At 65.2% G+C, this 56,573-nt stretch carries 51 protein-coding genes and 3 tRNA genes (2 of these 54 running past the window's edge); 30 read left to right on the top strand and 24 right to left on the bottom strand.

Going from position 1 to position 56,573, the window contains the following annotated elements; all coding sequences use genetic code 11:
- From D4Q52_RS19500 to D4Q52_RS19490, 3 genes are all read right to left on the bottom strand, one after another.
- On the bottom strand, positions 1-3,451 hold the 5' portion of the coding sequence (locus D4Q52_RS19500; RefSeq protein ID WP_119858252.1) for a class I SAM-dependent DNA methyltransferase. 119 nt of this gene lie to the left of the window's left edge; only the first 3,451 of its 3,570 coding nucleotides appear in the window; its start codon is at positions 3,449-3,451; its stop codon lies off the left edge, out of view.
- Between the two features lie 363 nt (positions 3,452-3,814).
- A complete protein-coding gene (locus D4Q52_RS19495; protein WP_119858234.1) occupies positions 3,815-4,594 on the bottom strand; it encodes an NAD kinase in 780 nt (259 codons plus the stop codon).
- 214 nt (positions 4,595-4,808) lie between these two features.
- On the bottom strand, positions 4,809-5,336 hold the full coding sequence (locus D4Q52_RS19490; RefSeq protein WP_119858233.1) for a tetratricopeptide repeat protein: 528 nt from the start codon (positions 5,334-5,336) through the stop codon (positions 4,809-4,811).
- 360 nt (positions 5,337-5,696) lie between these two features.
- Between D4Q52_RS19490 and D4Q52_RS19485 the strand changes: the two genes are divergently transcribed.
- The 6 genes from D4Q52_RS19485 to D4Q52_RS19460 all read left to right on the top strand — a co-directional run bounded on the left by D4Q52_RS19485 (position 5,697) and on the right by D4Q52_RS19460 (position 9,210).
- A complete protein-coding gene (locus D4Q52_RS19485; RefSeq protein ID WP_119858232.1) occupies positions 5,697-6,089 on the top strand; it encodes a hypothetical protein in 393 nt (130 codons plus the stop codon).
- Between the two features lie 168 nt (positions 6,090-6,257).
- A complete protein-coding gene (locus D4Q52_RS19480) occupies positions 6,258-6,971 on the top strand; it encodes an outer membrane protein (protein WP_119858231.1) in 714 nt (237 codons plus the stop codon).
- A gap of 412 nt (positions 6,972-7,383) precedes the next feature.
- Complete coding sequence (locus D4Q52_RS19475; protein ID WP_119858230.1) at positions 7,384-7,497, top strand: sodium:solute symporter; 114 nt, start codon at positions 7,384-7,386, stop codon at positions 7,495-7,497.
- Between the two features lie 416 nt (positions 7,498-7,913).
- Positions 7,914-7,988 (top strand) — tRNA-Thr (locus D4Q52_RS19470).
- A gap of 159 nt (positions 7,989-8,147) precedes the next feature.
- Positions 8,148-8,642: a hypothetical protein gene (locus D4Q52_RS19465; protein WP_425328500.1), complete on the top strand. Its 495-nt coding sequence runs from the start codon at positions 8,148-8,150 to the stop codon at positions 8,640-8,642.
- Between the two features lie 46 nt (positions 8,643-8,688).
- Positions 8,689-9,210, top strand: a complete 522-nt coding sequence (locus D4Q52_RS19460) for a hypothetical protein (protein ID WP_119858228.1) — start codon at positions 8,689-8,691, stop codon at positions 9,208-9,210.
- A gap of 66 nt (positions 9,211-9,276) precedes the next feature.
- Here the strand turns inward: D4Q52_RS19460 and rlmB are convergent, their stop codons facing one another.
- A complete protein-coding gene (gene rlmB, locus D4Q52_RS19455; protein WP_119858227.1) occupies positions 9,277-10,095 on the bottom strand; it encodes a 23S rRNA (guanosine(2251)-2'-O)-methyltransferase RlmB in 819 nt (272 codons plus the stop codon).
- A gap of 199 nt (positions 10,096-10,294) precedes the next feature.
- On the opposite strand from rlmB, the gene D4Q52_RS19450 reads away from it, so the two are divergent.
- The 5 genes from D4Q52_RS19450 to D4Q52_RS19430 all read left to right on the top strand — a co-directional run bounded on the left by D4Q52_RS19450 (position 10,295) and on the right by D4Q52_RS19430 (position 14,782).
- A tRNA-Tyr gene (locus D4Q52_RS19450) sits at positions 10,295-10,380 on the top strand.
- 100 nt (positions 10,381-10,480) lie between these two features.
- A complete protein-coding gene (locus tag D4Q52_RS19445) occupies positions 10,481-10,915 on the top strand; it encodes a MarR family winged helix-turn-helix transcriptional regulator (protein WP_119858226.1) in 435 nt (144 codons plus the stop codon).
- Positions 10,916-10,983: 68 nt separating this feature from the next.
- Positions 10,984-11,490, top strand: a complete 507-nt coding sequence (locus tag D4Q52_RS19440; RefSeq protein ID WP_119858251.1) for a (2Fe-2S)-binding protein — start codon at positions 10,984-10,986, stop codon at positions 11,488-11,490.
- The gene (locus D4Q52_RS19435) at positions 11,487-12,473 is read left to right on the top strand and encodes an FAD binding domain-containing protein (protein ID WP_119858225.1); all 987 of its coding nucleotides are present in this window, start codon (positions 11,487-11,489) and stop codon (positions 12,471-12,473) included. Before D4Q52_RS19440 ends, D4Q52_RS19435 begins: the two co-directional genes overlap by 4 nt.
- Before the next feature lie 41 nt (positions 12,474-12,514).
- Positions 12,515-14,782: a xanthine dehydrogenase family protein molybdopterin-binding subunit gene (locus D4Q52_RS19430; RefSeq protein WP_210210155.1), complete on the top strand. Its 2,268-nt coding sequence runs from the start codon at positions 12,515-12,517 to the stop codon at positions 14,780-14,782.
- Positions 14,783-14,801: 19 nt separating this feature from the next.
- Here the strand turns inward: D4Q52_RS19430 and D4Q52_RS19425 are convergent, their stop codons facing one another.
- Entirely contained in the window at positions 14,802-15,476 is a 675-nt protein-coding gene (locus D4Q52_RS19425) for a site-2 protease family protein (RefSeq protein ID WP_119858223.1), read from the bottom strand.
- Between the two features lie 241 nt (positions 15,477-15,717).
- Here D4Q52_RS19425 and D4Q52_RS19420 point away from each other — a divergent pair, with 241 nt between their 5' ends.
- From D4Q52_RS19420 to D4Q52_RS19410, 3 genes are all read left to right on the top strand, one after another.
- On the top strand, positions 15,718-16,887 hold the full coding sequence (locus tag D4Q52_RS19420; RefSeq protein WP_119858222.1) for a S1C family serine protease: 1,170 nt from the start codon (positions 15,718-15,720) through the stop codon (positions 16,885-16,887).
- Positions 16,888-16,995: 108 nt separating this feature from the next.
- Positions 16,996-19,005 carry a methyl-accepting chemotaxis protein gene (locus D4Q52_RS19415; RefSeq protein ID WP_182915368.1) on the top strand — a complete coding sequence of 670 codons (2,010 nt, stop codon included), beginning with the start codon at positions 16,996-16,998 and terminating at the stop codon, positions 19,003-19,005.
- A 109-nt stretch (positions 19,006-19,114) separates the two neighbouring features.
- A complete protein-coding gene (locus tag D4Q52_RS19410; RefSeq protein WP_119858221.1) occupies positions 19,115-19,327 on the top strand; it encodes a hypothetical protein in 213 nt (70 codons plus the stop codon).
- 356 nt (positions 19,328-19,683) lie between these two features.
- Here the strand turns inward: D4Q52_RS19410 and D4Q52_RS19405 are convergent, their stop codons facing one another.
- The 5 genes from D4Q52_RS19405 to D4Q52_RS19385 form a co-directional block, all read right to left on the bottom strand.
- Positions 19,684-20,535 (bottom strand): transglutaminase-like domain-containing protein, encoded by an 852-nt coding sequence (locus D4Q52_RS19405; RefSeq protein WP_119858220.1) that lies wholly within the window; start codon positions 20,533-20,535, stop codon positions 19,684-19,686.
- Positions 20,536-20,647: 112 nt separating this feature from the next.
- Complete coding sequence (glgX, locus tag D4Q52_RS19400; RefSeq protein ID WP_119858219.1) at positions 20,648-22,852, bottom strand: glycogen debranching protein GlgX; 2,205 nt, start codon at positions 22,850-22,852, stop codon at positions 20,648-20,650.
- 243 nt (positions 22,853-23,095) lie between these two features.
- Complete coding sequence (locus tag D4Q52_RS19395) at positions 23,096-23,668, bottom strand: DUF4142 domain-containing protein (RefSeq protein ID WP_119858218.1); 573 nt, start codon at positions 23,666-23,668, stop codon at positions 23,096-23,098.
- 12 nt (positions 23,669-23,680) lie between these two features.
- Entirely contained in the window at positions 23,681-24,190 is a 510-nt protein-coding gene (locus tag D4Q52_RS19390; protein ID WP_119858217.1) for a ferritin-like domain-containing protein, read from the bottom strand.
- 191 nt (positions 24,191-24,381) lie between these two features.
- A tRNA-Gly gene (locus D4Q52_RS19385) sits at positions 24,382-24,455 on the bottom strand.
- A 488-nt stretch (positions 24,456-24,943) separates the two neighbouring features.
- Here D4Q52_RS19385 and D4Q52_RS19380 point away from each other — a divergent pair.
- On the top strand, positions 24,944-27,304 hold the full coding sequence (locus tag D4Q52_RS19380) for a PAS domain-containing sensor histidine kinase (protein WP_119858216.1): 2,361 nt from the start codon (positions 24,944-24,946) through the stop codon (positions 27,302-27,304).
- A 305-nt stretch (positions 27,305-27,609) separates the two neighbouring features.
- Here D4Q52_RS19380 and D4Q52_RS19375 read toward each other — a convergent pair whose 3' ends face one another.
- Together D4Q52_RS19375 and D4Q52_RS19370 are read right to left on the bottom strand one after the other, a co-directional pair.
- The gene (locus tag D4Q52_RS19375; RefSeq protein WP_119858249.1) at positions 27,610-28,494 is read right to left on the bottom strand and encodes an NmrA family NAD(P)-binding protein; all 885 of its coding nucleotides are present in this window, start codon (positions 28,492-28,494) and stop codon (positions 27,610-27,612) included.
- A gap of 265 nt (positions 28,495-28,759) precedes the next feature.
- Entirely contained in the window at positions 28,760-29,131 is a 372-nt protein-coding gene (locus D4Q52_RS19370) for a response regulator transcription factor (RefSeq protein ID WP_182915367.1), read from the bottom strand.
- A gap of 308 nt (positions 29,132-29,439) precedes the next feature.
- Between D4Q52_RS19370 and D4Q52_RS19365 the strand changes: the two genes are divergently transcribed.
- A complete protein-coding gene (locus tag D4Q52_RS19365) occupies positions 29,440-30,084 on the top strand; it encodes a response regulator transcription factor (protein ID WP_234831256.1) in 645 nt (214 codons plus the stop codon).
- A 7-nt stretch (positions 30,085-30,091) separates the two neighbouring features.
- On the opposite strand, the gene D4Q52_RS19360 is transcribed toward D4Q52_RS19365, so the two are convergent.
- Complete coding sequence (locus tag D4Q52_RS19360) at positions 30,092-32,146, bottom strand: PAS domain-containing sensor histidine kinase (protein ID WP_119858213.1); 2,055 nt, start codon at positions 32,144-32,146, stop codon at positions 30,092-30,094.
- A 454-nt stretch (positions 32,147-32,600) separates the two neighbouring features.
- Positions 32,601-34,052 (bottom strand): MATE family efflux transporter, encoded by a 1,452-nt coding sequence (locus D4Q52_RS19355; RefSeq protein WP_182915366.1) that lies wholly within the window; start codon positions 34,050-34,052, stop codon positions 32,601-32,603.
- Between the two features lie 114 nt (positions 34,053-34,166).
- Between D4Q52_RS19355 and D4Q52_RS19350 the strand changes: the two genes are divergently transcribed.
- Positions 34,167-35,036: a LysR substrate-binding domain-containing protein gene (locus tag D4Q52_RS19350; RefSeq protein WP_182915365.1), complete on the top strand. Its 870-nt coding sequence runs from the start codon at positions 34,167-34,169 to the stop codon at positions 35,034-35,036.
- A gap of 84 nt (positions 35,037-35,120) precedes the next feature.
- On the opposite strand, the gene D4Q52_RS19345 is transcribed toward D4Q52_RS19350, so the two are convergent.
- Genes D4Q52_RS19345 through D4Q52_RS19330 form a run of 4 tightly spaced genes read right to left on the bottom strand, consistent with a single transcriptional unit; the run spans position 35,121 to position 38,213 of the window.
- Complete coding sequence (locus D4Q52_RS19345) at positions 35,121-35,909, bottom strand: transcriptional initiation protein Tat (protein ID WP_119858210.1); 789 nt, start codon at positions 35,907-35,909, stop codon at positions 35,121-35,123.
- The gene (locus tag D4Q52_RS19340; RefSeq protein ID WP_119858209.1) at positions 35,906-36,466 is read right to left on the bottom strand and encodes a c-type cytochrome; all 561 of its coding nucleotides are present in this window, start codon (positions 36,464-36,466) and stop codon (positions 35,906-35,908) included. Before D4Q52_RS19340 ends, D4Q52_RS19345 begins: the two co-directional genes overlap by 4 nt.
- Positions 36,453-37,706, bottom strand: coding sequence for a sulfite dehydrogenase (soxC, locus tag D4Q52_RS19335; protein ID WP_119858208.1), 1,254 nt, complete (start codon positions 37,704-37,706; stop codon positions 36,453-36,455). The genes D4Q52_RS19340 and soxC overlap by 14 nt, the downstream gene beginning before the upstream one ends.
- A 24-nt stretch (positions 37,707-37,730) precedes the next feature.
- Positions 37,731-38,213 carry a DUF302 domain-containing protein gene (locus D4Q52_RS19330; RefSeq protein ID WP_234831255.1) on the bottom strand — a complete coding sequence of 161 codons (483 nt, stop codon included), beginning with the start codon at positions 38,211-38,213 and terminating at the stop codon, positions 37,731-37,733.
- A 450-nt stretch (positions 38,214-38,663) separates the two neighbouring features.
- Between D4Q52_RS19330 and D4Q52_RS19325 the strand changes: the two genes are divergently transcribed.
- Entirely contained in the window at positions 38,664-39,383 is a 720-nt protein-coding gene (locus D4Q52_RS19325; protein ID WP_119858206.1) for a hypothetical protein, read from the top strand.
- Between the two features lie 190 nt (positions 39,384-39,573).
- Here the strand turns inward: D4Q52_RS19325 and D4Q52_RS19320 are convergent, their stop codons facing one another.
- From D4Q52_RS19320 to D4Q52_RS19310, 3 genes are all read right to left on the bottom strand, one after another.
- The gene (locus tag D4Q52_RS19320; protein WP_119858205.1) at positions 39,574-41,283 is read right to left on the bottom strand and encodes an FAD-dependent oxidoreductase; all 1,710 of its coding nucleotides are present in this window, start codon (positions 41,281-41,283) and stop codon (positions 39,574-39,576) included.
- Between the two features lie 83 nt (positions 41,284-41,366).
- Positions 41,367-42,092, bottom strand: coding sequence for an isochorismatase family cysteine hydrolase (locus D4Q52_RS19315; protein ID WP_119858248.1), 726 nt, complete (start codon positions 42,090-42,092; stop codon positions 41,367-41,369).
- The gene (locus D4Q52_RS19310) at positions 42,092-42,289 is read right to left on the bottom strand and encodes a hypothetical protein (RefSeq protein ID WP_119858204.1); all 198 of its coding nucleotides are present in this window, start codon (positions 42,287-42,289) and stop codon (positions 42,092-42,094) included. Before D4Q52_RS19310 ends, D4Q52_RS19315 begins: the two co-directional genes overlap by 1 nt.
- A 254-nt stretch (positions 42,290-42,543) precedes the next feature.
- Here D4Q52_RS19310 and D4Q52_RS19305 point away from each other — a divergent pair, with 254 nt between their 5' ends.
- Positions 42,544-42,903 carry a hypothetical protein gene (locus D4Q52_RS19305; protein WP_234831254.1) on the top strand — a complete coding sequence of 120 codons (360 nt, stop codon included), beginning with the start codon at positions 42,544-42,546 and terminating at the stop codon, positions 42,901-42,903.
- A gap of 186 nt (positions 42,904-43,089) precedes the next feature.
- Here the strand turns inward: D4Q52_RS19305 and D4Q52_RS19300 are convergent, their stop codons facing one another.
- From D4Q52_RS19300 to D4Q52_RS19285, 3 genes are all read right to left on the bottom strand, one after another.
- A complete protein-coding gene (locus D4Q52_RS19300; RefSeq protein WP_119858203.1) occupies positions 43,090-43,821 on the bottom strand; it encodes a sensor histidine kinase in 732 nt (243 codons plus the stop codon).
- A gap of 618 nt (positions 43,822-44,439) precedes the next feature.
- Positions 44,440-45,516: a 3,4-dihydroxy-2-butanone-4-phosphate synthase gene (gene ribB, locus D4Q52_RS19290; protein WP_119858202.1), complete on the bottom strand. Its 1,077-nt coding sequence runs from the start codon at positions 45,514-45,516 to the stop codon at positions 44,440-44,442.
- Positions 45,517-45,663: 147 nt separating this feature from the next.
- Positions 45,664-46,287 carry an Lrp/AsnC family transcriptional regulator gene (locus D4Q52_RS19285; RefSeq protein WP_119858201.1) on the bottom strand — a complete coding sequence of 208 codons (624 nt, stop codon included), beginning with the start codon at positions 46,285-46,287 and terminating at the stop codon, positions 45,664-45,666.
- Between the two features lie 380 nt (positions 46,288-46,667).
- On the opposite strand from D4Q52_RS19285, the gene D4Q52_RS19280 reads away from it, so the two are divergent.
- The 11 genes from D4Q52_RS19280 to D4Q52_RS19230 form a co-directional block, all read left to right on the top strand.
- The gene (locus D4Q52_RS19280; protein WP_234831253.1) at positions 46,668-47,012 is read left to right on the top strand and encodes a VOC family protein; all 345 of its coding nucleotides are present in this window, start codon (positions 46,668-46,670) and stop codon (positions 47,010-47,012) included.
- Between the two features lie 89 nt (positions 47,013-47,101).
- Entirely contained in the window at positions 47,102-47,626 is a 525-nt protein-coding gene (locus D4Q52_RS19275) for a flavin reductase family protein (protein WP_119858199.1), read from the top strand.
- Between the two features lie 114 nt (positions 47,627-47,740).
- Positions 47,741-48,610, top strand: a complete 870-nt coding sequence (locus D4Q52_RS19270; RefSeq protein ID WP_119858198.1) for a branched-chain amino acid ABC transporter permease — start codon at positions 47,741-47,743, stop codon at positions 48,608-48,610.
- A 4-nt stretch (positions 48,611-48,614) separates the two neighbouring features.
- On the top strand, positions 48,615-49,625 hold the full coding sequence (locus D4Q52_RS19265) for a branched-chain amino acid ABC transporter permease (protein ID WP_234831252.1): 1,011 nt from the start codon (positions 48,615-48,617) through the stop codon (positions 49,623-49,625).
- Positions 49,622-50,347 carry an ABC transporter ATP-binding protein gene (locus D4Q52_RS19260; protein WP_119858196.1) on the top strand — a complete coding sequence of 242 codons (726 nt, stop codon included), beginning with the start codon at positions 49,622-49,624 and terminating at the stop codon, positions 50,345-50,347. Before D4Q52_RS19265 ends, D4Q52_RS19260 begins: the two co-directional genes overlap by 4 nt.
- The gene (locus D4Q52_RS19255; protein ID WP_119858195.1) at positions 50,340-51,059 is read left to right on the top strand and encodes an ABC transporter ATP-binding protein; all 720 of its coding nucleotides are present in this window, start codon (positions 50,340-50,342) and stop codon (positions 51,057-51,059) included. The genes D4Q52_RS19260 and D4Q52_RS19255 overlap by 8 nt, the downstream gene beginning before the upstream one ends.
- Before the next feature lie 108 nt (positions 51,060-51,167).
- A complete protein-coding gene (locus D4Q52_RS19250; RefSeq protein WP_119858246.1) occupies positions 51,168-51,932 on the top strand; it encodes an enoyl-CoA hydratase/isomerase family protein in 765 nt (254 codons plus the stop codon).
- A 4-nt stretch (positions 51,933-51,936) separates the two neighbouring features.
- Entirely contained in the window at positions 51,937-52,728 is a 792-nt protein-coding gene (locus D4Q52_RS19245) for a creatininase family protein (protein WP_119858194.1), read from the top strand.
- A gap of 157 nt (positions 52,729-52,885) precedes the next feature.
- The gene (locus D4Q52_RS19240) at positions 52,886-54,019 is read left to right on the top strand and encodes an LLM class flavin-dependent oxidoreductase (RefSeq protein ID WP_119858193.1); all 1,134 of its coding nucleotides are present in this window, start codon (positions 52,886-52,888) and stop codon (positions 54,017-54,019) included.
- A 15-nt stretch (positions 54,020-54,034) separates the two neighbouring features.
- Positions 54,035-54,814, top strand: coding sequence for an enoyl-CoA hydratase/isomerase family protein (locus tag D4Q52_RS19235; protein WP_119858192.1), 780 nt, complete (start codon positions 54,035-54,037; stop codon positions 54,812-54,814).
- A gap of 1 nt (position 54,815) precedes the next feature.
- On the top strand, positions 54,816-56,573 hold the 5' portion of the coding sequence (locus tag D4Q52_RS19230) for an AMP-dependent synthetase/ligase (RefSeq protein WP_119858191.1). The gene runs 108 nt beyond the window's last position; only the first 1,758 of its 1,866 coding nucleotides appear in the window; the start codon lies at positions 54,816-54,818; its stop codon lies beyond the right edge, outside the window.

The following is a 56,573-nucleotide window of genomic DNA, read 5'->3' as shown; positions in this document are numbered from 1 at the left end:
GCGCCGCCAGTGCCTTGGCATCGAGCGGGCCGGCGGCCGCAGCGAGCGCCGCAAACACCGCGGCGGTCTGCTCCACCGCGCCGGCCGGGAACGACTGCTTCTGCTTGGTCTCGCCGAGATCGAGCGAAGCTGCGATCTGCGCGCCTTCTTCCTTGGCGGCCTGCTGATCGACGCCCTTGGCGAACCGCGGAATCTGATAGTCCGGTCGCAACCAGCGCACCAGCCCGCGCTTCTCCTCGGCGGCGCGCTCCTTGTTCAAGGCGACAAGCCGCGCCAGAATCTCGTCGTCGGACAAATCCGCCGGCCAGCCATAAGCCTCCGCCACCGCGACATCGAGCCGGTCATGCAGTTCTTTGAGGATCAGCACCAGCCCGTCGTCGAAGATGCGCTGCTCGTCCGGCGTCAGCACATTGCCTTCAACACCTGGGCTACGCACACCAATCTCTCCGTCATGGCCGGGCTCGTCCCGGCCATCCACGCCTTTCTTGCGGGCGCGCCCCGAAGGCGTGGATCCCCGGGACAAGCCCGGGGATGACGGCTGTGCGTGCGGCACGGCTCCCGCTTTGATCCGCTCCAGCACGTTGTACAGCCCGGTCAGCGTCAGATGCGGATGCTCCGCCAGCACGCGCTTGCGATGCGCGTCGAGCTCCTCGGCGATCACCCGAATGGTCTGCTTCTGAATCGGATTGGCGTCGGGGAAGGGGAAGGGATCGAAGCAGCGGGACTTCGAGTAGCGCGGATCGTTGCCGACACCGAGCCAGCCGCCGGCACGAAGCGCCCAGACGACGTGGATGCGAGAAGACAGGATGCCAAGAACTGCTGCGTCGTCGGAGCCGATCGCAACGAGCATGTTGTCAGGCAAGATCGAGGCGTCAAGAAACTGAAAAACACGATGCTTTGCAGTCTCAACGGTTGCTATATAGCGCTGCAATTCAGATGTGAATCCGCGCATTAGCGTGTTCCGTCGTCCGAAGAGCCACCAGTTTACGCGGCGATACTCTTCGTTGTTGCGGTCTCGCTCCGGTTTAACTCGCGTTAGCAGATGTTGATAAACTTCCGGGAATTGTTTGCGGACTTCGTCGATATCATATCCATCGAGATCAATGGCCATCAATTCGCGCGCGCGCGCCATCAGGTCGCGGCCGTTCCTGTACCTCTTGATCACTGCATCAAGTCCCGAACGCTTTCTCAGCCCGAGATGATCCGCCTCGACTGGAGTTACTAAGAATCCCGCGCCGTGCAGCTTGACACCGGGCGAACAAATTCCTTCGTTCGCCTCAAGGGACGCGGTCAAGGTGACATCGGAGCCTATGGTAATATCCGAGTTGATCATGCCCACAAACGGCTTCAGTGAAATCTCAGGCGAGTCTGTATCGAGTTTCGATTCTTGAGTTACTTCGTGCAGGACACCTTCATGAGTTCCCGCGACACCAACAGTCATCGCAATCCGCACTGCCGCAGCATCCGGCGTCGCCTTGGTCCACGGATGATCCGGGATCGCCATGATCAGCGAGATCGGTTTCTTCGCCTTGAGGTGCTTCTCCATCACCCGGCGTTGAAACACCTGTGAGATCGAATTGGTCGTCACGAAACCGAACCGGCGCAACACAGCGCCCTTGCGGGTCAGCAGTTCAGCCGCCCGGTCCCACCAATACATCACGAAGTCGGCGGACTCGTTCATATGCGCATGCGCCGCCCACAGTGCCTCGGCGTAGGGCACGCGCGCGCGGATATCCTTGCCGCCGATGAACGGCGGATTCCCCACGATGAACTCCGCCGCCGGCCAGTCCGGCCGGCGCGGGTTCGGGTAGGTCTCTTTGCCGTCCACAATCTTCGGCAGCGGTGCGCCGCCCCAGTCGAGCACGGCGTTCTTCACCTTGATGTTCTTGAAGGCGCGCAGGATCGGCTCGTCGGGCGGGGCGCCCTTGGTGCGGAAGTGCCATTGCAAGTAACCGATCCACAGCACCAGCTCGGCGATCGCGGCGGCGCGCGGATTGATTTCGAGGCCGAGGAACTGATGCGGATCGACGCTGTGCGAACCTAAGCCGCGCAGCGCTTCCTGGCCGCCGAGGTCGAGCAAGGCTTCGAGCACTTCGCCTTCCAGCCGCTTCATCAGTTCGAGCGAGACGTAAAGAAAGTTGCCGGTGCCGCAGGCCGGGTCGAGCACCCGGGTCTCGCACAGTTTGTCGTGAAACGCCTGCACGGCGGCGGCGGCCGCAGCGAGATCGCCGGCGCCGCGCAGCGTTTCGGCGGTCGCCTGCACGTTGCGCCAGTCTTCGCGCAGCGGCTCGATGATGGTGGCGATCACCAATCGCTCGACATAAGCGCGGGGCGTGTAGTGCGCGCCCAGCTTCTTGCGTTCGGTCGGATCGAGCGCCTGCTCCAGCAGCGTGCCGAAGATCGAGGGATCGACGTCGTTCCAGTTGTATTCGGCGGCTTCACGCAGCTTGCCGATTTCGGCGCCGCCGAGCGGCAGCGCGGCGCGGCTCTTGAAGAACTCGCCGTTGAATTTCTTCACCTTGGTCTTGAGCGCGTGCGCCCATTGCCCGGTGTCCATCGCTTCCCAGAGCTGGCCGACGTCGTGGACGAAGGCCTCGGGATTGCGCTCGCAGTCTTCGAGCAGATGCTTGAACGATTTGTCCGGCAAGAGGCCGACGTCCTCGGCGAACATCGTGAACAGGCAGCGCATCAGGAACATCGCGACGTCGTCGGCCGCGTAGTTCTGCTTCTCCAATGCGACCGACACCTGTGCGAGCCGCTTGGCGATGTCGCGCGTGACCCGGGCGGATTGCTGCGCCGGGTCGAGCGCCTGCGGCTCCAGCCAGATCTTGCGCAGCCGCTCACGGACGACGTCGTCACGCAGGTCTTCAAGATAGATGCGGAAGCTTTGGCGATCGGGAAACTGCGTGTAGTTCTTGCCCTGGCCGGTGAAGTCGGCATAGACCTCGATGCAGTGGCCCACGTCGCAGACCAGGATGAAGGGCGGCCAGCCGTGCGAGGCGGGCAGGGCGCGGGCATACTCTTCGGCCTGCCGCTTGGCGTTGAGCATCAGCACGTCCCAGGCGCGATCGGCGCCGCGACGGCCGCGGGTCGCACCGGCGGTGTCGGTGCCGACCGCTGCGCTCGGGTTGCTGACTTCTTTCTTCTGACCCTGCCAGCGACTCTGCTTGGCTTCGAGCACGAAGCTGTTCTTCTTGTAGAGATCGATGCGGCCGTAGGACGTCGTGTCCTCGGCGGCCTTCTTCACCGCGCGTTCGAACACGTAGTCGTTGTGCTCGTGCGTCGCGTCGGCCGGGTCCGGCCTCGGCAAACCGAGCAGTGCGATCAATTCCGTGAGAAACGAGACGTAGTTCGCGCGTTCCTGCCCGCCTTCACGGCCTTGCCAACGCGCGATGAACTGCTCGATCGACGAAACGCTTGAGTTCCCATCGCTGCAACCTAGCGACGCAATGCGCGCTCGTCCATCGCCTGCGTCGTGGACTTGTGTCGAAGTCGGCCATGCCCGAGGCCGGCCATCGCGCTGCGGCTGCACTGGCCGATTGACCGATGCGGCGAATTAAGGCACCCGCGCCATGCGCAAGGGTCAATTGAAAATCTAATCTAAAGCTGCGTAACAGTCGCGCGACATATGTCAGGATTGTCCGATTGGCTGTGGCGCGTGCGACACGCGCCCAATGATCGGCGGTGTCGGCGTGTGCGCCGACGCCATCGTGAGGGCGTACAAAAAAGGATCGTAGCCACTGTACCGCCGCAACGCACCACGTCGCCGGCTGTCGTGGCTGCCTCCGGTTTGCCTCACCGTTTCCGCACGCATTCACGTCCCAAACTGTTCGCTCAAAATCCGCTCCTCGAGGCTGTGCCCGGGGTCGAACAGCATGCGCATCGCGATGGTCTTGTCGGAGATTACTTCGACGCGGCGGACGTCGCGGGCTTCGTCGTGGTCGGCGACGGCGGCGACCGGGCGCTTGTCGACTTCGAGCACTTCGATCACCACGAAGGCGTTGTCGGGGAGGAGCGCGCCGCGCCAGCGCCGCGGCCGGAACGCCGAGATCGGGGTCAGCGCAAGTAACTGCGCGTTGATCGGCAGGATCGGGCCCTGCGCCGACAGATTGTAGGCGGTCGAGCCGGCGGGAGTGGCGACCAGGATGCCGTCGGCGACCAGTTCGTGCATGCGCTCGCGCTCGTCGATGATGATGCGCAGCCGCGCCGCCTGATGGCTCTGGCGAAACAGCGAGACTTCGTTGATGGCGTGGTGGATGTGGACTTCGCCGTAGATGTCGGTGGCGCGCATCAACAGCGGATGGATCACGGTCTCGCGCGCCGCGGCGAGGCGGCGATGCAGATCGTGGGTCGAGTATTCGTTCATGAGGAAGCCGACCGTGCCGCGGTGCATGCCGTAGATCGGCCTGCCGCTGCGCATCTGCTGATGCAGCGTCTGCAGCATCAGGCCGTCGCCGCCGAGCGCGACGACGACGTCGGCCTCGTGCGGATCGATATTGCCGTACAGCGACGTCAGCTGCGCCAGCGCGGTCTGAGCTTCAACGCTCGTGCTCGCGACGAAGGCGATGCGGTCGTGCCGCGGGGCAGGGGTCATGGTGCAACTCGGGGCGGGCTCGGCGCAGGCTCTGGCTCGAAACGCCGCGAGCGCGCGGGTTTCATCGCCGTCGTCTATACGAGGTTTGCGCGATTTGTCGAGCCGCCGGGGCAAGCGATGGAACTGCGAGCGGCGACGCGGCGGCCGATGGTGAGGCCGCCGCGCGTGTGGCGATAAATAGCCGCGTGCCGCGCGGGCGCTGTCAGGGACGCTGTCAGTACGACGCGCCGGCGCCGCCGATCGCCGCGGCGAGCGAGGTGTATTCCTCGCAGCTGGTGTTGCCGCAGAGCTGGGCGATGCGCGCCAGATGAACCTGCGCGCGCTCGCGATTGCCCTGCTCGACCTGCCACAGGCCGTAATACTGCCAGGTCTTGGTGTGGTTCGGATCGGCCGTCAGCGCGCGCTCGTACCAGGCCTGCGCCAGCTTGTAGTCGCCGAGCTTGCGATACGAATAGCCGATCAGCGTCGCCACCGAGGCGTTGTCGTCGTGGCCGAGCGCCTTGAGCTGATCGATCGCGCGGGCGTAGTCGGCGCGGTCGTAGATGCTGGCATAGGCGGCGCGGTAGCCGTCCTGGAAGCGCTGCTCCGAGCGCCTGTCCTTCTTCTTCGAGCCGCTCGAATTGCCGTCCGACGACGGCGGCGGCGATGGATTGGAATCCGGCGCCGCGAGCGCGGGCGTCACGGCCGGCGGCGCGATCAGCGCAGCCGAGAGCAGGGCAGCAGCAAGCAGTCGTCCGGTCATCCTTGTCCTCCACTGATCGAGCCGATCGCCGCGCGATGGCTCACCACCACAACCCCGCATGCCGGCGTTCATTCCCGGCACCGGCTGGATCTCGGTCCGTTGCAGCCCACGCCGGCATGGCGCCCGGCGCGAACTGGCTTGCCGTCGATACGTCCGCGCCCGCGCCGTGGTTTCAGGCCGGCATGGGTCAAACGGCCGCGCCCAGCTTCGCCAGCCCGCCGACGCTTTGCAACCGGCTTCGGCAGCGCGGGCAGTCCGTCCGGATCAAGTCCGCGTCAGCCGCCATCCGCGGGCCGGGTTTGATAAAGCGGACGAAGCAGCTATTGCTGCTGCGTCATTGTCCGATCCGACGAGCCGCCCGTGCCTGTCCTTGCCCGCTTCGCCTTCGCGTTGATCGCCGCCGCGGCGCTCTGCGGCTGCGTCACCAGCGACGACGCGGGACCGCCGGACGGCGGCGACGCGGTGCAGCCGTTTCCGGCGAATTATCGCAGCGAGATCCCGGCGTTTCTCCGTAGCTACCTCAACAATCCGGTCGGGCTGCGCGACGCCGCCATGGCCGAGCCGGTGCAGCGCCAGGTCGCCGGTCGGGTGCGATTCGTCTCCTGCGTGCGCTTCATCCAGGGCGGCCGGCCGCAGGAACTGGCGATCGTGCACGTCAACGGCCGGCTCGACCGCGTCGCCGGCACCGCGGCCGAGCTCTGCGCCGGCGCGGTTTACGCGCCGTTTCCCGAGCTGGAAAAATTGTCGCGGTAACGCGGACCAAATCCTCATTGGCCGCGACTAATAGGAATCAACGGCGGTTCCAATCTGTTGCGCCGCTGTCACAGTCCGGCTTGAAGCTTGCTGCAGCGCCGCCGCCGGGCAACCAAACTGACGCCATCATGTTTTGAGCACATCGGACGACATCGAACGAGGGACACGATGAAGAAGATTTTGCTCAGCGCCGCCGCGATCTGCGCGCTCACCGCACCCGCTGTCGCTGCCGATCTCGGTCCGCGCACCTACACCAAGGCGCCGCCGGCCTATACGGCGCCGGAAGTGGTCTACAACTGGACCGGCTTCTATATCGGCGGCAATGTCGGCGGCGCGTTCGCCGGAAGTAACAACATTCAGAGCGACGCCGGTCGGTTCATGGGCGGCGTGCAGGGCGGCTTCGACTATCAGTTCGCACCGAACTGGGTGATGGGCGTCGAGGCGCAGTACAGCTGGATGGCGTCGAACAACACCGGCGTGATCTTCCCGGGCGGCAGCACCGCGACCGAGAACACCCGCGGGCTCGGCTCGGTCACCGGCCGGCTCGGCTACACCTGGGGTCCGGCGCTGGTTTACGCCAAGGGCGGTTACGCGTTCCGCGACTCGACGCTCGGCGTGAATACGGCGGGCGGCATCCAGTCGCCGTACACCATTTCGGGCAACCGCAACGACGGCTACACGATCGGCGCCGGCCTCGAATACATGTTCGCGCCGAGCTGGTCCGCCAAGGTCGAGTATCAGTACTACAAGTTCGGCGACACCAACTTCACCGGCGGCCCGGCCGACGTGGCCGGCACCTCGTTCCGCAACGACGACCACACCGTCAAGGCCGGCATCAACTATCGGTTCGGCTGGGGCGGCCCGGCGGTCGCGAAGTACTGAAACCGCGACATTCACCGCCACGGAAGGCCGGCCATCGCGCCGGCCTTTTTGTTTGACCGGGGCGCGGCGCGCTGCGGGAATCGAAGGTTAACAAGCCTTAAACGTCCGGAAAAATATCGGTCGGGACTCCGGAACCAGAATCGCCCGATGGTTCCGGCATGACGACGATCTCGAAAACCCTGCTGCAAGGGGTCCCGGTCGGCCTGACGCTGGCGCTGCTGCTGGCCTGCACGGTCAATGTCGCGGTGCTGGCGCGCTGGCTGTAGCCCGCGATTGACCGGCATCAAAGCAGCCCGCCGCCATTAGGGCGAGGATCGGCAGGTTTCGCGTCCGCCGTTCGTGCGCCCGAACTCATACGGTGCCCCGTCAGGTGCATATACAATGGCGGCGCCATCGCGCAGAGGAGCGTCCGATGGCCAACGTCGATCTACTCGTCATCGCCGCCGCCGCGCTGTCGACGGTGGTGATCTGGCTCGGCGTCGTGGTCCAGGGCCGCATCGCGGCCGCCCTGGCATCGCGGCACTAGACCGGGCCGCGACTGCAGGACTGCGGGAGCCTGAGCTGAAAGCCCGGCGACCGCCGGCGCCATCCTCCCCGCGGCCAGTCGCCACGCGCCTGCGAGCGGATGGCCCGCGTGCTGTCGCTCAGGATCGGCTCAGCCCAGCAGCATCCACGCCGCCACGCCCAGCAGCGGGATCACCGCGACGGCGATCATCAACAGCGGAGCGGGCTCGTTGCCCTTGCGGCTCGGGTCGTCGAATTTGTCGTTGCTCATGATGGAAAAAGCCGATCATAGCCGACCGGTTCCTAAAAAGCGTGGGCTTTCGCCGATGCTGATGGCGACCGCGCTGCGAGGCGAACGACGGGTCCGGCGTGAACTTGCCGCTCCTGGTCTTGTCGCCAGCGGCACACGCTGCTAGCTGTTTCCGCGCAATAGGCCTTGCCGGCGTAGCACAGCGGTAGTGCAGCGGTTTTGTAAACCGAAGGTCGGGAGTTCGATCCTCTCCGCCGGCACCACGCCTTCTCCAGGGACTACGGCCCATCCGCGTTAACGATTCGCTGGTCACGCCGAGCGATCGGACCCGGATTCCGGGCTGTGCGTTAGGCTTACCGGCGCTTCGCTGCTGCGCCTTAACCCATCCGGCAAGCTTTTCACCTACGCTCGAGGCCATGGCGATGAACCTTCTGATCCCGCGCGCCGCGCAGGCGATGCTGCTTTTGACGCTGACCGCGGCGCCTGTGCCGGCGCTGGCCGACAGCGGCGGCTTCGCCGTGGTGATTCCGGGCCGCCCGGGCGTACCGATCATCATCAACGGCCGCGACGTGTCCTACACGGTGGTCGAGGGCGATTGGGGTCTGGAGCGCGGCGTGCATCGGCAGCCGACGTTTTACGGCAGCCGGCCGGTCCGCCTGCCGCAGGTCGGCCCGTATTATCCGAGTTCGAACCGGCTGCCCGGTTACGGTCGGCTGGAGATCGAACCGCCGGCGAACCGGGCGCTGCCGAAGCCGGCCGAGCGTGTCCATCAGTCCTGGGAGGTCGAGTCGCGGCCGCCGCAGCCTGCGCCGGCCCAGGTGCCGATGGATCCGCCACAGGTGATTGTCGCGCCGCCGATTGACGAAGGTGGCGGACGGCTACGGCCAGAGCCCAATTTCCGCGGCCCGCGCGGCTGACTTCGGGTCGATCTCAACCAAGAAACGTGCACTCAGGAGAGTAAACATGCGTCAGATGATTTCGGGATTGATGGCCGCGATGGCCGTCGTAGCCGTCAGCGCCGCGCCGGCGTCCGCCTGCGGCGGGCTGCTGACGGGCGGCTGTACGCCGTGCGGCGCGGTCGGCGCCTGCGGTTCGGCCGCTTACCTGCCGTATGATTACGGTTACGGCGCCGGCTACGGCGTCACGGCGTTCGAGCGGCTGCCCGATCCGACGCGCTACTACTACGTCAACCAGGGACCGACCTATTCGGGCCCAGGCAATTTCGCGCCTGTGGCGACCTATGACGATCGCCCGGTGTCGGTGTGGCGCACCGGCTCGGCCTACACCGGCGGTGTCTATGCCGACGCGATGACGCACCACTATGCGGGCGCCCCGATGAGCGGGCCGGTGGTCTACAGCTATGGCCGTCACCACGTCCGCCATCACCATCGCGCCGGGATGTATCGCGCGGCGTCGTATCGCGGCCACTACGGCGCGCCGCGCCATCACGGTCCGCGCGGGCCGGTGCTGCGCCGAAACTACTGATCGCCTGATTACAGCGACGAGCGCCCGTCCGCAGCGATGCGGGCGGGCGTTTGCTGTCGGGCTCGCTCAGCGCATCAGGCCGAGCCGGCTGGCGCCAATATACAGCGCCAGCGCCGCGGCGTTGGAGACGTTGAGGCTCTTGATCTCGCCCGGCATATCGAGCCGCGCCACCACGCTGCAGGTCTCGCGCGTCAGCTGGCGCAGACCCTTGCCCTCGGCGCCGAGCACCAGCGCCAGCGGCGCGTGCAGCTCCACGGCGGCGAGATCGGCGCTGCCTTCGCTGTCGAGGCCGACAGTGAGGAAGCCGCGCTTGTTGAGCTCGGTCAGCGCGCGGGCGAGGTTCTGCACCAGCACCAGCGGCACCAGCTCCAGCGCGCCCGAAGCCGACTTCGCCAGCACCCCGGTGGCCTCCGGGCTGTGCCGCGCGGTGGTGACGATCGCCTTGACGGCGAACGCCGCCGCCGAGCGCAGGATCGCGCCGACATTGTGCGGATCGGTGATCTGGTCCAGCACCAGCACGATGCCGTCGGAGGGCAGGGCGTCGATCGACGGCCCATCCAGCGGATCGGCCTCCGCCAACATGCCCTGATGCACCGCGTCCGGACCAAGCCGATGGTCGATGTCACCAGGCCGGACGATCTCGGTCGGTGCCTTGGTGACGATGCCCTCGTCGGCGAGTTTTCGCGCGGCGTTTTCGGTCAAGAGCAGCTTGCGGATCCGGCGTTTCGGGTTCGCCAGCGCCGCCGTGACGGTGTGCCAGCCATACAGGATCGCAATGCCGTCGGGCTCGCGCTCGCGCGGGCCGCGGCGATCGAATCGGGGCGGGCCGCCGCGCGGGCGGTCGTCGCGGCGCTGAAAGCGGGGATTTCGGTCTTTCGAACTCATCGGCCGCTTGTAAGATGGCCCCGCCGCCAAGGCAATTTCCCCATCAGGCTTGTTGCGTAGAGAAATTGTCATGGGATTGGTTGACTTGGCCCCCCTGCATCGCCCATAACCGCGCCGCGTTGCAGGCCCGCCCGCGGGCTCGCTGCGGCTGTCCGGTTCCGGTTTTGCCTGCCACAGGCGTTCGGCCGGCGGCACGGGCGGGGGAGTGTCCCGAGTGGCAAAGGGAGCTGACTGTAAATCAGCCGCCTCATGGCTTCGCAGGTTCGAGTCCTGCCTCCCCCACCATCCTGATCCTGCTATCTATCGCTAGCCCGACCGCACCCTGGATCGTTCAAGCTTCGCGCCGGTTGCTTGCGGCAGCGTGCCGAAATGGATTGCTCCGCGCATGACCGAGCCCACCGCCGAACAGGTCGAGCAGCTGACCCGCGCCTTTGAGCGGTTCACCCGTCGTTTCAAGGTCGCCGAAGCCGCCGCGGCTGCCGACAATGCGCTGAACGTGCTTGACGCCGAGACCCTGGTGTTCATCGGCGATCATCCCGGCTGCGGCGTCAGCGATGTCGCACGCTTTCTCAACGTCGCGCTGACGACCATGTCGTCGGCGGTCGATCGGCTGGTCAAGAAGACGCTGGTGGAGCGGCAGCGCCTCGAGGCCAATCGCCGCGCGGTGGCGCTGACGGCGACGCCTGCGGGGCTGCAGGTGATCGAGACCCACGCGGCAGGCTATCGCAACGCCTGCCGGATGATGCTGCGCTCGCTCGACCCGCAGGAGCGCAACGAGCTGATCCGGCTAAGCGAAAAAATCGCAGATAACGAAACTTGAACAGTACGATCTTCGTATTATTTTGATGTCCCCGAGGCTTCGTGGCGAAGCCGCAATACGGAGGCGTCATGTCGATCGTGATCAACGGAATGGGATTCCCTGCACCGGACGACCCACGGATCTCGCTGCTCGATCTGCTGCGAGAGCGGATCGGCCTGACCGGCACCAAGCTCGGCTGCAACCAGGGAGCCTGCGGCGCCTGCACGGTGATGATCGACGGCCGGCGGGTGCTGTCCTGCCTCACATTGGCGGTCCAGGCTGACGGCTGCGAGATCCGGACGATCGAAGGATTGGCGCCCGCGGACGGGCTGCATCCGTTGCAGCAGGCCTTCATCGACCATGACGGCTTTCAGTGCGGCTATTGCACGCCGGGGCAGCTCTGCTCGGCGATCGCCATGGCCGACGAGCTTGCGCGCGGCGAGCCGAGCTACGTCACCGCCGATCTGTCGGCCGGCCCGGACGGCGATCTCCGCCACGAGATCCGCGAGCGGATGAGCGGCAATCTGTGCCGCTGCGGCGCGCATAACGGCATCGTCGACGCGATCGAGCAATTCGTGCGCGGAGAAGCCGCATGAGGTCGTTCGAGTATCAGCGCGCCGTCAGCGTCCGGGACGCGGTCGCGATGGCCGGCGCCAGCCAGGGCCGTTATCTCGGCGGCGGCACCAATCTGGTCGATCTGATGCGGCAGAGCGTCGAGGCGCCGCACGCGCTGGTCGACGTGTCGGGGCTTTCCGCCACGATCGATGAAACGGATGACGGCGGCCTGCTGATCGGTGCGGCCGCCCGCAACAGCGACGTCGCGGCGCATCCAGTGGTGCGTGCGCGCTATCCGATGCTGGCGCGTGCTTTGCTGGCCGGCGCTTCGGCACAGATCCGCAACATGGCCACCGTCGGCGGCAACATTCTGCAGCGGACGCGCTGCGCGTACTTCTACGATGCGTCCGGTTCGCGATGTAACAAGCGCGAACCGGGAGCTGGCTGCGACGCGATCGACGGCCTCAATCGCAGCCATGCTGTTCTCGGCGCCTCGGATCACTGCGTCGCGACGCATCCCTCGGACATGTGCGTGGCGCTCGCTGCGCTCGATGCCACCGTGCATCTCACCGGGCCTGGCGGCGCGCGCAGCGTTGCGCTGGTCGACTTCCATCGCTTGCCCGGCACCGACCCGCAGCTCGAGACCATGCTGCGGCCCGGCGAACTGATCACCGCCGTCGAACTCGCATCCGGCGCGGCGGCGCAGAACTCCGCCTACCGCAAAGTTCGGGACCGCTCGAGCTACGCGTTTGCGTTGGTGTCGGTGGCGGCGGGGCTCGAATTGGTGGATGGCCGCATCGCCGACGTGCGTATCGCACTCGGCGGTGTCGCCGCCAAGCCGTGGCGAGCAATCGGCGCCGAGGCGGTGCTGCGCGGACAAGCTCCAGGCCAGGAGCTGTTTCTGATGGCCGCAGAGGTCGAGATGGCCGGTGCGGCGGCGCTGTCCGGCAACGCCTTCAAGATCGACCTCGCCAAACGAACCATCGCCGCCGTGCTCGGCGAACTGAGCGGAGATCGTGCATGAGCAAGCTGCAGAACGTTATCGTCGGCGGGGTTCGCGCCGCCATGGGCTACGTTCCCGCCAATTGGCTGCCCGGCGCCACGCCGGATCCGCTGATCGATCGGCGGGTGACGCTGGGGACTCAGCAGTCGCGCCTCGATGGTCCCGAAAAGGTGCGGGGCGCGGCGCGGTTTGCGGCCGAGGTGCCGATGCCGGGGCTGCTTTATGCCGCCTGCGTGCATTCGACGATCGCCCGCGGCCGCATCGCCGAACTCGATATCGCGGCCGCCGAAACCGCGCCCGGCGTCGCGCTGGTGATGACTCACCGCAACGCGCCGAAGCTCGCGGTCGTGCCGCCGGTCGGCCTGACCAACCTCAAGGCCGCCGGCAACAACATTCTGCCGGTCATGCAAGATCCCGAGATCCGCTGGAACGGCCAGGTCGTCGCCGTGGTGCTGGCCGAGACGCAGGAGGAGGCCGACCACGCGGCGACACTGGTCGTCGTTCGCTATGACGCGGCTGCAGCGCGGACGCGGTTCGAGCAGGCGAAGGCCGACGCGCAGACGCCGGATTCGTTGATGATCGAACGCAATCGGCTGAAGCGGGGCGACGCGCTCGCCGCGCTGCAGACCGCGGACTATCAGGTCGACGCGGTCTATCGCACGCCGTGGCACAATCACAATCCGATCGAACCCAACGCCGCAACGATCCGCTGGGACGGCGACCGGCTGATCGTGCACGACGCGACCCAGATGCTGTACGGCACCGCCGGCTCGCTCGCCAAGGTGTTTGGCATCAAGGACTCCCAGGTCCATGTCAGTTCGCCGTTCGTCGGCGGCGGTTTTGGCGGCAAGGCGCTGTGGGATCACCAGATCCTTGGTGCCGCCGCGGCCCGGCTGGCGGGCCGTCCCGTCCGCATCGCGTTGTCGCGCGCCGCGATGCATCGGCTGATCGGCGGCCGCTCGCCGACCGAACAGCGCGTCGCGCTCGCCGCCGACGCCGGCGGCAAGCTCACGGCGCTGTTGCACCACGGCTACTCGGTGAAGCAGCCGCACAGCGCCTGCGACGAAGCCTTCACGCTGTCGGGCCGCTCGCTCTATGCCGCCGAAAGCCTCGACATCGTCCAGCACACGGTCGATCTCGACGTGCTGGCGAACACCTATATGCGGGCGCCCGGCGAGGCGGTCGGGACTTTCGCGATCGAAAGCGCGATTGACGAACTGGCCTATCAAATGGGGATGGATCCCATCGAACTGCGCCGCCGCAACGTCGCCGATCGCGATCCGGTGAGCGGCGCGCCGCATTCGCAGAGCGACCTGATGCTGGCCTATCAACTCGGCGCCGAGCGGTTCGGCTGGCAGCGCCGCGTCGCCACGCCGCGATCCGTCAAGCGCGGCGAATGGCTGGTCGGGATGGGCTGCGCCACCGGGTCGTTCCCCTATGTCAGGATGCCGGGCATGTCGGCCCGCATCACCATCGATCGCGACGGCCGCGCCAACGTGGCGAGCGCCGCCCAGGAGATGGGGATGGGCACCACGACGGTGCAGCGCCAGCACGCAGCGGACCGTCTTGGGCTGCCGCTGGACAGCGTGATCGTGACGATCGGTGATACCAGCCTGCCGTTCGCCAGCATGGCGGGCGGGTCGTCGCAGACCGCCTCGCTCGGCGCTGCGATCAACGCCGCCAGCGTCAAGCTCGCGGGCGAATTGCTGCGGCTTGCCGGCAACGATACGCCGCTGGCCGGACTACGCGCCGGCGAGGTCGAGTACGCCGATGCCGGCCTGCGCAAGATCGACGAACCATCACGGCACGAGAGCTTCGCCTCGATCCTGCAGCGCGCCGGACGCAGCGATATCAGCGCGATCGGCGAAAGCGGCGCGCCGCTGGAAATGCTGAAGTTCTCGATGCACAGCCGGTCGGCGGTGTTTTGCGAGCTGCGCGTCAGCGAGGTCACGGGTGAAGTTCGGGTCGATCGCCTCGTCGGCAGTTTCGACTGCGGCCGCATCCTCAATCCCAAGACCGCGGCCAGCCAGTTTCGCGGCGGCATGATCATGGGGCTTGGCATGGCGCTGACCGAAGAGACGCTGCTTGACGAACGCAATGGGCGGATCATGAGCGCCTCGATGGCGTCCTATCATGTCCCGGTGCATCTCGACGTGCCGGACATCGACGTGCTGTGGACCGATATCCCGGATCCGCGAACCCCGATGGGCGCGCGCGGCATCGGCGAGATCGGCATCACCGGCGTTGCGGCTGCTGTCGCCAATGCAGTGTTCAACGCCACCGGCAAGCGGCTGCGCGATCTGCCGCTGACACCGGATAAGCTGCTGTAACTCCCGCAGCCTCGCGCGCTCACGCGTTCCCGGTGAGCCGCAAAATGGCTTCGACGACGTAGCGGCTCGACTGCGCGATCCATTGGGTCGCGCCGCCGAGGCCGGCGAGCGGCATCAGGAATACCAAGCCGATCAGCACCAGCATGCCGTAGGGTTCGAGCCGCGCCAGCGGCCGGCCCAGCACGCGCGGCAGCAAGCCGACGGCGATGCGGCCACCATCGAGCGGCGGGATCGGGATCATGTTGAAGATCGCCAGCACGACGTTGACCAGCAGCGCGTTGGCGAGGTTGCGAACCAGCCATTCGCCGGTCGCGCCGGAGACTTCGCCGAACAGCCTCAGCACCAAGGCGGCGGCGAGCGCCAGCACGATGTTGATTGCAGGACCCGCAGCCGCCACCAGCACCATGTCGCGGCGCGGATTGCGCAGCCCGCGGAAATTCACCGGCACCGGCTTGGCGTAGCCGAACAGAAACGGCGATTGCATCGCCAGCAGCAACAGCGGCAGCAACACGGTGCCGAACGGATCGATATGCTTGAGCGGGTTCAGCGTGACGCGGCCCAGCATCCAGGCGGTGTCGTCGCCGCACATCCGCGCCGCATAAGCATGCGCGGCTTCGTGGAAGGTGATGGCGATGAGCAGCGGCAACGCCCACACCGAAATCACCAGCATCATGGTCGAGAAGGGATCTGACATCGATAGCCTGTTTGGCAGACGGATTGCTGCGCTGGTGCCGGATATAGAACCAGCGGCGTGCGGGTGCCACTCGGCGACGGTCGTGCGGGCGCTTTATGGCTGCGAATTCATGTTGTGGTCCTGCGTGAGGTGGGGGCGGGAGCAGCAATGTTGCGCAGGATTAACGCGGCAGCCGTTGTGAAAAGCGGCCGGCTTCGCCATTTTTTGGGCGTGACGCCAAGTTGCAAGGATCGCCTGACCGATGTCGCCCTCCGTTCCGCCCAGCCAGCCTTCACCCGATCCGCAAGCGCGCCGCGCTCGCCGCACCGATCTGTTGCTGCGGATCGCGGTGATCTGGCTGCTGCTGCTGGCGACGGCCTGGGTGGCGCAGCCTTATCTGGCGTCGCTGTGGTTCTCGGTATCCGAGCCGCGGACGGTCACGGCTCGCGGCGAACTGGCGCCGGCGGAAACCTCGACGATCGAGCTGTTCAAGCGGGTGTCGCCGTCGGTGGTCCACGTCTATGCCCAGTCGCGGCGGCGGCCGTCGCCGTCGTTCGAGCAGCAGGATCCGCAGGGCGGCGTGCAGTCCGGCTCCGGCGTGATCTGGGACGCGGCCGGCCACGTCATCACCAATAATCACGTCATCCAGGGCGCCAGCGCACTCGGAGCGCGGCTGTCGTCGGGCGAGTTCGTTACCGCGCGCGTGGTCGGTACCGCACCGAACTACGATCTTGCCGTGCTGCAGCTCGAGCGGCCACGCACCGCGCTGCGTCCGATCGCGATCGGCTCGTCGTCGGACCTGCAGGTCGGGCAGGCCGCGTTTGCGATCGGCAACCCCTATGGGCTGGAGCAGACGCTGACCACCGGCATCGTCAGCGCGCTGCAGCGGCGGCTGCCGACCGCGGCGGCGCATGAGGTCAGCGGCGTGATCCAGACCGACGCGGCGATCAACCCGGGCAATTCCGGCGGACCGCTGCTCGACAGCGCCGGCCGGCTGATTGGCCTGAACACCGCGATCATCTCCGGCTCCGGCGCCTCGGCCGGCATCGGCTTCGCCATTCCGGTCGACTCCGTCAACCGCGTCGTGACTGCATTGATCCGCACCGGAACGGTGCCGGTGCCAGGGATCGGCGTCATCGCGGCCGACGAGACCGAGGCAGCCCGGCTCGGTATCGATGGCGTCGTGGTGGTCCGGACCCTGCCGGACTCGCCGGCGGCCCGCGCCGGTCTGGTCGGCGCCAGCGAGACCGGGGCGGTCGAGGACGTCATCATCGGCGCCAATGGTCAGGAGGTGCACAGCATGTCGGACCTCGCGGCGACGCTGGAGAACGTCGGCATCGGCAATGAGGTCAAGCTCCAGGTGATGCGCGATGGCCGGGCCCGGACCGTGACGGTTCAGGTCACGGATATCTCCCGTCTGCAGCGCAGATAACCGTGCGACAGCCCGAGCCTTTGGTCGCCCGGTATTACTACGTAGCCTGGTATTAACCGGCTCTGAGGATCCTCACGGCTACACACGAGGCAGAACAGGAGCCTCGCTGTGTCGAAACTGAACCGCATTGGGAATAAGCTCGGGCTAGCCGGCCTGATCGGCATCTTGCTGGCCGCCGGCATGGTCACCAATCAATTCATGACCGAAACTCGGGTCAACGAGGCGACGGGCGTGGCGGATCGCGAGGCGGTGGTTTCCGAGAGCGCGCTGATCGCCGAATCCGAGATGCGTAACATGCAGCTCGCGGTGCGTGGCGTGCGGCTGGCGCGGTCGCTCAAGGAGTTCGAGCAACGCCGCAGCGAGTTCAACGTCGCCCGCCTGGCACAGGCCAGGCTGCTGGACACGGCGATTGCGACCGCGACCGGGGCCGACAGAGACAAGTTCATCGAGATCAAGAAGATGACGACCGACTACGCGGTCGGCGCCGAGCAGCAGGCCGAGCAGCAGCTCAGGGTTCTCGACCTCAACGCCAAGCGCATCGGCATCGCGGCCGATTGGGACGCCAAGGTCGCTGCGCTGGAGGGCGTACTCGGCGGTCAGGCGGCGCTGGCTCCGCTGCGGGAGGCGGACGGCGATTTCGACGGCGTCCGCGCCATCGGCTGGCAGTATTTCGTCGTCGAGGACAAGGACCAGAAAGCCAAGGTCGAGCGCAAGGTTGCCGCTGTCACCGACGGCTTGCGCCGGGCCGGCGAGCAGGCGCCGGACGGGAGAAGCCGGACTGCCGTTCGTGACCTCGAAGGCGTGCTGAAGAGCTATCTGACGACGACCTCGGACGCGTTCGCCGCCGATGCGCTGAAGAACAGCATCAGCCGCGATCAGACGATCCCGATCGCCAACAAAGCCGCGACGCTGTTGCGCGGCGCTGTCGAGAAGGCGCAGCAGTCCGCCCAGCAAGCCAAGGCCAAGGCTGCTGCGGAAATCGCCTGGTCCGGCAGGATGGCGCTGGCGTTTGGCGCGACTATCATCCTGGTGCTGATCGGCTCCGCGCTGTTCTCGTTCCTCGGCGTGGCGCGTCCGCTGACCCGGCTGAACGGCGCGCTCGGGCAGATCGCCGATGGCAAGCTCGACGTCGAGATCGTCGGTGCCGAGCGCGGCGACGAAATCGGCGACATCGGCAAGACCGTCGGCATCATCCAGCGCAACGCCGAGCGCAAGGCGCGCGAGGAGGCCGAGGCGAACATCGTGCGCGATCGCGAGCTCGCAGCGCGGCGCAAGCAGGACATGCTGCGCATCGCCGCCGATTTCGAGAGTGCGATCGGCGAGATCGTCGACACCGTGTCGTCGGCGTCGGAAGAACTCGAGGCCTCCGCCACTTCGCTGACCTCGACGGCCGAACGCTCCCAGTCGCTCGCCACCGTCGTGGCGTCGGCGTCCGAAGAAGCCTCCACTAATGTTCAGTCGGTGGCATCCGCGACCGAGGAGATGAGTTCGTCGGTCAACGAGATCAGCAGGCAGGTGCAGGAGTCCGCGCGCATCGCCCATGAGGCCGTCGAGCAGGCCCGCCGCACCAATGATCGCGTCGAAGACCTCGCCCAGGCCGCGGCGCGGATCGGCGACGTCGTCGAACTGATCAACACCATCGCCGGCCAGACCAACCTGCTGGCGCTCAACGCCACGATCGAGGCGGCCCGCGCCGGCGAGGCCGGCCGCGGCTTCGCGGTGGTCGCCGCGGAGGTCAAGGGCCTGGCGGAGCAGACCGCCAAGGCGACCGGCGAGATCAGCCAGCAGATCGGCGGCATTCAGAGCGCGACCGATCAGTCGGTGGTGGCGATCAGGCAGATCGGCGAGACCATCGGCCGGATGTCGGAGATCTCCTCGACCATCGCAGCCGCGGTGGAAGAGCAGGGCGCCGCCACGCAGGAGATTTCCCGCAACGTGCAGCATGCCGCGCAAGGCACCCAGCAGGTATCGGCGAACATCACCGACGTGCAGCGCGGCGCCACCGAGACCGGTGCGGCGTCGTCGCAGGTGTTGCACGCGGCGAAGTCGCTGTCCGGCGACAGCGGCCGCCTGAAGCTGGAGGTCGAGAAATTCCTCGGCACCGTACGGGCGGCGTAGCGCTGGGGCCGGAATGGATGGACGGTGCAGCCGCCGGCAAGTCCCGCGGCCGAGCGCCGACAGGAACCATCGCCCGCGGCCTTCATTAACGGTGAAAACGGAGGCGCAGATGGGCAAGGCCTATTACGATATCGTGGGCACCGACGACAGCTGGGGCGTGCGCCACGACAACGACCCGGTCGGCGACTACGCCAGTAAGGAAGCGGCCTTCGAAGCCGCCGTGCTGGCCGCCACCAACGCCATCAAGTTCGGCCACGAAGTCCGGATTACCGTGCCGGGCAGCGACAGCTCGGAGACGGCGCTGGGCGTGGTGACGAATTAAAGCTGCCGTCACCCACCGCAAACTCGGCTTCTCCGTCCGTGACAGACGCCGAGCCTCTCCGTCATTGCGAGGAGCGAAGCGACGAAGCAATCCAGAAGCCCCGTGCACTGGGTCTAGATTGCTTCGCTGCGCTCGCGATGCGGGTGCAATAGGCGCGGCGTTTGTTTCGATAGAGACCCATCAGTTCGTCATGGCCGGGCTTGTCCCGGCCATCCACGCCTTTGCTGCATTTCGGTCCGAAAGGCGTGGATGCCCGGCACGAGGCCGGGCATGACGGGGAGAGGCAGCGTTACTTCAGCTCATAATCAAGGAGGGCCGCGACCACCCAAGCCCTAGCGGTCAGTAGCATCAGAGTTTCAAGCCACCTTCTGCAAAGGGGGCTGCAACTGTTCCTCCGACTGCTCGGTGACCTCGTAGGTCGTCACTTCGAACTTCACCAGCTGCGCGGTGCCGAACGAGGTCGAGATGGCCACGTCGGCGGCGTCGCGGCCGCGAGCCATGACGATGCGACCGATCCGCGGATGGTTGTGGCGTGCGTCGAACGTGTACCAGCGGCCGTCGAGATAGACCTCGAACCACGCCGAGAAATCCATCGGCGCCGGATCGATCGGTACGCCGATGTCGCCAAGGTAGCCGGTGCAGTAGCGCGCCGGAATGTTCATGCAGCGACACAGCGTCACCGCCAGATGCGCGAAGTCACGACACACGCCGATCCGCTCCGCATGACCTTCGGCCGCGGTGCGATCGTTGCGGGCGTAGTGATAGCCGAATTCGATTTGATTGTGGGTGTAGTCGACGATCGCCTGCACGCGCTCCCAGCCCGACGTGATGCCGCCGAACATCGACCAGGCGAGGTTGGACAGTTTGTCGGTGTCGCAATAGCGGCTGCCGAGAAGATAGACGAGCACGTCGTCCGGCAGCTCCGCCACGGGCAACTGCCGGGCACCAGGAGCCGCTTCGTCGGGCAGGCCGGAGTCCGCGATCAGGAAATTGTTGCTGATCTCGATCTGCCCGGCCGGCGCGACGATCCGCGTGCAGGTATTGCCGAACATGTCGATGAAGTCACGCGCCGGAACGTCCGGTGAGAACTTGATCCGATGCTCGCCGATGACATCCTGCATCCGCTCCGGACGAACGCTGAGCAGCAGGTTCATCGGAGTGTCCTGGAAGCATTGGAAGATGATGTTGTAGCCCGCTCGAATTTTCACCCGCAATCTCCAATTTGACCGTCATTGAATTTGTCGAGCTTCAATGACGCGGCGTTCAGTCGGTTCCGCAATAACCGGCTGAACGCCTGCGCAAATTTGCGGCAGTGCAGAACTAATCGAGGAGTTCGAACAACAGCACGGAACGCGCCGTCACCTGGTAGACGCTGCCGCAGTCGAAGATTTCTCCCGGCTTTCCGTCGGCAGTGTTGGTGTCGATCAGCAGCGACCATTTCGAGCCGTGAGGAACTTCCGGCAGCGTGAACTCGACCAAGCCGTCGAAGCTGTTGGTGATCAGAAGCACCGTCTGATCCTCGCCCTTGCGCCGGATGCCGGTTTTCTGGGCGCGGCCGTCCAGTAGCATGCCGAAGCATTTGACGTTGCCGTCGTCCCAATGCTCCTGCTGCATCGGGCCGCCATTGGCGTTGATCCACGTGACGTCGCGGACGTCCAGTTTCTCGTCATGCTGACCGGTCAGGAACCGGCTCCGCCGCAGCATCGGATAGTCGCGGCGCAGCTCCATAAGCCGCCGGCTGAAGGCGAGCAGATCCTTCGCGGCGTCGTCGTGGTCCCAATGCACCCAGGAGATCTCGTTGTCCTGGCAATACGCGTTGTTGTTGCCCTGCTGCGTACGGCCGAATTCGTCGCCCGCCAACAGCATGGGCGTGCCTTGTGCCAGCAGCAGGGTGGCCAGCATGTTGCGCTTTTGGCGCTCGCGCAGTGTGCGGATCTCCTCGTCGTCGGTCGGACCCTCGGCGCCGCAGTTCCAGGAGCGGTTGTCGGAGTGACCGTCCTTGCCGTCTTCGCCGTTGGCGAGGTTGTGCTTCTCGTTGTAGCTCGCCCAGTCGTTGAGGGTGAAGCCGTCATGCGCGGTGATGAAGTTGACGCTGGTCCACGCGCGGCGACCCTGGCGATTGAACACGTCGCCGGAGCCGGCGAGCCGTGGCGCCAATGCGGCAGCCGAGGCCTCGCTGCGCCAATAGTCGCGCACGGTGTCACGGAACTTGTCGTTCCATTCCGCCCAGCCGGGCGGGAAGCCGCCGACCTGATAGCCGCCCGGGCCGCAATCCCACGGCTCGGCGATCAGCTTCACCTGACTGAGTAGCGGGTCCTGCATGACCGCCTTAAGGAACCCGCTCTGCTCGTCGAAGCCATGGGTCTCACGTGCCAGAATAGTGCCGAGATCGAAGCGGAAGCCGTCGATATGCATCTCGCCGGCCCAGTAGCGCAGGCTGTCCGTGACCATCTGGATCACGCGCGGATGCGACAGGTTGACGGTGTTGCCGGTGCCGGTGTCGTTAATGTAGTAGCGCTTCTGATCCGGCAGCAGGCGATAGTAGCTGGCGTTGTCGATGCCCTTGAACGACAGCGTCGGGCCGAGCTCGTTACCCTCGGCGGTGTGGTTGTAGACCACGTCGAGGATCACAGCGAGGCCGGAATCGTGCAGCTTCGACACCATCTCCTTGAATTCGCGCAGCGAGTTGGGCACGTCGGCCGCGTAGCGCGGATCCGGCGCGAAGAAGCCGATGGTGTTGTAGCCCCAGTAATTGACCAGGTCCTTCTCGAGCAGGTAGCTGTCGTTGACGAAGGTATGGATCGGCAGCAGTTCGACCGCCGTGATGCCGAGCGACGCAATGTAGTCGACCACGGCCTGTGAGCCGAAACCCGCATAGGTCCCGCGCAGATTCTCCGGCACGCCCGGGTGCAGCTTGGTGAAGCCCTTGACGTGAGTCTCGTAAACAACGGTCTGATCCCACGGCACAAATTTGCGGCCGGGCTCACCGCGCCAGTCGAAGTCCGGATCGACTACGACGCATTTCGGCACGAAGCGGGCGCTGTCGCGCTCGTCGAAGGTGGTGTCGTCGCCGCTTTCCATCTGGTACCCAAACACCGCTGGGTCCCATTTCAGCTCGCCCGCATGGGCGCGCGCGTAGGGATCGAGCAACAGCTTGTTCGGGTTGAAGCGGTGGCCGTTCTCGGGCTCGTAGGGGCCGTGCACGCGATAGCCGTAGAAGGTGCCGGGGCCAACATCCGGGATGTAGCCGTGGAAGACTTCGTCGGTATATTCGGGCAGCTCGATGCGGCGTTCGGTGTCACCGTCGAACAGGCACACCTCGACCTTGGTGGCGTTGGCGGAGAACAGCGCGAAGTTGGTGCCTTCGCCGTCCCAGCAGGCACCGAGCGGGAAGGGCAGGCCCTCGCGCACCGTGCTGTTGTCCGTCACGACGTGATAGCCGGGCTCCGGCTTCGGCTTGGGTTCGGCCTGAGGCGGCGCTGCGGTGGTCGACGGCGGCGGGTCGAGCGTATCGGTATCGGTCATCACGGGTCCTTCCGGGTTGGCGCGCAGGCGCAATTGCGAAGCTCGGCCAGAGGCCCAACCCCGATTGAACTCGATCGGTTTGGTATCATTGACGAAATCCCCCACCTGCTGACGCGATAATGCCGCATTTTGCATTCGGTTCCTGCCCGTTTCGGTGCAGCGAGCGCGGTGCCCAAAAGAAAGGCCCGGACGCGGGTGCGTCCGGGCCGAGGCTGGCGGGAGGAGGCTGGGCGGGACGAGGCTTTACTTGCTCGACTTGTTGGACTGCGAAGTCGTGTTCGAGCGCTGCTTGTCGAGGTTCTGCGCCATCTCGAGATGGTGCTTCAACGCAGGCAGGGTCTGGCCGGCCCAGTTCTTCAGCTCGGCATTTTCGCCGCCGCGGGAATAGCGATCGAACAGCGACACCGCGTCCTTATGGGCGGAAACCTGCTGCTCCACATAGGTTTCGCTGAAGTCGGCGCCGCTCGCATTGGTCAGCTTGTCGAGCTTGCTGCGATGCGCGTCGTCGAGCTGGGTCGGCACTTCGGCCTTCACCTTGCCCGACGAGATCAGCGACTTCAGCTCAGTGCTCGTCTTGGTGTGGTCCGCCACCATCTGCTTGGCGAAGGTCTTGGTGGCGGCGTCGCCCTTCTGCTCGGCGAGCTTGCTCGACTGGATCTCGAACATGTCGCTGATCGCCGCCTGCTTGATGAAGTCCGCGGTGGTCGGCGCGACGCCGAGTACGGAATTAACGCCGGTCTTTTCGCCGACCGACTGGGCCAGAACGGGCGATGCCATCAGCAGGCAGCAGCCCAGCGCGATCATGGTACGTTTCATGGCAGTTATCCTTTAGCTTGCGGCCTTGCGATTGACGCCCTTCCGGAGCGCCACGGTGTTGAGCTTCGTGTTGGCCGCCTTCTCTTCGTTCAGGTTTGTGGTGAGGAAGCGGACGATGTCGTCGTGGCCCAGTTCCTCGGCCCACGCGATCAGCGTGCCGTAGCGGGCGATCTCGTAGTGCTCGACCGCCTGCGCGTTGGCGACGATCGCGGCGTCGAGCACCGTCTTGTCGGCGATCTCGCTGGCGGTTTCGTTGGCTTCCTTGATCAGCCCGTCGATTGCCGGGCAGTCGATGCCGGACGGCTTCTCGCCGAGCTTTTTGAACACCTGATCGAGCCGCTCGATCTGCTTTTCGGTCTCTTCGAGATGCGCCTTGAGCCCGGCCGCCAAGTCCCGATTGGTGGCCTGCTTGATCATGGTCGGCAGCGCCTTGGTGATCTGCTGTTCGGCATAATAGATGTCGCGGAGCCCATGCAGCAGCATGTCCTCCATGGTCTGAATATCCTTGCTGAAAAAGCCCATCGTCGCCTCCGCTGGTAGGGTAGTTCCCCCACAACCGAAGCGCGCGCGAACAGTTCCAAAAACGGGGACGGCGGGATTATCTGTGCGAGGGCGGTCGGCGGCGACGTGAGGGCGTTCCCGGCCGATCCAACGGATCAACGAACCGTGCACCTAAAGCGGAAAAATTTAAAAAGAATCAATCAGATGCGGGCTGGAGCGGGTGAAGGGAATCGAACCCTCGTATTCAGCTTGGAAGGCTGCTGCTCTACCATTGAGCTACACCCGCGTCGGGCGTTGCCTAACACGGCGACGAGCGCGCCTCAACACCCTCCGGTGCCGCCCGTGGGGATAGCGGCGGGCGGGTGACCCGCCCCTGCATCCACAAGACCGGGATGTGCCCGCCCGCCCGCCGGGGGTTACGCGGCGTCGAGCTTCGATCCCATTGTGAGCATGATGGGCGGCCCGGCAGAGAGGCTCGAAATCTTGGGAAGCTGCTTCGAGGAGAGCCGACGAGGCACTCGATGTCTGCATTGCCGGCAACCCATACCTCGGTATGAGGTCGTTACCAGCGCGTGCAAAGTAAGGCAGTGCTACGTTGCACGGAGGCCCGCGCGATCATCACATTGTCTCGTCGTGCATCGTGCTGCCCGCCTCGCAACAGCGACCAACTTCTGAAGCTAGCTTTAGAAAGCGAAGCTGCGGTGCATCAGTCATTTTATTGAAGCGTCACCACGAAAGCGCCCATGCGGTTCAACCCGGAAAGAGCTTGAGGGCATGGCTGAGCGTTTCCACAAATCAGTGCCTTTGGTCCTGGCGGCATTGCTCGCGGCCTTCGTGTTTTGGATCGACAGCCAACCGAAGTTCGATCTCTCAATCTCGATCCTTTATCTGCTCGTCCTGGTGCTGGTTTCCGCCGCGGGCAGCACGACTCTGGTTGTGCGTGGCGCCCAGGTCTGCGTGGCCTTGACGGTCGTCGCGTTGGCGTTTGTTCATATCGATGATCTGTCGCCTGCGAGCCTATTACGATGCCTGTTCGCCTGTGTGGCGATCGGCGTCACTGCAGCACTGCTGGTCAGCCGCAAGCGGCTCGAGGCGACCAAGCGGGATCTCGAACGCAGCCGGTCCGAGGTGGAGCTGTTTGCGAATTCCGTGCCCTACGTGTTGTGGCACTCCAACCCTCGCGGTGAGATCGTATATCTGAACGAAAGCTGGACGGCGGTCACCGGCCTCGACCGATGGTCCGTCCTTGAAGGGCAGCGATACAACGATGTCGTGCACCCCGACGACATCCCGATCCTCAACGAGACGGTTTCGGCCGCTGTGGCCAATCGCACCCAGACCGATCTGAAGGTACGCATTCGCCAGGCAAACGGCTCGTATCGTTGGATGCAGATCTACGACAATCCGGTCCTGTCGCCCCTGACCGGTCAGGTCGACCGCTACGGGGGACTTTCCGACGTTCACAACGAGGTCCTCGCCAAGGAGGAACTGCAGCGCGTGCGCAACGAGCTGGAAATCAGCAGGGCAGAGTTGGCGTACTTCACCGATTCGGTTCCGCAAATTCTGTGGCGCGCCGACGCCGAGGCGAATATCGACTTCTACAATCGTCGATATACGGAAATCACCGGCCGGGATTTTCGCGAGACGATTCGCCGGCAGGACTATATCGACGACTATCATCCGGATGATCGCGACGACTTCCTGCGCCTGCAGCGCGAAGCTTTCTCCGCACGCAGGGAACTGAGGGCGAATTTTCGACTACGCCACGCCGACGGCAGTTATCGTTGGATTTCGCTCGTCGGCCGTCCGGTCCGGGTGACGGAAGGCTCGGAAGACGTTCGCTACTACGGCGGCATCTCGGACATTCACGAGGAGGTGACGGCTCACCAGAAGGTTCGCGAGCTCAACGAAACGCTCGAGCAACGCGTCGCCGAGCGCACCGCCGAACTGATGCGCACCGAGCGTCGCTACGCCGGCCTGTTCGACATCAGCAACATGACCTTCGCGGAGATGGACTTCAACGCCGCCGAGACAATCCTCGACCATCTCAAGGCGAGCGGCGTGGCCGATCTGCGGTCTTATATGGCTGCGCATCCCGATGAACTGTCTCGCACCCTGAACGCAATCCAAACCACCCGGGTCAACGAAGCGCTGGCACGGCTGCTGGGGTACGACAGCGTCGCCGATCTGGTGGCGCTTCCGCCTGCGCAGATCGCGGACGATGGACGCGAGATCTTGCTGCGGCAGCTCGTGATGTACTACGACGGCGTGGATCATATCGACGGCCGGACCGTTTTGATCGGCAAGGGCGGCCGCCGGGTGCCGGTGTACTTCACGGTGATCCGGCTGCCGGACGGGCTGCATCTGTCCAGCCACGTCGATCTTTCGGACCAGGAGCGCATCGAGGGAATGCGGCGGGCCGCGCAGGCGGAACTTGCACGCGCCAACCGCGTCGCAACCGTCGGCGCCTTCTCGGCATCGATCGCCCACGAACTCAATCAGCCGATCGCCTCGATGCTGATGGATGCCCAGACCGGGCTGCGGCTGCTTTCCCGCGAACAGACGGACATCGCGATGCTCCATCGCATTCTGCAGCGCGTCGAGCGGACGGCGCAGCGCGTCGCCGGGATCGTCCAGCGGACCCGCGACAACATCGTCGCCGGACGGCGCGCGGTAAGAGCCATCGATCTATGTCGACTGCTGTTCGAAACGCGCGACTTGCTGGCGCACGATCTGAGGCGGGCGAATGTCGAACTTGAGATCGTCTGCAGCGACGCGCCGCTACAGGTCAGCGGCGATCCGATCGAACTGCAGCAGGTCTTCGTCAATCTGGTGAACAATGCCGCCGATGCAATGCGGGAGCAGCCGGGACTACGCCGCGTCACGATCGAGATCGACGCCGACGACGAGCTGATACGGGTTCGGGTGGCCGATACCGGACCGGGCATTCCCGAGCAGCACGTCGACAGGCTGTTCGAGCCGTTCTTCACGACCAAGGCCAACGGGATCGGGATGGGCCTGCAGATCTGCCGCTCGGCCGTAGAGTCGATGGGAGGACAATTCTCGGTGACGAACCAGCCGGCCGGAGGCGCGGTGTTCTCCTTCGATCTTCCGCTTGCTCAGGAGCCTGGCTGACGTAGCGGAGCTGTCGCGGTAAGCGCTTTCAGCTTCGGCGCCTGGCCGCCTGCGCGGCGCCACAGTTGACGGCACTCGCTCGTGATCCAGTCGGCGAGCTCGGCGTTCTACGCGGTGCTTCGTAGCGTATCGATGAGCACGGCGTCGCGCCCGTCCCAACAGCGAGGTTACGCTGTGGCGATCAGTCGGGATGCGCCTCGCCGGGCGGCACGCCTTGCGTGCCGCGTGATGAAGAGCTCCCGTTCAGTCCCGGAAGAGGCAGCGTTTCCGTCACCGTCGTGCTCTCGGTCTGGAGCGAAATTCCGTCAGGATGTCTGGAAGGCCGCGATGTTGTCACCCAGCCAATCTTCGGTCGATCGCGGCTCACGCCCCGTGACTTCGGCCACTGTGGTGGTCGTTTCGGCAAGCACCGATTGATTGAACAGCTGGTCCAGCCCGAGCAGGAGATCGGCGGCCAGCTCGTTGATGCCGGAAGCGATCAGAACGTCGCGATGTGCGGAGGCGGTGCGGTGCTGATAGACCACCTTACGCCCGAGCAAACGTGAGAGCTGTTCGGCGATCTGCGGCATGCTGACGGCTCGCGGCCCGGTGAGGTGGTAGGCCCGCTGCGACTCGATGTGGCGATCGTCGAGCAACGCGTGCCGCGCGACTTCGGCGATGTCACGCGTATCGATCAGGTTGACACGGCCGTCACCGGCAGCGCCGCCCCAACTATCTTCGGCGACGGCCTTCGCCGCGCGTGCCAGGATGTTCACGAAGGTGGAGGGGCGGAGAACGGTGTAGCCGATGTCACGCGTGGCGAGGTCCGCTTCGATCTTCATGTGCCAGTCGAACGGGTGCAGCCGGGTCGGCGGCCCCATCACCGACAGCTTCACGATGTGCGAGACCCCGGCGGCCACCGCCGCGTCGATCAGCGCGATCTCATTTGCCAACTGTCTGTCGGAGGTGCCGTGTGCCAGAAACAACCGATCCGCGCCGCGCAGCGCAGACGACAACGAGGAGACATCCGAGAAATCAACGGTGGCGATGGCCACGCCGTCCGGAATTCGGTCGGTGCGCACATCGCGAGTCAGCGCCACGAGGTCGACCGGATCTGCGGCCATCCGTGTTGTTAGCGCGGCTCCGACGCGACCGGTCGCACCTGCGACGACGATGCGCGGGTGTGAAGATGTACGAGGGCGACGGGACATCGAAGTCATCCGGCTGTTTTCCTGTTGCTGTTTTCCGGTTGATAGCGTCGTGCTGCGGAACGAATGATCAGACTATCAGCAGCGAACCGGCCGCGCGCCATCATGCCGAGGGCTGCAAGATCCCATCAGTCGGTAGGGGGAAGGCCGGCGACGAGGCTGCGCTGTGAGCCAGCAGAACATTGCAGCAGCGGCCGTGTCCAAACGGCGCCGATTGGCTGTGCCGTGCTGGCGAGAGACTTACGACCCGGGGAGGCACTCGATCGTGTCAGGATCGGCCGGCGAGGGCCGACTTGATCTGATCGATCAGGGCGTTCGGCTGCAGCGGTTTGGGTAGGACCGCGATCACGTTGGCGTTGCGCAGCCCGCGCAGCATTTCCTCGGTTGCGAAAGCGGAGATCAGAATTACGGGCGTTCGGTTTCCACGACGCGCCAGTTGTTCGGCCAGCGCGACGCCTGTCATCCCCGCCATCTGGATGTCGCTGATAATGCATTGGCTCTCGAGCAAAGCATCTGAAGCCAGGAAGGCCTCGCCGCTCTCGAACAGCCTGGCGGTGTACCCCACGCTCTCGACCAGATCCTGCAAGGACTGGCGGACATCGTCGTCGTCGTCGATGATAGATAACAATGGTCCAGGCAAAACGCGCGCCTCCTTACGGTCGCGGCAGTGCCGGACGCTCTCACAGATGCCGAAATTGTCCCGAGATCCGCGCTATCGGCCGTGCCTGACCATCCGGCCACACTGAACGAGCGCTGCCGGGCATGCAACGAGGTTGGCCGAACCTGAACGACTACCTAGGTATAGGCTCGGCAAAATACCGGCCCGTTGAGCGAGCCCCCCGACTTTGGTAGCGTTGGGTCGGGGTGCTCGGTACAGCGCGATTTCAACCGAACTCGTCGGCGCCCCCGAAACCCGGGAGGCAAGCCATGTTCGCGGCTCAACCGTCGGTGTCCAAGGTGCCGAATAGCAAGACGTTGGCCGCGCCTGTCAAAACTCCCGTCGTTCTGGTCGTCGACGACGACCCTGCGGTTCGGGACAGCCTCGGCGACCTGTTGGCGTCAGTCGGCATCGAAGCCATGCTGTTCGGATCGACCCAGGAATTGCTCGACGCCGGTCTGCCGGACAGGCCTGCCTGCCTGGTGCTCGATCTCCGACTGCCGGGCACCAGCGGGCTTGAACTGCAATCTCGCCTGAGTGAGATGGGCGTGCATGTTCCAATCATCTTCATCACCGGGCACGGCGACGTCCCGACTTCCGTACGCGCGATGAAGGCCGGCGCGGTCGATTTCCTGCCCAAGCCATTCCGGCAACAGGAATTGCTCGACGCGGTGATCAAGGCGCTGCGAGAGGACAAGGACCGACGCTCCAAGGACGAAGACCTGATCGAACTTCGCCGCTTGGCCGAACGCCTGACGGCACGCGAGAGGGACGTGTTGCGCGGCGTCGGCCGCGGCCTGCTCAACAAGCAGATCGCCCATGAGCTCGGCGTTTCTGAAATCACGGTGAAGATGCATCGCTCCAGCGCGCGCCGTAAGCTGAAGGCAACCTCAGCGGCCGACATCGTCAACAAGATTGCCGTGCTGCGCCTGTAGCGGCGCGTTAGCAGGCCGTGCTCGGTGGCGCTTTCGCGCGCGGGAGCCGGAACGACAGCCGGGCGCCGACGCCGTCGCTACGGTTCTCACCAGCCATGGTGCCACCCAGCGACTGCACGATAGATCGGCACACCGAGAGCCCAAGTCCCATGCCTTCACGCTTGGTGGTGAAGAAGCTTTCGAACAGTCTTTTCTGAACGTGTGGCTCCAGCCCGGGACCGTTGTCGATCACGTAGCATTCCGCGCAATGTTCGGTCGCGCCGACGCCGACGACCACGCGGCCGTTCCTTACCTCGCTGCTGACGATCGCCTGCATCGCGTTGATCACCAGATTGGCGATCACCTGTTCGAGCTCCGTTCTGTCCGCGACCACCAGGCAGGGGTCGACCGAGAGGCGCAAATCCAGCGACACCCGAAGTGCCCGTGCCTCGTGGTCGAGGAAACTCACCGCATTCTGGGCGACTTTTGACAGATCGAGCGTCTGCCGCTCGGGGATCGAGCTCTTCGCGGTGGTGCGGATGCGCTCGATGATGCGCGAGGCGCGCTCGGCCTGTCCGACCAGCCGCGTCAGCTGGGTGCGGACCTGATCGAGATTCGGCGGGCTGCGATCGAGCCAGCGCAGGCCGGCTTCGCCGCTGGCGCCAATTGCCGCAAGTGGCTGGTTAACCTCGTGGGCGATCGAGGCGGCGAGCTCGCCGAGCATCGAAATTCGCGCCGCGTGCGCGAAGTCCGCGCGCAGCGTCGCGAGGTCGCCTTCGGCCTTGAGCCGGTCCCGGATGTCGATCAGTCCGGCGAGAGAAAACCGGCTGCCGGCGTGCTCGATGAAACTCATCGATAGCAGCACGTCGAGTTCTTCTCCGGTCGGCGAGACGATCTGGGTTTCCTCTTCGAACGGCACTCCCCGGATCGAGGCGAGTGCCAACCGTCGCAACGTGTCGGGGCGAGACGACAGCAACGATCCGGCTGGTAGACCCCGGAGATCGTCAGGGGCTTCGAGGCCGAGAATCTTCGCGGCCCTGACATTGGCCTCTTCGACGAACGAGGAATTGGCGATGTGGTGCATCAGCTCGGGCCGTGCACTCAGCACCGCTTCCGGATCCTGTCGCTGCGCGCGGCTGAATGTCTTCAGGATCGCCGCAACCACGTCGGTGTTTATTCGGCACAGCGGAATCGGCATCAGGTGAAAGAGGGCGCGGTAGCGCTCGCGGCCTTCTTCGAGCGTGCGGTTCGCGACCGTCAACGCCGTCACATCGACGATGCCGATGATCACGCGACCGTCGCCGACGATCTTCGCGTCGAGGCACGCGGTGAAAATGCAGTGAATGCGGCAGCCCGACAGCGTCGTCATCGTGACTTCGCGGGTGAAGCGTGGCACCTGCTGCAGTCTGGCGATCATGCTGTCGACATAGACTTCGCGGCTCTCCGGCGGCCAGAACGGCTCGACAGAGTCGAACATGCCTTCGCGGTCGCCGCCGCCGAAAACTTCGACCGCGTGGTCGTTGGCATCGACCACTTTCGTGGCGCGCATAATCTGTTGAACGATCTCCGGTGAGGCCAGCAAATGGGCTCTGATCTCAGCGATGCTGCGATCACGGTGCTGCGCAATGAACGGCCTGATCGCGGTAATGTCGAGCTCCAAATAGGAGGTCGGCATCGCGTGAAACAGCGTCCGATAGCGATGTTCGCCCTCGCGTGACAGCGCCGCTCGTTCGCTGGAAACCGAACGGCTCGTCTCCACGATGTCCAGTAGCGCGCCGTCGGCGTTGCGGCGAGCGGTGAACTGGGCGTCGATCAGCAGCGTCACCCGATCCCGACCGACGCGAACAATCTGTTCGGTCCAGACGTCGTTGCTCCCCGGTGCAGGACGGGTCAGGGGCGGGGTGCTCCACAGCATGTCGTCCGCGACGCGCCCGACGGCTTCTTCGGACGACCATCCGTAAAGTCGCTCGGCCGCGCGATTCCACGCCAGGATGCGACCGGAAGGGTCGCGGACGACGACGCTTTCCCGCGTGAGATTGAACACATCCGGCGGATTGAAGCGGAGATCGGGCGATAAGGTCATGTTGGTCGCATTGCCATCCGGCGGTGCAGCTCCCGATGGATGTGATTTCGATCTGCCGATGCACCATGCGTGACCTGCAGCGCCGGCCGAACCGCCGGGCGAAGCAGTGGTCGAGACATAGCGATGATGACCAGCATATTAAAGATGGTCAGTATTGTTGCATCCCTTTGTCCGCTTGTTCCAAGTTCGCCTTTGAAGCGCACCCTATGCCGCGGCTCGGCGATCGGGGCCGTGCGGGCCGGCGAGCAAAGAACCGCAGCTGCATGCATTTTCCCTGCACCGCGTCCGCGGTCCCCACAGCCGGCTGACCAGCGACAGGCCCCGGACCGGATCAGTCGTTGCCGTTCGGTGATCCGGACTATCTGCTCGGTCGGGCTCATCGCAATCGGCACGTCCTTGGTGTCGAGGGCATCGGGGGCGCTCGTGACTTGTCCACTGCACGTGGGTGAGGGCGTCATTGCGACGAGCTTTTCAGCAGCGCGACAGTCGGCGAGGCCTCCCCGGGCCGTTCGAAGCCGACGCGCCGGATCAGACTCCACAGCGGGATCAGGCCAAACGCCATCATACCGGCCGACACGGCGAAGAAGTTCAACATCAGGCTGGCGTGCCACCGCAACAGTAGATAGCCGCCGGCGGCTGCAATCAGAGCACGGGTCAAGGCGCCGACCAGTGAGGCGCTCAGCCGGCGGGTCGCCTGGCCGACGCAATACAGCACGAAGCCGAGGCCGAAGAAGCCGAAGAACGGACCGACGTCGTGCAGATACTGCACGCCGGCGCTTATCGCGACGGGGTCGTCGTTGAACAAGGCGATCCATTGTGGCGCGAACAGCGCGCCGACGAGGCCGATCGCCGCGGTGACCGCCGCGCCGATGGCGGAGCCGGTCCAGGCGGCCTGCCGCGCGCGTTCGATCAGCCCGGCCCCAAGGCTCGCGCTGACCACCATTCCGACCGGACCGCCGATGCCGTAGGAGATCGGCACCAGCAGGAACTCAAGCCGCGACGCCGAGCCGTAGCCGGCCAGCGCGGCGATGCCGTGGGCGCCCACATAGGCCGTCACCAGTGTCAGCGTCACGTTGGTACTTGCCGCGATGATCGCCGAGACGCCGCCGATCTTCAGAACAGTGAGCGCCGGCGCGAGCGCCAGCCGTGGCGGCGTCCGGGACGGTCGCAGCACGCCCCGATGACCCCACAGATAGACCGCATAGGCAAGGCTGCCGCCGCCGTAGTACACCAGCAGCGCGACGCCGCCGCCGATCGGGCCGAGCGCCGGGACGCCGAAGCCACCGAAGATCAGCAGCGGCGACAGTGGCACCAGGACGGCCGCGCCCGAGCAGACCACGACGACCGGGACGCGCAGATTGCCGGTGCCGCGCACTGCAGCCAGCAGCAGGTTGAAGGTCCAGATCAGCGTCGCGCCGCCGAACACCACGCCGGAGTATTGCAGCGAGATCGCCAGCGCCGCGCCGTGACCGCCCATCGCGCGATAGATCGGCGGGCCGAACACGTACATAAAGGTCGTCGTCGCCAACCCGAGCGGCACAGCCAGCACGAGCGCATACCACGGGTAGGCGTTCGCTTCGGCGGCGTCGCCGCGTCCGAGCGCGCGGGCGACCGAGGTGACGATGCCGCCGCCGGTCGCGCCCTGCGAGATCGCCACGGTGAGGGCGAGCAGCGGAAACACCAGAGTGACTCCTGCCAGCGCATCGAGGCCGAGCCTGGCGACAAAGTAGACTTCGAGCAGGCCGATCAGCACCTGCACCAGCATTACGGTCGAATTCGGAATCGCGAGGCGCAGGATCGTCCAGCCGACCGGGTGCGTTAGCAGCAGGTCGACACGGGTGTGGCGCCGCGGGCCCGGCTCGGGCGCCTCGCGCCTCGCTTTGGACGGATGTGCAGGACCGTTCACGACCACGTACTCCCGATGCGCAGGCCTGGACCTGACCACGGGCACGAACGCTCGCCCAACCATATGAATTGACGGGCTCTGTTAGAAAAATTAACAATTATGGAAATGGGCCGTTTGCCGTCACTTGAAGCGATGCGGGTGTTCGAGGTCGCTGGGCGGCATGGCAGCTATTCCCGGGCCGCGGACGAGTTGAACATTACCCACGGCGCCGTAAGCCAGCGCATCCGACAGCTCGAGGAGCAGGTCGGCGTCACGCTGTTTCAACGCGCCGGTCACCGGATGGAGCTGACGCCGAGCGGCCGGCGAATGCACGGCCGGGTCACGCGATCGTTAGCGGAGCTGACGGCGGCCGTCACGGCGCTGTCGTCCTCCGGGCCTGATGTCGAGGTTACGGTCAGTATGCTGCCGGTGATGGCGGCGCGGTGGTTGCTGCCGCGGCTGCCGAAATTCAACGAGCGCTATCCGCAGATCCACATCAACGTCCGCTCCGACCGGCTGCTTGCGAACTTCAAATCCGATCGCGTCGATATCGCGGTCCGCCTCGGCAGCGGAGCATGGAAGGGGCTAAACGCGATCCGGCTGATGGATGAGGAGGTGTTTCCGGTGTGCAGCCCGCACTACAACGACGGCCGCTTCACCAGAGACCCGCGCGCTTTCGTCAACGAGCGGATGCTGATCGATCCGAACGTGCCGTGGTCGGCGTGGTTCAGGTCGTGCGGTGTGCAGATCGACCGCAGGATCGTCGGTAACTCCTTTCTGGATGCGAATCTGCTGATGGAAGCCGCCATCCATGGCCAGGGGCTGGCGTTGGCGCGGCAGTCGGTGGCGCGGGGGGATCTGCTCGGCGGCCGGCTGGTCCGCCTGTCGGAGCACAGCTATCGGCTGCCGATGTCGCACTTCCTGGTTTATCCGCCGTCGCTCGACAGCAACGCGCCGGTGATGGCGTTCCGCGACTGGCTGCTGGCCGAAGCGGCCGGTCCGTGAAGCGGAAGGGCTTCGTCCCGCCGATCGCGCTTCATCCCGATCGGCGGAGCTGAGTTGACAACCCGGCTGCGCGCCGGAAGCGGCTCAGCCGGCCTTGGCGTAGGTGAAGCCGACCCGCTGTAGCTCGATCAGAAACGCGACCACGCTCGGGACCAGCACTGCGCCGGGGATCAGATGGTTGGTCAAATCTGCGGCGACTTCGTCGGCGCTGCAGGCTTCGCCGCGGCCGAGATGGCAGAGGTTGCGGGCGATCGCGTGGATCGAATCGTGGCAGGCGACGAACACCATGCCGCGCTGCTGCAGCGTCGCGATCTTGCTGTTGTCCGGGCCGTAATAGCCGGTGATGTTCTGCAGATCGTCGGACGGCGAGGTGCCGGCCTTGGCGGCGACGTAAACGTTCCGGCTTGCCGCGCCGCCGCTCAGCGCCGCGAGGCCGTGCTTGTCCCAGGCGGACTGGTCGTACAGCGCCAGATGCGCGCTGCCATGCACCGCCGCGACCGCGAGGAAGCCCGGGTTGCCGTGCGCGAACACCTGGCCGTTGAGTGCCTCGCGCATCAGGTTCAGCCACGGCGCGCTGATCTCGGTGGCTTCCCACACCTGCAGCGCGCGGCTGCGATAGGCCAGCACCAGCTCGGCGGCTTCGTGATCCCATTGGTCCTTCCGGGTGACCATGAACGGGACGGTGTTGAAGTCACGCCGCCGCGGCGCCGCCGCCAGTTGCTTCTTCAGCATTTCGAGACCAGCGCTGCCGGGCTGATCGTGCGCGGACGAGGTCGCGGCGGACGCGGAGCCGGTGGCGCCGGCGAGCAGGGCGGCCTGTCCGAACAGACCGAGCGCCGCGCGCCGGTTGAAATGACCGCGATGGAACGTCATGGCTTTCTCCCTTGATGCTGTCGTGAGTTGGTGATGACGCGGAATTCCCTGTCGGGGACGAAGCCGTCGCGGTTCGGGATCTTCACCTGCGGCAGACTGCTGCGATCGAGCATGGCGTCTGCCGGCACGATGCCGTTCAGATGCAGGATGTAGGCGACGACCGCGTAGGTATCGTCGTCGCTCAGCGTCTGCGGCGCGGGGTAAGGCATGGCGCGACGGATGTAGTCGAACAGCGTGGTGGCGTAGGGCCAGAAGCTGCCGACGGTCTTGATCGGACGATCCGAGGCGAGCGTGCCGCGGCCGCCGACCAGGCGATCGGCAAAGCCGCCTTCACCGTTGGCGCCGTGACAGGCCGAGCAGTTGTCCTCGAACACTTGCCGGCCGTGCGCGACGTCGCCTTTGCCGGGGGGCAGGCCGCTGCCGTCGGGCGACACGTCGATGTTCCAGGCCGCGATCTCCTCCGGCGTTGCCGGACGGCCGAACTCACCGGCGCCGGCGATGGTGCTGCAGGCGAGCACGGCCGCGATGCCGAGCGCAACGCTGTTAGGCCAGGACATTGCGCACCTTCCCGGTTTCGTCGATCGCCCAGGTCTGCTGGGCATTGTAGTGAAACAGCGCGTTGGTGCCGGTCCTGGCGATGAGCGAGGCGCGGTCCGGCTGGACGTTGTGTTTCTCATCGGTGGAGCGGCTGACGATCCTGGTCGGTTTGCCGTCCCACACCCAGTCGGCCTCAAATCGCGTCTGCGCCTTCGGCAGCGCGACGCCGACAATCGTCGCGTCGCGCCACGTCCTGGCGCCGTCGGTGCTGAGTTCAACCCGCGTGATGCGGCCATGGCCGCTCCACGCCAGCCCGCAGATGCGGTGATAGCCGGGCTTGATCTGCATCATCCCGGACGGGCGGGTGATCACCGAGTTGACGTCCTGATGCAGCTGAAACTGCCGGGCCTTGCCGTCGGCCTGCAGTTGGGTGTAGCGCGCGGTCTCCCAGCGCGTCATGAACGGGCGGTCGCCGAACTTCAGCCGCCGCAGCCATTTGATGTTGAGGTTGCCTTCGAAGCCGGGAAGAAACAGCCGCAGCGGAAAGCCGTGGGCGGGGCGGAGCGGCTCGCCGTTCTGGCCATAGGCGAGAATACCCTCGGCGATGATCTCGTCGGTGAGCGGAATGCTGCGCGCCACTGCCGAGCCGTCGCCGCCTTCGGCCAGCATCCAGGTCGAGCGTCGATCGACGCCGACGAGATCGATCAGATAGGACAGCGGCACGCCGGTCCATTCGTTGGTGCTGATCAGCCCGTGGGTGTTCTGCACGGTGAGATCGGGCGGCGCTTCCTTCCAGTTCTCCCAGCCGTTGCCGGTGCATTCCAGAAACGCGATCCGCGACACCGACGGCATCGCCCGCAGATCGGCCATGGTGAAGACCAGTGGCTTTTTCACCTGGCCGTGCACCAGCAGGCGATGCTGTGCCGGATCGATGTCGGGCACGCCGGAATGGCTGCGCTCGTAGTGCAGATCCGCCGGCGTGATCTGGCCGACCAGTTTGTCGATCGGCGCCTTGGAGTTGATCGCTTCGCTGGGGTCGACCGGACGTTTGCCCGGCGTCGATTCCGGGATGCGGGCGATCTGAACGTATTTGGAGCGTTCGCTGCGCGCTGACAGCGGCGCGCCCGGGCCGCGCGGCGGCACGTCGAGCAGGCTGTCGGCCTTTGCGGCGGTCGCGGCGGCGCCGGCAAGGCCGACGGCGCCGCTCAGCAGGCCGCGGCGCGTGAGCGACCGCGGCCCGTCTTGCGAGACAGGCTTCATGGTGTGATCCGTGTCCGAGGAGGCTTAGTTGGAGGGCGCGCCGACGGCGGCGGCGATGGCCGGCTCTGCACCGCCGAGCTTGGCGGCGAGGCCTGCCGGCAGACCATGGCGACCTTCGAGCGCTGCGGCAGGCGTGTAGACTACCAGGACCTTGCTCCCGGCGTCTTCGCGCACCAGCAGCTTGAGCGGCAGTTCCAACGCAAAATCCGGTGCCGCCAGCATCAGTGGTGTGCCGCCCTTGGGATTGCCGTAGATCAACAGAGTGGTCGGCGGCATATCGAGTCCGACCGACTGCGCTGCCTGGCGCTGATCGATCGCAGCGAAAATGGTGAAGCCCTTGGCTTCGAGCGTCGTGCGCAGCTTCTCCACAGTGTCCGAGAACGGGAAGGCGCTGTGTATCGTCTTGACTTCCATTTTCGTCTCCGTCGCCCGAGCGCCACCGATCAGCACCGCCGAGCCCATCATTACGATCAAGCCCCATCGCAGGATTTTGCGTCGACCGATCATTCGCCATCTCCGTTCGCTGATCATGCGGCAGGGTCGACCAAATCGCGGCGTCGGCCGAGCCCGACCAAGGCGTTTCGGTGGCGTGCGATGGTCGCGTGCACCTACACCAAAGAAAATATTGCTTGGCCGGCCGGTTGCGAACGGACGTGCCGGTGCTGGACGTCGAGCCTGTCGGGGCGATGCGTCGCTTGGCGGAGCCATGCCGAAGTCGATGCGACCCACAACTCCGTATGATGCACAGGCGCAGAGAAAGCTGCCAAATCTTCGGAGGCGCCGCCGCTTTACGTCGTCACCCACCGGCCGGCGGAAGATGCAACTTGCCTCAGGGCGCGCCGATGACCGTGCGGTTCGTCGCGTTGCCCACCGCGACGCCGTCACCTGCGACGGCGTGATATCCGCACGCCATCGCCCCGGCACGCCGCCGCTGCCGGCCCATCGATAGGACACACCATGGATCCGCTTGCTACAAAGATCATCAACGCTCACGGCGACCTCGCCGAGTGGCGCAACTATCAAAGCCTGACCGCGAAGCTGGAGCAGGGCGGGGCGCTGTGGGGTCTCAAGGGCCATCCGGGCAAACTCAACGAAACATCCGTCACGGTCGGCCTGAAGGATGAATGGGCTTCGCATGCGCCGTTCGGTCCGGACGGCAAGGTCTCGCGCTTCAGCCCCGGCGAGGTGCGTCTCGAGAATCGTGGCGGGCGCGTGCTGGAGCAGCTTGCTGATCCACGCGCCTCGTTCGCCGGCCACACGCTGGAGACGCCGTGGTCGGAGCCGCAGCTCGCTTACTTCGCCGGCATCGCGATGTGGACCTATCTCAATTTGCCATTCCTGCTGGCGCGCGACGGTGTCAAGACCGAAGCGCTGTCCGACTGGCAGGAGAACGGCGAGACCTGGCAGCGGCTGAAAGTGACGTTCCCCGGCAGCATCGCCACCCACAGCACGGTGCAGACTCTGTATGCCGGCGCCGACGGCTTGCTGAAGCGGCACGACTACGACGTCGAGATCGCCGGCAACACGCCGGGCGCCCACTACATTTCCGGCTACACCGAGGTGCAGGGCGTCAAGATCCCGACCGCGCGCAAAATCTATCCTCGTGGGCCCGACGGCCACCCGGTGCCCGAGCCGCTGGTGGTCTCGATCGACCTGTCCGACATCAAGCTCGCCTGAAGCATCTCGCCAGTCGAGATACTCCCATAAAGGAAACGCTGATGTCGCGACCCATCAAGTCCGTTCAGACTAGCGCGGGCAAGCTCGCTTACTACATCGCTGGCGCCGGCGGCGCACGCCGCTACTGATAACCAACCGGTTCCGCGGTAGAGAAGCCGGGCTGGTGCGCCAGCCCGGTTTTGTCGCGCGCTCAGGCGAGGGCGCCGGCGGCGGCTTCGCCGAGAAAGCCGTGCAGCGCGGCGACGACCTGCGCGCCTTCTCCGATCGCACCGCCGACGCGCTTCACCGAGCCTGAGCGGACGTCGCCGACCGCGAACACGCCGGGCACCGAGGTCTCGAGCGTCTGCACCAGCCGGCCGGACTCCGCGGCGCCGGTGATCACGAAGCCGGCGCGGTCGAGCGCGACGCCGCAGCCCTGCAGCCAGCTCGTGGCCGGATCGGCACCGACGAACAGGAACAGGTGACGGATCGACTCCACGGTGTCGCGACCGCGCAGCCGGTCGCGGGTGCGGATCGACTGCAGCCCGTGTTCGGCGCTGCCGTCGAGCCCGATCACCTCGTGGTTGAATATCAGCTCGATGTTCGGCATTGCCTCGATCCGCTCGATCAGATAGCTCGACATGCTGGCCGCCAAACCGCCGCCCCGGATCACCATCTTGATGCTGCGCGCGAAGCCGGACAGGAACACGGCCGCCTGGCCGGCGGAATTGCCGCCGCCGACCAGCACAATGTCCTGATCCTTGCACAGTCGCGCTTCGATCGGCGAGGCCCAGTACCAGACGCCGCGTCCATCGAAGTCGGACAGCCGGTCGATCTGCGGGCGGCGATAGCGCGCGCCGCTGGCGACCACGACCGACTTGGCGCGAATCTGGTCGCCATCGTCGAGGCCGAGCGTGAACGCCCCGTCGGTCCGCGCACAGTCGTGCGAGGTGACGGTGACAGGAATCAGAATGTCGGCGCCGAATTTCAGCGCCTGATTGTAGGCGCGCGCGGTGAGCGCCATGCCGGAAATGCCGGTGGGAAAGCCGAGATAATTTTCAATGCGGGCGCTGGCTCCGGCTTGGCCGCCGAACGCGCGGGAGTCGCAGACGGCGACGGCGAGCCCTTCGGAGGCGGCGTAGACCGCGGTGGCAAGTCCTGCAGGTCCGCTGCCGACGATGGCAACGTCGTAGAGCTTACCGCGTGCATTGCTGACCATCATGCCCAGCGCGCGGGCCAGTTCGGTGAGTGACGGGTTCTTCAGCACAGTGCCGTCAGGAACGACGACCAGCGGCAGGTCGGCTTCGGACGGTGCGTAGCGCGCCACCAGATCTGCCGCATCCTTGTCGGTTGCGGGATCGAGCAGGTGATGCGGATGACCGTTGCGGGTGAGAAATCCGCGCAGTCGGATGACGTCGCGGGCGTTGTCGCGGCCGATCAGCGCCGGTCCGCCAGCGGCGCCCTGGATCAGGCTCACGCGGCGCAGGATCAGGGCCCGCATGATGCGCTCGCCGAGATCGGCTTCCGCGATCAGCAATGCGCGCAGCCGCTCCGGTCCGATCACGATGGCTTCGACGTCGCCGTCGGCATGACCGTCGATCAGCGCCGCGCGGCCGGACAGTTGTCCGACCTCGGCGACGAACTGGCCGGGGCCCTGATCGGTCACGGACGTGACGTTGCCGAAGCCGTCGCGCTTGGAGATGGCGACGTGGCCCGCCAGCACGACGAACATGCCCGCTCCCGGCTTACCGGTCTCGATCAGGACGTCGCCGTCCTCGTAGCGACGCAGCTCGCCGAAGCGCCGCACCCGCGCGATCTCCGCGGCCGTCAGGACCGGAAAGGTCTGGTCGTGCCGCGGCAGGATCACGCTGCGCTTGGCGGGCAGTGCGGCAGGATGTGGCTGTGCGGGCACGTCGTTCATCGGTAATCTCTCTCAACAGAAGTACGTCGGCGGCGCAGGGGCGCCGCCGACGCGGTCGGCCCGGCTTGCCCGAGGGGAGAGGCTCAGCCCGCGCCGAGAAACGAGACGGTCTGGTCGGTCGTCCACAGCCCGTTGGCCATGTAGCGGAAGTTGATGATCGCCGCCGCGTAGCCGTCACCCTCGGGAAGCTTCGGCGCCGCGACCGCGTCGCGCACCACCGCCACCTCGAAGCCGTTCTCGAGCAGATCGCGCAGATGCGATTCCACGCACATGTTCGCCAGCATTCCGGCGAGTATCACCTGGTCGACGCGCTGCTTGCGAAGCTGCAGCGTCAAATCGTTGACCTGCGGTCCGTACAGCTTGTGCGGCGAGCAGATCACCGTTTTGCCGTCCTCGATATAGGGCTTGAACTCCGGCATGAAGTCGGCGCCGGAGTCGCGAAAGCCGTCCAGCGTGTAGGGACCGGCGCGGTTGAAGATTCCGGCATTGGCCTGAAAGACTTCGAGCGGGCCGTGTACCTTCCAGCGGTGATCCCAGCCGTAGTAGTGATGCGGCGACACCGCCACCATGATGCCGGCCTGCTTGGCAGCCGCTAACAGCCGGACCAGATTGGGCACGACATTGTGCTCGGTGACGCTTTCGCCCACCACAGCCCAGGCGCCGCCTTTCGGGCTCAGCGCATCGATCTGGGGATCGATCACCACCAGCGCGGCGCGGGAGACGTCGAGCCGCATGTCCGCCTTCGGCAACATCGGACTGCGGGGATCCGCATAGAGATCCGACGCTGAGTGGTTATGGTCAGCCGACATCATGTCTTCCTTTTCGGTGAGGGCCGCGGGCGCGCAGGTTTCGGTCGAACGCCGTGCGCTTCTGGGACGTCCACGGCAATCGGATCGCTGGCGGGGAACGTCTCGCGCAGCGCCTCGTCCAGCAATTCGTCGGCATGCGCGTTGCGTTGCCGCGCTGTGTCGCTGCGCCTTGCCTTATCTTCCTTGTCCGACCGCATGCCCCCTCCGTCGTCGTGATGAGAGTAATGGAAGCCGAGGCGGAGCTGCGGCCGCGCCGATGGGGGCGGCGCGGCCGATGACCGGCGGTCGGAATGCGACTTGACCGCGGTGCGCTCCGAAGTTGCCCGGGCCGAGTGGCGTTGTCTTCATGACCTTTGGTGTGGGCGGGACATGCTCTCGTCTTGTGCCACCAACCTCGCGTCGACTTCCGCGGGCCCGCGCCAAGCCGCATTGTCCCGATCCGTGAACGCGCATGCAGAAGCGATTGAGGAGCAGGGTGATGACGAAGGCAATGGCTCCGACGAGGACCCGGCTGATCCGGAACTTGGTGGTAAGCCTGCGCGCGACGAGCGCCGGGGGCTACGTGCTGATCGTGAGTCTTGGCGTGCTGCTGGTGGCTGCGGTGGTCATCGCGTGGATCGGCTGGGCTTCGGCGCCGGGGACCGAAGTTCCGGCCGCCGGCTATTTCGCCCTCGCGATCGGTGTCGGCTTTTCGCTGATGGTCGGCTTCGGGCTGATGGCGCTGGTGTTCGCCAGCAGCCGCCTCGGCTACGACGAGCCCGCCGAGCTGATCACACCCAATCACGTCGAGAACGAGCGCGATTGCGCCTGATACCCTCTATCCGGGGCGGCGCACGCGTTGGCGTGACTCCGTGTGCACTCGGTTGGCGTAGCGATGGCGGCGGCGCTGGCTATCCCTTCGCGAAAGTCCGGAACGTCGCTGTCGTCCTCTCCGCGGCAGATATTGCCTGGCCGCGCAAGGCGGTCACCGGCCAGCGCGGCCACCGCCGCGTCGGTGTCAATCCAGATAGCGCGGGAGCACGACGCTGAATGTCGAGCCTTCGCCTTCGACGGATCTCACCGTGATCGGATGGCGCAGCAGGTGCGCGGTCTCGCGCACGATGTAAAGACCGAGACCGAGACCGGCGGTCTCGCCGACCTTGTCGCCGCGTTGGAAAGCATCGAAGATCCTGCAGAGGTCGGCGTCGGAAATGCCCCGACCGTTGTCGATGATCTCGATGGTGACGCTCGGCCCGTCGAGATGGCAGCGCACCGAGACGCAGCCGCCGCGCCGCGAGAATTTCACCGCGTTGCCGATCAGGTTGCGCAGAATGGATTGCAGCATGGTGCTATTCGAGCGCACCGCCGTCACCGGCTTGTCGATGATGAGCTGGACGCCCGTCGCGTGGGCGTATTCGGTCCAATCGCGATCGACCTTGTCGAGCACCTGCTCCAGATCGACAGCCTGATCAAGTGACGCAGCATTGGCGTTGTAGGGGGACGAACAGGCCAATTCGCTCAGTTCGAGGTCGAGCCGGCCCAGCGCCTTCATCGCGACCGAGAGACGATGCGCCGCTGGAGTGGCGAGATCGTCCTGTAAGGCGCGCTCGATGAACAACATCGCGATCTGCAGCGGCTGCTTCAGATCGTGGCCGAGCACAGCGATCAGCCGTGCGATCTCGCGACTCGCTGGATCGATAATGTCGGACGCGTCGGACGCCGGTCGGCCGCAGGCTTGTGAAGACGGCATAACAGTAACCCTCTGTCGATATTCCCTTGCCCGACAGTGTTGCAGCGAACGCCGGCCTCCGTAACTATACTGATGTGTGTAGCTGATAACGTCCACACGGCGGCCTTGCTGCCGTTTGGCAAGGCAGGTTTTCAAAAGAAACGACGCCAAGTAAGCGCGTCAAGCAACGGCTGAAATCGCAACGGCGCCGCCTGCCGGAGCAGGACGGCGCCGAGCTATTCGTCACAAGTCTCAGCCATTGATGAAGGCGAGCGATCGGCGTTCAGCACCTCGGCGTGCGTCGTCAGCATGCCGTGATCGGCATGATCTGACTGTCATCGCCATGCAATACCAGCGTCGCACGCGGATCGCCTTAAGGTCATCGGTGAAGCCGGTCTCCCGAGAATGCCTTAATACAGTGGTAGTGGGCCTTCGCGGCGCCGCTCAATGCCCTGGCCCCACCAGTTCCGGATCGTGCCCGGATAGGCCTTCGCGTTCGGCCGACGAAGCCGTAGAACGGGCCGATGATAGTTGAGCAGATACATCGATGATTTTGTCGTTGACTGCAATGATGCGGTCGGATCGCCAACGGTTTGACGTAGCCCAAGTCGATGGCGTGCTTGCAAAGCCAGACGACGATCAGAGCGCCTCGTTGCGGACGATCTCGATGCCGAAGCCGGAAAGTCCCTTGAAGTGATGCGTCGAGGACGTGAGGTGACGGATCGAGGTGATCTTCAGATCCCGTAGGATCTGGGCACCGACGCCGATCTCCCGCCACTCCCGGTTTCGATCGTCCTCACGGGAAGTGGCCGGCCCAAGCGGCGCCGGCGGAACGCCCGCCGCGCCGTCGCGCAGGTAGACGAGCACGCCGCTGCCGTTGTCCTTAAAGCGCTGCAGAATGACACTCATCCTTGCTTGTTCCTGACCCGAGAACAAATCACGCAGGATGTTCGGTTTGTAGAATCGCGTGAGCACGTTGGTGCCGTCACCGAGTTCTCCATAGATGTAGGCGACGTGATGGATCGGATCGAAAGGCGAGCGATACGAATAGCCTTGGAGCGGGCCGATCGGGCTCTCCGCCGTGACGCTCGCGACGCGTTCGATCAGAGTTTCGCGGGCCTGTCGGAATCGGATCAGGTCGGCGATGGTGACCTGTTTCAGCTTGTGCTTGTCCGCGAACGCCGCGACCTGCGATCCCTTCATCACCGAGCCATCGTCGTTCATCAGTTCGCTGATCACGCCAACCGGCTCGAGATTGGCCAGCTTGCACAGGTCGACTGCGGCCTCGGTATGGCCCGAGCGCATGAGGACGCCTCCCTCCTTGGCGATCAGAGGAAAGACGTGCCCCGGCCGGCAGAAATCGCTGGCGCCGGCGTTGGGGTTGGCGAGGGCGCGGCAGCACGAGGCCCGCTCTTCGGCCGAGATGCCCGTTCCGTTGTCCGGCCGGTAGTCCACCGACACGGTGAATGCAGTCGTATGCGCGGAGTCGTTGTTGAGAACCATCGGGTCAAGCCGCAGGCGTCTTGCGTCCTCCAGCGTGATCGGGGCGCAGACGATGCCGGACGTATGGCGGATGATGAAGGCCATCTTCTCGGCCGTACACAGCGAGGCGGCGACCACGAGATCGCCTTCGCCCTCGCGATCGTCATCGTCGGTGACCACGAGGATTTCGCCCTCTGAAAACGCCCGCAGCGCGGCTTTGATGGATGCAGTCATCTCAATTCATGTTTCTGAAGTTTATGCCCGCTTGCGAAAGAGGCGTCCGGATCATGAAGGCCGGAATCCTCTTCGGGCGCTCTGCTAATGTCGTCGTCGCGAGTGTTGACTGCCGGCCCGAACTTGGGACGGATTGCATCGGTCATCTCATAGTCTTTCTACGCTGTAGCTGTGACAATGCGTGTCGAGCCCGATTGGCGCATCGGGCAGCGAAGCGCTGGCTCCGTCGTATCGCGGTCTCGGGGAGCGCTCCAATGGACGCGAGGGATTGGCGCAAGCCTTCACGGTGATCGGCCGATTGCTGTCGATCGGCAGCACTGTCTTGTGAGAGATGCGTTTGAGAGCCAGATTTGACCGAATGCTGCTGACGCCGGGAATGCGAGACAGCTTGTTGACGATGAGGTCCTCGAGATCCTCGATGTCGGCCGCCATGACGCGGAGCATGTAGTCGCTCTCGCCCGTCATCAGATAGCATTCCATCACCTGGGCCAGGCGGTCGATCGATCGGGTGAAGCTCTCCAGCGACGTCTGCACCTGCTTTTCCAGCTTGATCTGAATGAAGGCCGTGACGCCGATGCCGAGCACGGCGGGATCGAGCAGCGCGATCCGTCGGTCGATCACGCCGAGCTTTTCCAGCGTTCTCACGCGCGCCAGACACGGCGATGGCGAGAGATTGACGCGTGATGCCAGCTCGACGTTCGTCAAACTCGCATTCTGCTGAAGCTCGTTCAGGATCTTGATATCAATTCTGTCGAGAGAGGTCGTGGACATCGCGTGTCTCCCAAATCCGGCAGTCTTCTTGCGGCGTGTACCACCCGTGTTTGCGGGGTGATGCACTTGCGAGGTAAAAGCTAACCGCAATCGCGCTTGTGGGATTTCGACAAAACGCCGACTTGTATCGAAAAACCGTCAAACTTCGAATTGTGCATTGCGATCAAGATGTTAATTGCCTATTTTCGATACATTTTTTGCACATGCGATATGCAGGTTGACCTCGCTGGACCCAATCAGGCGCTCCGACGGGTCGTGGCAGCATAAAATGCTGATGAAGCTTCTGCGACGCGCGTTGTTCAAGCAGTAATGCTGAGAGTCTCGAGAGACTATCCATCCCACGATCGCACTTGGGCGGCGGTCGGTTTGGATTGTCGAGCGTGAAGCTGAAGCAAGTCTACCTGACCGCGAACGATCCGGAGCGCTTGGCCACGTTCTACGAAGGCCTGGGTTTGAAGGTGCGCTTCGCCGATCCCGGCAAGTGGATCCAGTTCGTCAGCGATGCCGCAGCCTTCTGCGTCGCCGGCCCGACGGAGTCGGTATCGAGCCAACTGCAAGATGCCGTCGTCGTGTTCGATGTCGATGATCTCGAGGCTGCGGTCGAGCGAGCCGCAGCCATGGGTGCAGAAGTCGGTGCGGTTCGGGACATGGCCAGTCACGGCCGCGCGGTGACACTGCGCGATCCGGGCGGCAACGTCATCCAGTTCTACCAGGTAGCCAAATAGTTCAGACGTTCACCAGGGCAGCGGCGCATGCGGCCCGGACTGCCAGACACACAGGACGCATCTCCGCCATGAATTCACGAGTCGTGCCCATGTCGTCCGCAACACCGCCGCCGTCCGAGGCGATTCCGTTCGATGCTGCAGAATTCCGGGCCGCGATGCGCCACGTGCCGGGCACGGTGTCGATCGTCACGACAGGCCAGGCGCCGTATCGCCACGGTCTGACGCTGACGGCAGGCTGCTCGCTGTCGGCGGCTCCGCCGAGCGTGCTGGTGTGCGTCAATCGCTCCGCCGGCGCGCACGACACCATCCTCAGCAGCGGGGCGTTTTGCTGGAACATTCTGGGCGTCGAGCACCTCGATCTGGCGCTCAAGTTCTCCGGGCAGGACGGCAGCAAGGGCGATATCCGCTTCGCAGACGGTTTGTGGTGCGATCTCAAGACCGGGGCGCCAAGTCTGATCGGCGCGGTCTGCAGTTTCGATTGCCGCGTCGTGAATGCTTACAGCGAGAGTAGTCACACCATCTTCACCGGAGAGGTGGTGGCTCAGACGACGAGAACCGGCTGTGAGCCCCTCGTCTACGTGGGCGGATCTTTCGCCGCGCTAACAGCGCTCTGAGACATGGGACGACGTACCACGCCTTTGCGTTTTCGACACAGCCAGGATGGAGCCGATTAGCATGCAAGGACGACTCAGACTTTCCATCGCGCATCCGTCAGCGGTCGGTCGCTGATGCTGTCGCTCTGGCTCAATGTTCTCGCCGGCGGGGTGCTGATCGGGCTGGTCTATGGCCTCGTCGCGCTTGGCCTCACCATCATCTTCGGCGTCATGCGGGTCGTCAATTTCGCTCACGGCGAGATGGTCGTGTTCGGCATCTACATCGGCTATTGGACCGTTCGCGTCTGGGACGTTCCGATCGTGGTCGCCGCCGCGATCGCCGCGGTCGTGATGTTCGTGTTCGGCTATCTGCTGGAGACGCTGGTCGTGAAGCGGTTCGTCAATCGGCCGCATCACTATCAATTCATCGTCTTTATCGGCCTCTCGCTGCTGTTTAGCGGCGTATTGCTGATGTCGTTCGGTCCGGATCCGCGGCCGACGGCGTCGCAGCTGTCGTTCCAGACCGTCAGCATCGGGCCGCTCACGCTGGACTGGGCCCGCATCCAGGCGGCCGCGACGGCCGGACTGCTGATCGCCGCCCTGGGAGCCTATCTGAAGTACTCCGCGTTCGGCCGGTCGCTGCGCGCCGCCGCGAATAATCGGCTGGGCGGACTGGTCGTCGGGCTGAACATCCCGCGGGTCTATGCGGTGACCTTCGGCATCGGAACCGCCTGTGCCGGCGTCGCCGGTGCGTTGATCTCTCCGCTGTTCGATGCGCAGCCCTATCTCGCCGTCGACTTCACGCTGCTGGCCTTCGTCACGGTGATCGTCGGCGGTCTCGGCAGCTTCGGCGGCGCTCTGCTCGGCGGCCTGACGATCGGGGTTGCCGAGGCGATCGCGGCCTTGATGTTCACGCCGTCGATGAAAACAGCACTCCCTTACGCGCTCCTGATCATCATCCTGATTTTCCGTCCGAGGGGGTTTTTCGGTGCAAAGGACATCTGATCGATTGAGCGACATCAAGCGCTGGGGCGCCGGCGCTCTGGTGTTCGCCGTGCTGGCCGTGGTGGGCGGCACGTCCAACGCCTACGTCATCTCGCTGCTGACGATCGTCCTGTTGTTCACCTTCATGGGACAGTCGTGGAACCTGATGCTCGGGATCGGCGGGCAGCTGTCGATCGGTCACGCGCTGTTCGTCGGGATCGGGGCGTATGCGGTCGCGATCCTGAACATCAAATACGGCATCACGCCATGGATCGGTCTGCTGCTCGGCGCGGTGATAGCCGGCTTCGTCGGCGCGGTGCTGGCGTGGCTGAGCTTTCGCTTTGAAGTCCGCGGCATCTATTTCGCGCTGCTGACGATCGCGGCCGCCGAATTTGCCCGGATCATGTTCGGCGGCTGGGACTATGTCGGCGGCATGCAGGGCCTGTTCTATCAGGCGCCGAGCGGGGCGATGGATCTGGCGATGCTGCGCGGCGACGCGCGGTTCTATTACTTCGTCGCGCTCGCCCTCGCGGCGCTCGGCGTCGCGGGAACGGAAATGATCTCGCGGTCCTATTGGGGCTACGTCTGGCGGGCGATGCGGGATGACGACGAGGCCGCCCGCGCGCTGGGGGTGCGAACCTTTCGCCACAAGGTTCTGGTGGTGTCGATCTCGGCCGCGACGGCCGCGATCGGCGGCGGCGTGCTGGGGCTGGTGCAGGGCGCGATCTTTCCGGACTCTATCATGGGCATGGGCATCTCGGTCGACGTCCTGATCGGCCCCGTCGTCGGCGGCTTGGGTACCGCATTCGGTCCGCTGGTCGGCTCGTTGGCGGCGATCCCGCTGCATCACGCCATGGGAGCGCTCGGCGACAGCCTAGGGCTGCCCGGACTGAACAGCGTCGCCTACGGGGCGGTGCTGATCCTGGTCGTGTGGTTTCTGCCCGACGGGATCTGGCCGGCGATTGTCCGGCGCTATGAGGCGATCCAGCTGCCGGCGCGTGGACCGATTGCACAATTGCGGAAGGTCGAAGAATGACCGCGCTGCTCGAAGTGAAGAACCTCACGAAGGCGTTCATCGGATTGGTCGCGGTCAACGACGTCAGCTTCTCATTGGAGGCAGGCCGCATCACCGCGCTGATCGGGCCGAACGGCGCCGGCAAGACAACCTGCTTCAATCTCGTCGCCGGCGCGCTGCGGCCGACCGCCGGGCAGGTGGTGTTCGAAGGCCGTTCGCTCGAGCGCGAGCCGCCCGAAGCGGTGTGCCGCATGGGCATTGCGCGGACCTTCCAGATCGTTCGGCCGATGAAAGACATGTCGGTGCTGGAGAATGCGATGGTCGGCGCCTTCAGCTGGACGACGAGCGTCAAGGAGGCGCGTGAGAAGGCCTATGAGTCGCTCGAGAGCGTCGGGCTCGCCGGCAAGGCGAATGCCCGCACCGATCAGTTGACGTTGCCCGATCGCAAGATGCTGGAGATGGCCAAGGCGCTGTCGACCCGGCCCAAACTGCTGCTGCTCGACGAGGTGATGGCGGGGCTGCGGCCGACGGAAGCGGCCGGCGTCGTCGGCGTGCTGCACAAGCTCGCCGCGGGCGGACTGACGATCCTATTGGTCGAGCACGTGATGCGGATCGTGATGGAAGTGGCGTCGACCGTGGTGGTGCTTCACCACGGCGCCAAGATCGCCGAGGGCAAACCGTCGGAAGTGGTGGCGGATCCTGCGGTGCTGGAAAGTTATCTGGGAGCCGGCTTCCATGCCTGACGATGCGCTGCTCACCATCGACGATTTGTGCGTGGCCTATGACGGCTCGAATGCGCTGAACGGCGTCTCGCTCCGCATCCACAAGGGCGAACTAATCTGCGTGGTCGGCGCCAACGGCGCCGGCAAGACATCGCTGATCCGCTCGATCGCCGGGATCGTGCCGTCGTCGCGCGGGTCCGTGAGGATCAACGGGGTCGATATTTCGCGGCGGCCTCCGTGGGACATCTGCGAAATGGGCATCGCCCAGGTCGCCGAAGGCCGCCAGATCTTCGGCGCGCTCTCGGTCGAGGACAATCTGTTGATCGGCGGCTCGCTGAAGCGCGCGAGGCAAGATCGCGCGACCACGCTCGACTCCGTCTATCAGTTGTTCGGGCGGCTGCGCGAACGGCGGGACCAACTGGCCGGCACGCTGTCCGGCGGCGAGCAGCAGATGCTGGCGATCGGCCGGGCGATCATGTCGAAGCCCGAGATCGTGATGTTCGACGAGCCGTCGATCGGGCTGTCGCCGGCGCTCACCGACGTGATGTTCGACGTCGTCAAATCGCTCAACGACCGGGGCATCACGGTGCTGCTGGTCGAGCAGAATGTCGCGAAATCGCTGGCGCTGAGCAGCCGCGGCTATGTGCTCGAGAACGGCTCGGTGGTGCTGCATGGACCGAGCCGCGATCTGCTCGAGAACCCCGATGTCCAGCGTGCCTATCTGGGACTGTAAGGCGCGCCGTCTCGCTTGGCCCGCTGGCGTGGCGACTTTCGTTGCGCCGCCGCCGTCCGGTCCACCGATTCCCTTCTGTTGCAGCCGCCTGTCGCCTGGGTCTTGCCGATGAACACCACCACTTCCCTCCTGATCGAGCGCGATCGCGATCTGGTCACGATCACCATGAACCGGCCGCCGGCCAACGCGCTGAACGCGCAGCTCATCGTCGAACTGCTGGACACCATCAAGGGCCTTGCCGGCGAGGAGAGCCCGCCCGGCATCATTCTCACCGGCAGCGGCGACCGCTTCTTCAGCGCCGGCGGCGATATCAAGGAAGTCGTGGGGCTCGAGGTCGCAAGGCCGCGCATCCGGTTCTTCCACGAACTGCTGGTGGTGATGGAGACTTATCCGGGGCCCATCGTCTGCGCCGTTCGCGGCTACGCGGTCGGCGGCGCCTTGGAGTTTCTGCTGCATGCGGACTACGTCGTGGCCGATGCGGCGTGCAAGGTCGGATTTCCGGAAATCAACCACGGCCTGCTGCCGGTGACCAAAGGCATGCGCCGCGCCGTCGAAAAGCTCGGCGTGCGGGCGGCGCAGCAACTGCTGTATTGGGGCGACCTCGTCGGCGCCGAGCACGCCGTGGCGATCGGCGCCGTGAACGAGATCGTCGCGACCGCGGAGGTGGCGTCCCGGGCCCGCGAGGTCTGCGGCGCACTGCGGCAGAAGGACCGCAAGCTGTTCCACGCCATCAAACGATCGCTCAACCGCACCGCCCAGATGAGCGATCAGGCGCTCGAGGAGATGACCGTGGCGGATCTCGACGCCTACGTCACAGCCGAGAGTTCGACCAACGCGCGGGCGAGGTTTCTGTCGAAGAACAATAAGGGCTGAGCTGATGGCGCGCGGATATCCCGACCAGATCTATCTGGAGCAGATGAGCCACGAGGAAATCGCCGCTGCGCTGGCGCAAGGCTGCACCACGGTGGTGATCCCGCTCGGGGCCGTCGAGCAGCATGGGCCGCATTTGTCTTTGGGCATGGACGCGGATCATGCCGACGCGCTGGCCGAGCGGATCGCGCGCCGCCGCGGCGCCACGCTGGTGGCGCCGACGATCAAGACCGGCTGCTCGTCTCACCACCTGCCGTTCGCAGGCACGATTTCGCTGCGCCCAGAGACGCTCGAAGCGATTTGTCTCGATTATTGCACCAGCATGGCGCGGCACGGGTTCAAGCGCATCCTCATCCATTCAGGCCATATCGGCAATTTTCCGGTGCTCAAGGACATGCTCGGTCGCCTGCGCGAAGCCGTCTCTTCGGATGTCGAGATCCTGGCGTTCACCGACTCGACGACATGGATCGACACGTGGCGCCACGCGGTGCGCGATGCCGGAGGCGATGTGGCGGCCGTCGGCGGCCACGCCGATATCGCCGAGACCTCGCTGATGATGGTCATCCGGCCGGACAGCGTCAGGCAGGACCGCTTCGAGGTCGGCCATCTCGGCGGCTTGTCGGAGGCCGATCTCGAAATGATGTGGAAGAACGGCATCCGCTCGGTGTCGGCTAACGGCGTGATCGGCAGCCCGTTCGGCGCGAGCCGTGAGATCGGCGAAGCCTGCCTCGCGGCGGTCGCCGACCTGCTGATCGAGACGTTCGATGGCGGCACTCCGGCCGGCGACGCCCGCCGCTGACGGCCCCGCGCATCCATGCGTTTTGCGGCTTCTGCCATCTTACGAATGCGGACAGCATAAAATTCGGAAAGCGTTGCTACGCGGCGCGGCCTTCGGGCGAAAATATCGCTCTGCCTATGAAACCCTGTGCCATCTCGAAAGCTAAAAGGATTGAGACATGGCACTTACGTTTGGGTTCTGGTCTGAGCAGGAAACCCAGGTCGGCCACAGTTACTCGCGCAGGCTTCACGAACTGGTCGACGAAGTCCGCCTGGCCGAGAAAGTCGGCTTCGACTGCGTCGCGCTCTCCGAGCAGCACGTCGCGCTCGGCGGCATATCGAGCTCGGCGCCCGAAGTGGTGTTCGGCTATCTGGCCGCGGTGACGTCGCGCGTCAAGCTGCGCGCGGCCGTGACGTTGATGCCGCAGCGCATCAACCACGCCTTGCGCTCGGCCGAGCGGCTTGCGGTGACCGATATCCTGTCCAACGGCCGGATGGAATTCTACGGCGGCCGCGCCAATACGACGATCGCGATGCGGGCGTTCAACGTCGACCCGAACGAGACGCTGCCGCAGATGGAAGAAGGGCTGGCGCTGCTGAAGAAGGCGATGCGCCAGGACATCTTCACCTTCGACGGCAAGTACTACCAGATCCCGCCGCGTCAGCTGGTGCCCAAGCCGCTGCAGAAGCCGCATCCGGTGATCGGCATCGCCGCGACCAGCGAGCGCAGCCACGTCTGGGCGGGGTCGCAGGGCTTCGCGGTGATGAGCAGCAACATCTATCAGGGCTGGGACGCCCAGCAGAAGCTGATCGACGCCTACCACAAGAACTGGAAGCGCGACGAGGAAGGCCCGCTGCAGCGTCCGCGCATCGGCGTCCCGCTGTTCATCGGCATCGGCAAGACCGACGAGCAGGCCAAGGCGGACTATGCCGGCCCGCTGATGCACTACGCCAAGATCTCGACCGACGCCTATCCGCGCCTCGCGGCGATTGCCGACGATTACAAATACATGGGCGAGAGCGTGCCGTCGATGGAGCGTGCCGCCAATGACTGGGACTACTTGGTCAACGAGTCGGCCACCACGGTGTGCGGCAGCCCCGATACGGTCATCCGCCAGATCGAGAAGTTCGAGGCCATGGGGATCGACGAAGTGCTGCTGCACATGGACTCCGTGCCGCACGAAAAGATCATGGAGGCGATCGACATGGTCGGCCGCTACGTGATCCCGCATTTCAACGATCGCAACAACGTCGTGCGGCCGACCGAGGAAATCCTCGGCACGATCCGCCAGATGCGCAGCCAGAACCAGTAAGCAACGGTGAGATCGATGTCGCAATTCAACTACAAGTATCTGCTCGTCGACAAGCGCGCCACCGGCGTTGCGGTCGTGACGATGAATCGCCCGGAGATCCTCAACGCCATCAACTGGGAGATGCACGAGGAGCTCGAAGACGTCTTCGTCAAATTGGATCACGACAGCTCCGTCAACGCGATCGTTCTCACCGGCGCCGGCCGCGGGTTTTGCTCGGGCGGCGACCAGAAGTCGCTGGACAAGGGCACGCTGCCGTCGCCGACGCGCAGCGGTCGTCACCTGATCCGCAACATGCTGGAAGTCGAAGTTCCGATCGTCGCGGCCGTCAACGGCGTTGCGGTCGGCCTCGGGGCCACGCTCGCGCTATTCTGCGACGTGATCTACGCCAGCGCGACCGCGCGCTTCGCCGACACGCATGTCAATGCCGGCGTCGTCGCCGGCGACGGTGGTGCGGTGATGTGGCCGCTGTTGATGGGGCCGGTCCGGGCCAAGCACTATCTCATGACCGGCGAATTCATCTCCGCCGAGAAAGCGGCCGCGATCGGCATGATCAACGAGGTGATCACCGACGGCAGCGTGCTCGATGCCGCGATCGAGTATGCCGAGCTGCTGGCGAGCGGGCCGAAAGAATCGATCATCTGGACCAAATACAGCGTCAACAAGATCATCAAGCAGTACACCCATTTGCTGCTCGACACCTCGGCGGCGCTGGAGATGTTGACGTTCAAATCGCCCGAGCGGGCCGAGGCGGTCGCCGCATTCGCCGCCAAGCGCAAGCGTTTCGCGGAGCGCTGAGATGGACGTCGCTGCGATTACATCCGGCGCCCAGTTGGCCGATACGACCGTCGCGCAGCTTCTGGCTGCGCGGCTCGCGGAGCGGCCCGACAAGATCGCCTTGCAACAGAAACGTCACGGCGTCTGGACCGCCATGACGTGGGGCGCCTATGCGCAGCGTGTCGTGAACCTGGCCAGCGCGCTGCGGCGTGCTGGTCTCGAACGCGGCGACCGGGTCGCGATCATGGGCGATTCGTCCGAAGAGTGGCTGATCGCCGACATGGCCACGATGTGCGCCGGCGGCGTCATGGTGGGCGTGTACTTCACCTCGTCGTCCGAAGAAGTGGCTTACTGCCTCACGGACTCGGGCGCGAAGTTCGCCTTCGTCGGCGGCGAACAGCAGCTTCGCATCGTGCTCGCCTCCGGTCAGGCCGAGCAACTCCGCGGCATCGTCGTGCTCGATCCCGATTGGACCGGCGAGGCCACAGCGTCGATCACGTCGCTCGCCGAGTTCGTCGGCGCAGAGGACGTTAACGCGCAGGCTTATCTGCAAAAAGAGAGCGCGATCGCGAAGGCGTCGGACGTGGTCAGCATCGGCTACACGTCGGGGACGACCGGCAATCCTAAAGGGGCGATGTTGACGCATCTCTCCGTTCTGGCCGGCGCTCATTGCATCACCTTGTTCGGCCCCAGCATGCGCGAGGACGAGCACCGGGTGGTGGTGCATTTGCCGATGTCGCACACCGTCGCGCGCGGGCAGGCGACGGCGCTGCCGCTGTTCGCCGACGCGGTTCCGTATTTCGGCGAGACCACCGCGGACTTCGCCCAGACGATCAAGGAGGTGAAGCCCACCTATTACATGGCGCCGCCGCGATTCTATCAGCGGTTTGCGACCCAGATCCTCAGCAAAGTGCACCCGGCCGGCGCGGCCGGAAATCCGAACTACGCCCTCGCCATGACGATCGCGCGCCGGGCACTCGAAGACCGTCAGCGCGGCGACGAGGATGCCTTCGTCGCCAAACTGTTCGCGGCTTGCCGCGCCGAGGTGTTCCAGCCGCTGCTCGCGGAGATCGGTTTCGACGAGCTCAAGGTCGCGTTCACCTCGTCGGCTGCGATGCCGTCCGAGCTGATGTCGCTGTGGCAGCTGTGGGGCCTGCAGCTCAAGGAATGCTACGGCCAGACCGAACTGGTCGGCGCCAATCTGGTGCAGATGGCGGAGTGGCCGCAGGCCGGCAATGTCGGCGTGCCGCTGCCCGATCCGGCCTGGGAAACCGCCGTGTTGCAAGACGGCGAGATGATCGTCCGCGGGCCGGGCTTGTTTGCCGGCTATTGGAACAAGCCGGAGGAGACCAAGTCAGCGCTACGCGACGGCTGGCTCTACACCGGCGACATCGTCGAGGTGTCGGCGGATGGGCTGTTCAAGCTGGTCGACCGCAAGAAGGAGATCATCAACACCTCCAACGGCAAGTCGATCAGCCCGACACAGATCGAAAACGAACTGCGGCACAGCCCTTTCATCTCCGAAGCGGCGGTGATCGGGGAGGGACGAAAATATCTCACCGCGCTGATCGAGGTCGATGCCACCGCCACGATGGATTGGGCAAGGTCGCGCGACGACAAGATCGCCAGCTACGCAGATCTCGCATCCTCCGAGATCGTCAACCGGCTGATCGAGGCGGAAATCGGCAAGGCCAACGGAAAACTGGCGCGAGCCGAGCAGATCAAGGCGTTCCGCATCCTGCCGGAGGAATTGTCGCTGGAGAACGGCGTGATGACGCCG

This window comes from Rhodopseudomonas palustris (genome assembly GCF_003591005.1).
In the GTDB taxonomy this organism is placed as follows: domain Bacteria; phylum Pseudomonadota; class Alphaproteobacteria; order Rhizobiales; family Xanthobacteraceae; genus Rhodopseudomonas; species Rhodopseudomonas palustris_K.
The sequence above is the reverse complement of the archived record's forward strand: the minus strand, read 5'-3'. Positions and strand labels throughout refer to the sequence as shown.

Excerpts from the sequence above, each read along its gene's own strand:
- D4Q52_RS19340 (WP_119858209.1), bottom strand. The coding sequence starts at position 36,466 with ATGTCCTGGCCTAACAGCGTTGCGCTCGGCATCGCGGCCGTGCTCGCC.
- D4Q52_RS19425 (WP_119858223.1), bottom strand. The coding sequence starts at position 15,476 with ATGTCAGATCCCTTCTCGACCATGATGCTGGTGATTTCGGTGTGGGCG.
- D4Q52_RS19310 (WP_119858204.1), bottom strand. The coding sequence starts at position 42,289 with ATGCGGTCGGACAAGGAAGATAAGGCAAGGCGCAGCGACACAGCGCGG.
- D4Q52_RS19440 (WP_119858251.1), top strand. The coding sequence starts at position 10,984 with ATGTCGATCGTGATCAACGGAATGGGATTCCCTGCACCGGACGACCCA.
- D4Q52_RS19390 (WP_119858217.1), bottom strand. The coding sequence starts at position 24,190 with ATGGGCTTTTTCAGCAAGGATATTCAGACCATGGAGGACATGCTGCTG.
- D4Q52_RS19435 (WP_119858225.1), top strand. The coding sequence starts at position 11,487 with ATGAGGTCGTTCGAGTATCAGCGCGCCGTCAGCGTCCGGGACGCGGTC.
- soxC (WP_119858208.1), bottom strand. The coding sequence starts at position 37,706 with ATGAAGCCTGTCTCGCAAGACGGGCCGCGGTCGCTCACGCGCCGCGGC.
- D4Q52_RS19475 (WP_119858230.1), top strand. The coding sequence starts at position 7,384 with ATGGCCAACGTCGATCTACTCGTCATCGCCGCCGCCGCGCTGTCGACG.
- D4Q52_RS19395 (WP_119858218.1), bottom strand. The coding sequence starts at position 23,668 with ATGAAACGTACCATGATCGCGCTGGGCTGCTGCCTGCTGATGGCATCG.
- D4Q52_RS19410 (WP_119858221.1), top strand. The coding sequence starts at position 19,115 with ATGGGCAAGGCCTATTACGATATCGTGGGCACCGACGACAGCTGGGGC.
- D4Q52_RS19495 (WP_119858234.1), bottom strand. The coding sequence starts at position 4,594 with ATGACCCCTGCCCCGCGGCACGACCGCATCGCCTTCGTCGCGAGCACG.
- D4Q52_RS19330 (WP_234831255.1), bottom strand. The coding sequence starts at position 38,213 with ATGATCGGTCGACGCAAAATCCTGCGATGGGGCTTGATCGTAATGATG.
- D4Q52_RS19245 (WP_119858194.1), top strand. The coding sequence starts at position 51,937 with ATGGCGCGCGGATATCCCGACCAGATCTATCTGGAGCAGATGAGCCAC.
- rlmB (WP_119858227.1), bottom strand. The coding sequence starts at position 10,095 with ATGAGTTCGAAAGACCGAAATCCCCGCTTTCAGCGCCGCGACGACCGC.
- glgX (WP_119858219.1), bottom strand. The coding sequence starts at position 22,852 with ATGACCGATACCGATACGCTCGACCCGCCGCCGTCGACCACCGCAGCG.
- D4Q52_RS19305 (WP_234831254.1), top strand. The coding sequence starts at position 42,544 with ATGCAGAAGCGATTGAGGAGCAGGGTGATGACGAAGGCAATGGCTCCG.
- D4Q52_RS19380 (WP_119858216.1), top strand. The coding sequence starts at position 24,944 with ATGGCTGAGCGTTTCCACAAATCAGTGCCTTTGGTCCTGGCGGCATTG.
- D4Q52_RS19270 (WP_119858198.1), top strand. The coding sequence starts at position 47,741 with ATGCTGTCGCTCTGGCTCAATGTTCTCGCCGGCGGGGTGCTGATCGGG.
- D4Q52_RS19445 (WP_119858226.1), top strand. The coding sequence starts at position 10,481 with ATGACCGAGCCCACCGCCGAACAGGTCGAGCAGCTGACCCGCGCCTTT.
- D4Q52_RS19465 (WP_425328500.1), top strand. The coding sequence starts at position 8,148 with ATGAACCTTCTGATCCCGCGCGCCGCGCAGGCGATGCTGCTTTTGACG.
- D4Q52_RS19300 (WP_119858203.1), bottom strand. The coding sequence starts at position 43,821 with ATGCCGTCTTCACAAGCCTGCGGCCGACCGGCGTCCGACGCGTCCGAC.
- D4Q52_RS19320 (WP_119858205.1), bottom strand. The coding sequence starts at position 41,283 with ATGAACGACGTGCCCGCACAGCCACATCCTGCCGCACTGCCCGCCAAG.
- D4Q52_RS19235 (WP_119858192.1), top strand. The coding sequence starts at position 54,035 with ATGTCGCAATTCAACTACAAGTATCTGCTCGTCGACAAGCGCGCCACC.
- D4Q52_RS19420 (WP_119858222.1), top strand. The coding sequence starts at position 15,718 with ATGTCGCCCTCCGTTCCGCCCAGCCAGCCTTCACCCGATCCGCAAGCG.
- D4Q52_RS19430 (WP_210210155.1), top strand. The coding sequence starts at position 12,515 with ATGGGCTACGTTCCCGCCAATTGGCTGCCCGGCGCCACGCCGGATCCG.
- D4Q52_RS19360 (WP_119858213.1), bottom strand. The coding sequence starts at position 32,146 with ATGACCTTATCGCCCGATCTCCGCTTCAATCCGCCGGATGTGTTCAAT.
- D4Q52_RS19315 (WP_119858248.1), bottom strand. The coding sequence starts at position 42,092 with ATGTCGGCTGACCATAACCACTCAGCGTCGGATCTCTATGCGGATCCC.
- D4Q52_RS19255 (WP_119858195.1), top strand. The coding sequence starts at position 50,340 with ATGCCTGACGATGCGCTGCTCACCATCGACGATTTGTGCGTGGCCTAT.
- D4Q52_RS19460 (WP_119858228.1), top strand. The coding sequence starts at position 8,689 with ATGCGTCAGATGATTTCGGGATTGATGGCCGCGATGGCCGTCGTAGCC.
- D4Q52_RS19325 (WP_119858206.1), top strand. The coding sequence starts at position 38,664 with ATGGATCCGCTTGCTACAAAGATCATCAACGCTCACGGCGACCTCGCC.
- D4Q52_RS19275 (WP_119858199.1), top strand. The coding sequence starts at position 47,102 with ATGTCGTCCGCAACACCGCCGCCGTCCGAGGCGATTCCGTTCGATGCT.
- ribB (WP_119858202.1), bottom strand. The coding sequence starts at position 45,516 with ATGACTGCATCCATCAAAGCCGCGCTGCGGGCGTTTTCAGAGGGCGAA.
- D4Q52_RS19480 (WP_119858231.1), top strand. The coding sequence starts at position 6,258 with ATGAAGAAGATTTTGCTCAGCGCCGCCGCGATCTGCGCGCTCACCGCA.
- D4Q52_RS19285 (WP_119858201.1), bottom strand. The coding sequence starts at position 46,287 with ATGTCCACGACCTCTCTCGACAGAATTGATATCAAGATCCTGAACGAG.
- D4Q52_RS19260 (WP_119858196.1), top strand. The coding sequence starts at position 49,622 with ATGACCGCGCTGCTCGAAGTGAAGAACCTCACGAAGGCGTTCATCGGA.
- D4Q52_RS19490 (WP_119858233.1), bottom strand. The coding sequence starts at position 5,336 with ATGACCGGACGACTGCTTGCTGCTGCCCTGCTCTCGGCTGCGCTGATC.
- D4Q52_RS19250 (WP_119858246.1), top strand. The coding sequence starts at position 51,168 with ATGAACACCACCACTTCCCTCCTGATCGAGCGCGATCGCGATCTGGTC.
- D4Q52_RS19345 (WP_119858210.1), bottom strand. The coding sequence starts at position 35,909 with ATGACGTTCCATCGCGGTCATTTCAACCGGCGCGCGGCGCTCGGTCTG.
- D4Q52_RS19240 (WP_119858193.1), top strand. The coding sequence starts at position 52,886 with ATGGCACTTACGTTTGGGTTCTGGTCTGAGCAGGAAACCCAGGTCGGC.
- D4Q52_RS19375 (WP_119858249.1), bottom strand. The coding sequence starts at position 28,494 with ATGTCCCGTCGCCCTCGTACATCTTCACACCCGCGCATCGTCGTCGCA.